Source organism: Robbsia andropogonis, from assembly GCF_000970345.1.
Lineage (GTDB): Bacteria > Pseudomonadota > Gammaproteobacteria > Burkholderiales > Burkholderiaceae > Robbsia > Robbsia andropogonis.
The window spans coordinates 1-56,194 of sequence record NZ_LAQU01000029.1; the positions used below are offsets into that span (position 1 = coordinate 1).

44 protein-coding genes, 1 tRNA gene and 4 pseudogenes are annotated in these 56,194 nt (G+C 61.8%); 16 read left to right on the forward strand and 33 right to left on the reverse strand.

Annotated elements, in window-relative coordinates; genetic code table 11:
- The 3 genes from WM40_RS20450 to WM40_RS20460 all read right to left on the reverse strand — a co-directional run.
- The coding region (locus tag WM40_RS20450; protein WP_413783817.1) for an N-acetylmuramoyl-L-alanine amidase at positions 1 to 401 on the reverse strand (401 nt) is incomplete at its 3' end.
- 35 nt (positions 402 to 436) lie between these two features.
- Positions 437 to 742, reverse strand: a complete 306-nt coding sequence (locus WM40_RS20455) for a PP0621 family protein (protein ID WP_024901849.1) — start codon at positions 740 to 742, stop codon at positions 437 to 439.
- Complete coding sequence (locus WM40_RS20460; RefSeq protein WP_024901850.1) at positions 742 to 1,770, reverse strand: cytochrome C assembly family protein; 1,029 nt, start codon at positions 1,768 to 1,770, stop codon at positions 742 to 744. Before WM40_RS20460 ends, WM40_RS20455 begins: the two co-directional genes overlap by 1 nt.
- Positions 1,771 to 1,835: 65 nt before the next feature.
- Between WM40_RS20460 and ffh the strand changes: the two genes are divergently transcribed.
- Both ffh and WM40_RS20470 read left to right on the forward strand, forming a co-directional pair.
- A complete protein-coding gene (ffh, locus tag WM40_RS20465) occupies positions 1,836 to 3,203 on the forward strand; it encodes a signal recognition particle protein (RefSeq protein ID WP_046153825.1) in 1,368 nt (455 codons plus the stop codon).
- A gap of 147 nt (positions 3,204 to 3,350) precedes the next feature.
- A complete protein-coding gene (locus WM40_RS20470; protein WP_024901852.1) occupies positions 3,351 to 3,902 on the forward strand; it encodes a hypoxanthine-guanine phosphoribosyltransferase in 552 nt (183 codons plus the stop codon).
- Positions 3,903 to 4,007: 105 nt separating this feature from the next.
- Here the strand turns inward: WM40_RS20470 and WM40_RS20475 are convergent, their stop codons facing one another.
- Complete coding sequence (locus tag WM40_RS20475; protein ID WP_046153833.1) at positions 4,008 to 5,780, reverse strand: proline--tRNA ligase; 1,773 nt, start codon at positions 5,778 to 5,780, stop codon at positions 4,008 to 4,010.
- Positions 5,781 to 6,032: 252 nt separating this feature from the next.
- Between WM40_RS20475 and WM40_RS31670 the strand changes: the two genes are divergently transcribed.
- On the forward strand, positions 6,033 to 6,938 hold the full coding sequence (locus tag WM40_RS31670; RefSeq protein ID WP_024901854.1) for an RNA pyrophosphohydrolase: 906 nt from the start codon (positions 6,033 to 6,035) through the stop codon (positions 6,936 to 6,938).
- Positions 6,939 to 6,957: 19 nt separating this feature from the next.
- A complete protein-coding gene (locus WM40_RS20485; protein WP_052738430.1) occupies positions 6,958 to 7,623 on the forward strand; it encodes a CNP1-like family protein in 666 nt (221 codons plus the stop codon).
- A gap of 60 nt (positions 7,624 to 7,683) precedes the next feature.
- On the opposite strand, the gene proB is transcribed toward WM40_RS20485, so the two are convergent.
- From proB to rplU, 4 genes are all read right to left on the reverse strand, one after another.
- Positions 7,684 to 8,802, reverse strand: a complete 1,119-nt coding sequence (gene proB, locus WM40_RS20490) for a glutamate 5-kinase (RefSeq protein ID WP_024901856.1) — start codon at positions 8,800 to 8,802, stop codon at positions 7,684 to 7,686.
- A gap of 257 nt (positions 8,803 to 9,059) precedes the next feature.
- Entirely contained in the window at positions 9,060 to 10,151 is a 1,092-nt protein-coding gene (gene cgtA, locus WM40_RS20495; RefSeq protein ID WP_036007300.1) for an Obg family GTPase CgtA, read from the reverse strand.
- 304 nt (positions 10,152 to 10,455) lie between these two features.
- Entirely contained in the window at positions 10,456 to 10,719 is a 264-nt protein-coding gene (gene rpmA, locus WM40_RS20500) for a 50S ribosomal protein L27 (RefSeq protein WP_024901857.1), read from the reverse strand.
- A 61-nt stretch (positions 10,720 to 10,780) separates the two neighbouring features.
- Positions 10,781 to 11,092 carry a 50S ribosomal protein L21 gene (rplU, locus tag WM40_RS20505; protein ID WP_024901858.1) on the reverse strand — a complete coding sequence of 104 codons (312 nt, stop codon included), beginning with the start codon at positions 11,090 to 11,092 and terminating at the stop codon, positions 10,781 to 10,783.
- 305 nt (positions 11,093 to 11,397) lie between these two features.
- Here rplU and WM40_RS20510 point away from each other — a divergent pair, with 305 nt between their 5' ends.
- The 10 genes from WM40_RS20510 to yacG all read left to right on the forward strand — a co-directional run bounded on the left by WM40_RS20510 (position 11,398) and on the right by yacG (position 21,232).
- Positions 11,398 to 12,333: a polyprenyl synthetase family protein gene (locus tag WM40_RS20510; protein ID WP_081764753.1), complete on the forward strand. Its 936-nt coding sequence runs from the start codon at positions 11,398 to 11,400 to the stop codon at positions 12,331 to 12,333.
- Between the two features lie 176 nt (positions 12,334 to 12,509).
- Entirely contained in the window at positions 12,510 to 13,718 is a 1,209-nt protein-coding gene (locus WM40_RS20515; protein WP_157684908.1) for a glycosyltransferase family 87 protein, read from the forward strand.
- 79 nt (positions 13,719 to 13,797) lie between these two features.
- Positions 13,798 to 13,874 (forward strand) — tRNA-Pro (locus WM40_RS20520).
- A 309-nt stretch (positions 13,875 to 14,183) separates the two neighbouring features.
- Positions 14,184 to 15,470, forward strand: a complete 1,287-nt coding sequence (locus tag WM40_RS20525; RefSeq protein ID WP_024901861.1) for an HlyC/CorC family transporter — start codon at positions 14,184 to 14,186, stop codon at positions 15,468 to 15,470.
- Positions 15,471 to 15,647: 177 nt separating this feature from the next.
- A complete protein-coding gene (locus tag WM40_RS20530) occupies positions 15,648 to 16,910 on the forward strand; it encodes a GspE/PulE family protein (protein ID WP_082103043.1) in 1,263 nt (420 codons plus the stop codon).
- Positions 16,910 to 18,094, forward strand: coding sequence for a type II secretion system F family protein (locus WM40_RS20535; RefSeq protein ID WP_046153827.1), 1,185 nt, complete (start codon positions 16,910 to 16,912; stop codon positions 18,092 to 18,094). The genes WM40_RS20530 and WM40_RS20535 overlap by 1 nt, the downstream gene beginning before the upstream one ends.
- Positions 18,095 to 18,125: 31 nt before the next feature.
- The gene (locus tag WM40_RS31675; RefSeq protein WP_162199104.1) at positions 18,126 to 19,331 is read left to right on the forward strand and encodes a prepilin peptidase; all 1,206 of its coding nucleotides are present in this window, start codon (positions 18,126 to 18,128) and stop codon (positions 19,329 to 19,331) included.
- 88 nt (positions 19,332 to 19,419) lie between these two features.
- On the forward strand, positions 19,420 to 20,058 hold the full coding sequence (gene coaE, locus WM40_RS20545) for a dephospho-CoA kinase (RefSeq protein WP_024901865.1): 639 nt from the start codon (positions 19,420 to 19,422) through the stop codon (positions 20,056 to 20,058).
- A gap of 183 nt (positions 20,059 to 20,241) precedes the next feature.
- Complete coding sequence (gene zapD, locus WM40_RS20550) at positions 20,242 to 20,994, forward strand: cell division protein ZapD (protein ID WP_024901866.1); 753 nt, start codon at positions 20,242 to 20,244, stop codon at positions 20,992 to 20,994.
- Positions 20,995 to 21,007: 13 nt separating this feature from the next.
- Positions 21,008 to 21,232 carry a DNA gyrase inhibitor YacG gene (gene yacG / locus WM40_RS20555; RefSeq protein WP_024901867.1) on the forward strand — a complete coding sequence of 75 codons (225 nt, stop codon included), beginning with the start codon at positions 21,008 to 21,010 and terminating at the stop codon, positions 21,230 to 21,232.
- Between the two features lie 74 nt (positions 21,233 to 21,306).
- Here yacG and WM40_RS20560 read toward each other — a convergent pair whose 3' ends face one another.
- From WM40_RS20560 to secA, 4 genes are read right to left on the reverse strand one after another with little or no spacing between them, the layout of a single operon-like run.
- Entirely contained in the window at positions 21,307 to 21,801 is a 495-nt protein-coding gene (locus tag WM40_RS20560; protein ID WP_081764754.1) for an NUDIX domain-containing protein, read from the reverse strand.
- Entirely contained in the window at positions 21,798 to 22,673 is an 876-nt protein-coding gene (locus WM40_RS20565) for an ATP-binding protein (protein ID WP_024901869.1), read from the reverse strand. Before WM40_RS20565 ends, WM40_RS20560 begins: the two co-directional genes overlap by 4 nt.
- Before the next feature lie 37 nt (positions 22,674 to 22,710).
- Positions 22,711 to 23,955, reverse strand: a complete 1,245-nt coding sequence (gene argJ, locus WM40_RS20570; protein WP_046153829.1) for a bifunctional glutamate N-acetyltransferase/amino-acid acetyltransferase ArgJ — start codon at positions 23,953 to 23,955, stop codon at positions 22,711 to 22,713.
- A gap of 45 nt (positions 23,956 to 24,000) precedes the next feature.
- Positions 24,001 to 26,928 carry a preprotein translocase subunit SecA gene (gene secA, locus WM40_RS20575; protein WP_024901871.1) on the reverse strand — a complete coding sequence of 976 codons (2,928 nt, stop codon included), beginning with the start codon at positions 26,926 to 26,928 and terminating at the stop codon, positions 24,001 to 24,003.
- A gap of 271 nt (positions 26,929 to 27,199) precedes the next feature.
- On the opposite strand from secA, the gene WM40_RS20580 reads away from it, so the two are divergent.
- Complete coding sequence (locus WM40_RS20580) at positions 27,200 to 27,790, forward strand: DciA family protein (RefSeq protein WP_081764755.1); 591 nt, start codon at positions 27,200 to 27,202, stop codon at positions 27,788 to 27,790.
- A gap of 149 nt (positions 27,791 to 27,939) precedes the next feature.
- On the opposite strand, the gene lpxC is transcribed toward WM40_RS20580, so the two are convergent.
- From lpxC to mraZ, 17 genes and pseudogenes are all read right to left on the reverse strand, one after another.
- A complete protein-coding gene (lpxC, locus tag WM40_RS20585; RefSeq protein ID WP_024901873.1) occupies positions 27,940 to 28,857 on the reverse strand; it encodes a UDP-3-O-acyl-N-acetylglucosamine deacetylase in 918 nt (305 codons plus the stop codon).
- 400 nt (positions 28,858 to 29,257) lie between these two features.
- On the reverse strand, positions 29,258 to 29,422 hold the full coding sequence (locus tag WM40_RS30290) for a hypothetical protein (RefSeq protein ID WP_157685876.1): 165 nt from the start codon (positions 29,420 to 29,422) through the stop codon (positions 29,258 to 29,260).
- A 347-nt stretch (positions 29,423 to 29,769) separates the two neighbouring features.
- Entirely contained in the window at positions 29,770 to 30,966 is a 1,197-nt protein-coding gene (ftsZ, locus tag WM40_RS20595) for a cell division protein FtsZ (protein ID WP_024901875.1), read from the reverse strand.
- Positions 30,967 to 31,257: 291 nt separating this feature from the next.
- Entirely contained in the window at positions 31,258 to 32,490 is a 1,233-nt protein-coding gene (gene ftsA / locus WM40_RS20600) for a cell division protein FtsA (RefSeq protein WP_024901876.1), read from the reverse strand.
- Between the two features lie 117 nt (positions 32,491 to 32,607).
- Positions 32,608 to 33,366 (reverse strand): cell division protein FtsQ/DivIB, encoded by a 759-nt coding sequence (locus WM40_RS20605; protein WP_024901877.1) that lies wholly within the window; start codon positions 33,364 to 33,366, stop codon positions 32,608 to 32,610.
- Positions 33,367 to 33,378: 12 nt separating this feature from the next.
- Positions 33,379 to 34,395, reverse strand: coding sequence for a D-alanine--D-alanine ligase (locus WM40_RS20610; RefSeq protein WP_046153836.1), 1,017 nt, complete (start codon positions 34,393 to 34,395; stop codon positions 33,379 to 33,381).
- Positions 34,396 to 34,472: 77 nt separating this feature from the next.
- Positions 34,473 to 35,882 (reverse strand): UDP-N-acetylmuramate--L-alanine ligase, encoded by a 1,410-nt coding sequence (gene murC / locus WM40_RS20615; protein WP_024901879.1) that lies wholly within the window; start codon positions 35,880 to 35,882, stop codon positions 34,473 to 34,475.
- Between the two features lie 152 nt (positions 35,883 to 36,034).
- Positions 36,035 to 37,141, reverse strand: a pseudogene (gene murG / locus WM40_RS20620) (undecaprenyldiphospho-muramoylpentapeptide beta-N-acetylglucosaminyltransferase); the annotation flags it as partial.
- Positions 37,142 to 37,263: 122 nt separating this feature from the next.
- Positions 37,264 to 38,577, reverse strand: coding sequence for a putative lipid II flippase FtsW (gene ftsW / locus WM40_RS20625; RefSeq protein WP_024901881.1), 1,314 nt, complete (start codon positions 38,575 to 38,577; stop codon positions 37,264 to 37,266).
- Complete coding sequence (locus tag WM40_RS31680; protein ID WP_046153838.1) at positions 38,574 to 40,499, reverse strand: Mur ligase family protein; 1,926 nt, start codon at positions 40,497 to 40,499, stop codon at positions 38,574 to 38,576. Before WM40_RS31680 ends, ftsW begins: the two co-directional genes overlap by 4 nt.
- A 94-nt stretch (positions 40,500 to 40,593) precedes the next feature.
- Positions 40,594 to 41,763: a phospho-N-acetylmuramoyl-pentapeptide-transferase gene (gene mraY, locus WM40_RS20635; protein ID WP_024901883.1), complete on the reverse strand. Its 1,170-nt coding sequence runs from the start codon at positions 41,761 to 41,763 to the stop codon at positions 40,594 to 40,596.
- A 157-nt stretch (positions 41,764 to 41,920) separates the two neighbouring features.
- Positions 41,921 to 43,510: a UDP-N-acetylmuramoyl-tripeptide--D-alanyl-D-alanine ligase gene (locus WM40_RS20640; protein ID WP_046153830.1), complete on the reverse strand. Its 1,590-nt coding sequence runs from the start codon at positions 43,508 to 43,510 to the stop codon at positions 41,921 to 41,923.
- A gap of 62 nt (positions 43,511 to 43,572) precedes the next feature.
- Positions 43,573 to 45,384, reverse strand: a pseudogene (locus WM40_RS20645) (UDP-N-acetylmuramoyl-L-alanyl-D-glutamate--2,6-diaminopimelate ligase); the annotation flags it as partial.
- Between the two features lie 80 nt (positions 45,385 to 45,464).
- Positions 45,465 to 47,396, reverse strand: coding sequence for a peptidoglycan D,D-transpeptidase FtsI family protein (locus WM40_RS20650; protein ID WP_082103037.1), 1,932 nt, complete (start codon positions 47,394 to 47,396; stop codon positions 45,465 to 45,467).
- A 281-nt stretch (positions 47,397 to 47,677) separates the two neighbouring features.
- Positions 47,678 to 47,980 (reverse strand): annotated as a pseudogene (gene ftsL, locus WM40_RS31685) (cell division protein FtsL); the annotation flags it as partial.
- Between the two features lie 65 nt (positions 47,981 to 48,045).
- A pseudogene (gene rsmH / locus WM40_RS20660) lies at positions 48,046 to 49,020 on the reverse strand (16S rRNA (cytosine(1402)-N(4))-methyltransferase RsmH); the annotation flags it as partial.
- A gap of 18 nt (positions 49,021 to 49,038) precedes the next feature.
- Positions 49,039 to 49,467, reverse strand: a complete 429-nt coding sequence (gene mraZ, locus WM40_RS20665) for a division/cell wall cluster transcriptional repressor MraZ (RefSeq protein ID WP_024901889.1) — start codon at positions 49,465 to 49,467, stop codon at positions 49,039 to 49,041.
- 248 nt (positions 49,468 to 49,715) lie between these two features.
- Between mraZ and WM40_RS31690 the strand changes: the two genes are divergently transcribed.
- Entirely contained in the window at positions 49,716 to 49,898 is a 183-nt protein-coding gene (locus tag WM40_RS31690; RefSeq protein WP_157685877.1) for a hypothetical protein, read from the forward strand.
- 289 nt (positions 49,899 to 50,187) lie between these two features.
- On the opposite strand, the gene coq7 is transcribed toward WM40_RS31690, so the two are convergent.
- From coq7 to WM40_RS20690, 4 genes are all read right to left on the reverse strand, one after another.
- Positions 50,188 to 50,817, reverse strand: a complete 630-nt coding sequence (coq7, locus tag WM40_RS20675) for a 2-polyprenyl-3-methyl-6-methoxy-1,4-benzoquinone monooxygenase (protein ID WP_024901891.1) — start codon at positions 50,815 to 50,817, stop codon at positions 50,188 to 50,190.
- 86 nt (positions 50,818 to 50,903) lie between these two features.
- Positions 50,904 to 52,667: an AMP-binding protein gene (locus WM40_RS20680; RefSeq protein WP_024901892.1), complete on the reverse strand. Its 1,764-nt coding sequence runs from the start codon at positions 52,665 to 52,667 to the stop codon at positions 50,904 to 50,906.
- A gap of 399 nt (positions 52,668 to 53,066) precedes the next feature.
- The gene (locus WM40_RS20685; protein ID WP_046153842.1) at positions 53,067 to 55,187 is read right to left on the reverse strand and encodes a molybdopterin-containing oxidoreductase family protein; all 2,121 of its coding nucleotides are present in this window, start codon (positions 55,185 to 55,187) and stop codon (positions 53,067 to 53,069) included.
- A gap of 259 nt (positions 55,188 to 55,446) precedes the next feature.
- A complete protein-coding gene (locus WM40_RS20690) occupies positions 55,447 to 55,983 on the reverse strand; it encodes a transglycosylase SLT domain-containing protein (protein ID WP_024901894.1) in 537 nt (178 codons plus the stop codon).
- Positions 55,984 to 56,194: the final 211 nt, after the last annotated feature.

Here is a 56,194-nt window from a genome sequence, read left to right on the forward strand (position 1 = left end):
GCCGATGCGCCCGCGTGCCACGCCCGCTCATGGGTGGAAACGAATTGCGTGATGGCGCCATCGCGTGCGATCAGGAAATGCGCCGACACGCGCACCCCCGACAGCGAGGCGTAATAAGGGTCCGACGCATGATCAAGCGTGTTGTTGAAGAGTGCGTGGATATCACCCGTGCCGAACACGTCGGGCGGCAGGCTGATGTTGTGTATCACCAGCAGCGTGGGCGCCGTATCGCGAGGCCGCGCATCGGCATTCGGCGAGCGCTGATGCGCAACGGCATCGGGTCCAACGGCACGTCCCGCCACCTGCCCCTGCAGCACCGCTTGCACGACCTCGCGGTCACGGGCGGCAGGCCAGAGCCAGCCATGTGCATCGATCGCCAGCGTCCGCCCGACATCGTTCACGTGTCGCCTCTTCGTTCCGTCGAAAAAAGAGACCGTCACGTGGACGGCCGTTCGCCCTCGGCATAACGCCGTGCATGCTCGGCGTTACAAAAACGGTGCTGATACATCTCGATGGTGTCGCCACGTGGCGAGTAGGCACCGCAACAGGCGCAACGCGCCATCGGCTCGGCCAACTCCGGGGCGCGCTGGCGCGCCATGCCGGCTCCCGCGCCGGACATCGTGCCACCGCCACCGGCACGCGCCTGCGCGTCCATCATATGCCGCAATATCGATGCCTTTGCCCGGCGCCAGAACCACCACGCCGCGCCAAACAGCACGATCCAGAAAATCATACGAGACATCAAACCACCTGACGGTGCAACAGCACCTCCAACACGAAGCGACTGCCCACGTAGGCGAGCAGCAACGCCACGAACGACGCGAGCACCCACCGCAACGCAGTGCGCCCACGCCAGCCATAGAAATGACGTCCCGCGACCAGGCCACCGAACATCAGCCACGACAATACCGCGAACACGGTCTTGTGGTCGAGACTGAACGCGCGATCGAGCAACTGCTCGGAAAACAATGCACCTGACACCAGCGTCAACGTCAGCAACGCGAAACCGGCCGAAATCATCCTGAACAACAATTTTTCCATCGTCAGCAGCGGCGGCAGCACGTCCACCCAACTGCGGAACCAGCTACCCGACGCGGACATCGGCGCCCCAAACCGCCCCGGCGCGCCAGTACTGATCGTGCCTGCCCCTTGCGCGCCATGCGCACGCGGATAGGTGGCTCCGACCGCGGCGCGGCCACGACGCGCCGCGTGCAGCCGTCGTTCAACAAACAACATCAGCACCGCGTGCAGCGCGGCGATCGCCAACAGCCCGTACGAGACGTTGGCGATCAGGAAATGCACCTTGAACAACGGATCCGCGGCGTAGTCGAGCACCCGCACGCCGTTGAACGGCAATGGCAGCAACGACGCGAGCGCCGCCAGCGGCAGTACTAGCACGCCCAGTCCTTCCAACGGGAAGAACCAACTTTCTATCATGTAGATACCGGCCCCGAGCCACAGCATCGACGACAACGACAGGGCGAAGCCGAAATACATCCCGTTGGATGGGAAGATCGTTATATGCAGCAGCAAACCGTGCGCGAGCAGCGCGACCAATAATGCCAGCCGCCCGGAAATCGGCATCATGCCGTTGCGCGCAGCAGCAGCCGATGTCTGCACAGGACTGACGCCCTGCATCAGCGGCGTGCCGAATCCACCGGGCGACTCTGGGTCGGTCCGGAGCTCGGGCTGTTGCCTGAATGCACGCCAGGCGGCAATCGACAGCCCGCCATAAAGAAGCGCGGTCACCGCGTACAGTACAATGATCATGATCGGAGTTTACACCACGGCCGCCCCGCTGCGCGGTGCGCCGACATCAGACTTTCCAGCCAGACATGCTCGACAATCTCACCCAAAGAATGGCCCGCGTCGTGAAGACGTTGCGCGGCGAAGCCCGGCTGACCGAAGCTAACACGCAGGAGATGCTGCGTGAGGTGCGTCTTGCGCTGCTCGAAGCCGACGTCGCGTTGCCCGTCGTCCGGGAATTCGTCGCCAAGGTCAAGGAAAAGGCACTCGGCGAGGAGGTCATCGCCAGCCTGTCCCCGGGCCAGGCGCTCGTGGCCGTGGTCCAGCGCGAATTGGTCGCCGTCATCGGTGGCGACTATTCCGGCAAGGCCGCCGAACTGAACTTGGCCGTGACACCGCCGGCGGTGATTCTGATGGCCGGCCTGCAGGGCGCCGGCAAGACCACCACGGTCGGTAAGCTCGCCAAGTTGCTACGCGAGAAGCACAAGAAGAAAGTGCTGACGGTCTCGGCCGACGTTTATCGCCCGGCCGCCATCGCCCAGTTGAAGACGGTCACGGAGCAGGTTGGCGCCGAGTGCTTCCCCTCGACGCCCGACCAGAAGCCAATCGAGATCGCAAAGGGCGCGCTGGATTGGGCGCGACGTCATTATCACGACGTGTTGATCGTCGATACCGCGGGTCGCCTCGGCATCGATGAAGCGATGATGCAGGAGATCCAGGCGCTCCATCAGGTCTTGAATCCCGCCGAAACGCTGTTCGTCGTCGATGCGATGCTCGGCCAGGATGCCGTCAATACCGCCAAGGCCTTCAGCGACGCGTTGCCGCTGACCGGCGTGGTATTGACGAAACTCGACGGCGACTCACGCGGCGGCGCGGCGCTGTCGGTGCGCCACATCACCGGCAAGCCTATCAAGTTCGTCGGCGTGGCGGAAAAACTCGACGGCCTCGAGGTCTTCCACCCGGACCGTATGGCCAGCCGAATCCTCGGCATGGGCGATATCCTTGCGCTCGTCGAGGACGCCCAGCGAGGTGTCGACGTCCAGGCCGCGCAGAAGCTCGCCGACAAGGTCAAGAAAGGCGGAGATTTCGATCTGAACGACTTCCGCGCGCAACTGTCGCAAATGAAGAGCATGGGCGGCCTGTCCTCGCTTCTCGACAAGTTGCCTGCACAATTCCAGCAAGCTGCCGGACAGGCAGACATGGGGCAGGCGGAGAAGCAGATGCGTCGTATGGAAGGCATCATCAACTCGATGACGCCCCAGGAACGGGCCAAGCCGGAGTTGATCAAAGCCAGCCGCAAACGCCGTATCGCGATTGGCGCGGGCGTGCAGGTCCAGGAAGTCAATCGCATGCTCGCGCAATATGATCAAATGCGCGGGATGATGAAAAAATTGAAGGGTGGCAATATGGCGAAAATGATGCGGGGCATGCGCGGCATGCTGCCCGGCATGCGCTGATGCCCCCTCTGGTCCATGCCGGTCGCGGCGGTGTCACCGGAGCGCGACGGGCATGGCAGATGCGATGTGAACGCCCCGTATGTCGATCCGCATTCATGCATGCCGGATCGTGCATGCCACCCTAGTCTAGAGAGCAGGATAGCCGCAATGAATCGCGAAGAAGCGCTGAAGATACTGCAGGAATCGGAGGAGATCGTGCCGTCCGAGGCCGTCAATGCGGCCATTGACCGGATGGCCGAGGCCGTGCGCGCCGCCGTGGGCAACGAGTTCCCGTTGCTGCTGTCGGTGATGGGCGGCGCCGCCGTTTTTACCGGCATGTTGCTCCCGAAGCTCGATTTTCCGCTCGAATTCGACTACATCCACCTAACCCGCTATCGCAATGCCACCGAAGGCGGTGAAATGCAATGGCGCGTCTCCCCGGCCGAGTCGGTCAAGGACCGGGTGGTGCTGGTATTGGACGATATTCTGGATGAAGGCGAGACGATGGCGGCGATTCGCGACCGCATTGTCGCAATGGGGGCGAAGCGCTTTTTGAGCGTGGTGCTATGCGAGAAGAAATTGAACAAGCCGAAGCCGCTAAAGCCGGACTTCTGCGGCTTTGAAGTACCGGACCGCTATGTTTTCGGTTGCGGCATGGATGCAAGAGGCTATTGGCGCAACTTGCCGGCCATTCGTGCCCTGGCGTCGACCACCGCGTAACCGCCATCACGGGGTGATGCCTTATTGCCGTCGCCACGGCATCGATAAAATCATCGCCCGCGCCGCGAACACCCTGGCGGCGCGGTAGATGATCATTCCACGATATCAGCGGGAGGACAGCGCCTGCTTGACCCTCTCGATCGTCACGATCGCAGCACCCTCGATCGGCACCAGCGTCGCCTGTGTATCACGACGGCCCTGATACTCGATCTTCCCTTCCTTCAGGCCGCGCTCGCCAATCACGAGCCGATGCGGTACGCCGATCAATTCCCAGTCCGCGAACATCACGCCCGGCCGCTCGCCGCGATCATCCAGGATCACGTCGATGCCGGCGGCGCGCAACGTCTCGTACAGACGATCCGCCTCCGATCGCACCAATTCGCTACGGTCATATCCCATCGGGCACAACACCACTTCGAACGGAGCGATCGATTCCGGCCAGATGATGCCCCGAGCATCGTAGTTCTGCTCGATAGCGGCACCGAGAATCCGCGTAATACCAATCCCGTAGCACCCCATCTGCATCGACTGGGGCTTGCCGTCCTCGCCAAGGCAGGTGGCCTGCAGCTTGTCCGAATAATTCGTCCCCAATTGAAACACGTGTCCGACTTCGATGCCGCGGCACAATGCCAGCACGCCCTTGCCATCCGGCGAAGGATCGCCCGCAAGCACGTTACGGATATCGGCGATCTGCACGTCGGTCGGCACCGGCAGGTCGCGCCCCCAGTTCACTCCGGTGAAGTGATAGTCGACCGCGTTCGCGCCGCAGACGAAATCATGCATGGCCGCCACGGTACGATCGACGAACAGCGTGAAAGGCTTCAGGGCCTGGATGGGGCCAAGATAGCCCGGCGGCGTGCCGAAGGTATCGACAATCTCGGCCTCCGTCGCCATCCGCGCATTGGCCATGCGCGGCAGCTTCGACACCTTGATCTCGTTCATTTCATGATCGCCACGCAGCAACAGCATGACAATGGTCGCGGGTTGGCCACCGCCGTTGTTCAGCTCGTCAAGAGGCGCATCCACGGCCATCACGATCGACTTCAGCGTCCGTTGCAGCGGGATGCCTAATTGCTCCGCCACCGCCTCGCACTTGGCGCGACCGGGCGTGGCCGTCTTTGCAAACGGCTCGGTCGCCGCGGCGCGCGCATGCCCTGGCGCCACGGCCTCCGCCGCCTCGATATTCGCTGCGTAATCGGATGTCGGGCAATAGACGATCGCGTCCTCGCCGGTATCGGCGATGACATGGAATTCGTGCGAACCCGTACCGCCGATCGAGCCATTGTCGGCCACTACCGCGCGGAACGTCAGGCCGAGACGGTTGAAGATACGCACGTAGGCATCGAACATCGCCTGGTACGACACCTTCATGCCAGCGACGTCCTTGTCGAACGAGTACGCGTCCTTCATGATGAATTCGCGGCCGCGCATCACGCCAAAACGCGGACGGATCTCATCCCGGAACTTGGTCTGCACCTGATAGAAATTGACCGGCAATTGGCGATAGCTACGGATTTCCTTACGCGCGATGTCCGTGATCACCTCCTCGTGCGTCGGGCCGACGACGAAGTCGCGGCCATGCCGGTCCTTCAAGCGCAGTAGTTCCGGGCCGTATTTCTCCCAGCGGCCCGACTCCTGCCATAGTTCGGCCGGCTGGATTGCCGGCAGCAACACTTCCAACGCCCCCGCCGCGTCCATTTCCTCGCGTACGATTTTCTCGACCTTGCGGATCGATCGCAAGCCGATCGGCAAATAGTCATAGATGCCGCCGGCCACGCGCCGGATCATGCCCGCGCGCAACATCAGTTGATGGCTGACGATCTCGGCGTCCGATGGCGCTTCCTTCAACGTGCCGATGAAAAATCGCGATGCTTTCATGCAGTAGGGTTCCGAATTAAATAGCGCCGGCAACAGACCGGTCAGGCGCCTAGCGTGCCACCCGCCGCGCTTGTCGACAGGCGTATGTGCCGGTTCGGGAAAGGCACCGCGTGCCCGCTCCAAACCACCGCACCTTGCTCCCGAAAACGGCCTGTGGCGGCGCCGCGAAGGCGTCCGGACCGTCCCGGGGTGTCAAGCGCACACATATCTGTTTATAATCAAAGCAATTTTAAAGGATTCGAAGGTGGTTGTATGCTTGATCGTGAAGGCTTTCGCCCGAACGTCGGCATCGTGCTGCTGAACGCGCGCAATGAGGTCTTCTGGGGCAAGCGTCTGCGTGAACATTCCTGGCAGTTTCCGCAGGGCGGGATCAAGTACGGCGAGACGCCTGTCCAGGCGATGTATCGGGAGTTGCACGAGGAAATCGGACTGCTTCCGGAACACGTGAAGGTCATCGGCCGTACGCGTGACTGGCTGCGATACGAGGTGCCGGATAAGTTCATACGTCGCGAGGTTCGTGGGCATTATCGCGGACAAAAGCAGATATGGTTCCTGCTGCGCATGGTGGGTCGCGATTGCGATATTTGCTTGCGAACCACCACGCATCCGGAGTTCGATGCCTGGCGTTGGAACACCTATTGGGTACCGCTTGACGCGGTGATCGAGTTCAAGCGCGATGTCTACCACCTCGCATTGACCGAGCTGTCGCGCTTTGTGCGTCGCACCACGGCCAAGCCCGGCAAAGACCTTCCACTCGATGGGGGTTCGGCGCCGGGCAGTACCGACGATATGCGCGCCGACAGTGACACATCATGCACCGGCAACGACGCGGTATGTCGCGGTGAAGCGGATGAGGCCGACCACCGACGTAACGGTTCGAAACACGCCATGGATGCGCAGGCGGCGGACTGTACAACGACGGGTTGTGCATTGTCGGGTACGATAGCGGACGCTTTGCCGATGCAAACCCCTGTCCAGGACGTGGTCACCGAGCGCTACAGCGGTACGCCGCCTCTCGCCACATCCGACGGTCAGGCTGGCATCGCCGGGAGGGCGACGGTAGGTGGTGCGCTGGTGGTGATCAGCGCGCTAACCGTCGGGGTGTCGAGCGGCCTGCCGCTTCCGCCGCTGCCGCGTCGTCCAGCCGCATTCAAATAACCAGGATTCCGACAGCGTGATGTTTTCGAAGGTGGCGCCGCGCATGCGGCGAGCGGTCCAGTTCACAATGGCCGCGGCGTGTTGCGCCGCGGCATGTGCTTCATTGAGTGCGGTGTCTTCGCTGCCGATGCTGTCAGGCCTGTCACCCATCGGCATTGCGCATGCCGCTGATCCGGATGGAACCGGGAATAACGGTGATGGTCTCTCGGAAGGTCGCAGCCTGATGGATATGGTGACGGGACGCGATGACAATTGGCAGGAAATGCCGGTGGCATCGTTGCCGCCGCTGCCGCAAGACAAGAACTTGCTGCCGTTCCAGGTTTCGTCGCAGGCCGAATTGACCTTCCTGATCGACAAGACGTCGATCACCATCGGCAAGGACGGCGTTGTCCGTTACACGGTCGAGGTCAAAAGCCAGGCCGGGGCGCGCAATATTCGCTACGAGGGCATCCGTTGCGCGAATTACTCGTGGCGCCTCTACTCTGGAACGAATTCAGATGGCACCGCTTGGGATAATGCATCGACCGAGTGGATGCGAATTCAGCCAAATCCGATGAACGGCTATCAGGACGCGTTGTATAACGACTATTTCTGCAGTAACAAATCGCCCGTCACAAGCGTGAAGTCCATCATCGAGTACATCCGCTACAACCGCAGCCTGCGGACAAGCCAGTACCGCAATTAAGCGCCATGGGGTCGGCACGACCCCGCTTCTCCGTTGGGCCCCAATCATCCATCCACTGATTTAAACAATCACCAGATTGTCACGATGGATCAATTCCGGCTCATACATATAGCCGAGGATCGATTCGATCTCTTGACTTGCATGGCGTAGAATGCGCTGCGCCTCGACGCTGCCGTAGTGCGTAATGCCTCGGGCGATTTCCCGGTTGTTTTCATCGACACAGGCAATGATGTCGCCGCGGCTGAACGTGCCCTGGACAGCGACCACGCCAATCGGCAGCAGACTCTTTCCTTCGTCCACCACCTTGCGGCAAGCGCCGGCATCGATCACGACGTGCCCACGCAGTTGCAGATGATCCGCCATCCATTGTTTACGCGCCGCCAGCCGGGCGGTACGGGCAACCAATTGGCTTCCTACCGCCTCACCCTGGGCGAGCCGAACCAGCACATCGGGCTCGCGGCCCGACGCGATGATTGTTGCCGCGCCGCTATGCGCCGCGCGCTTCGCCGCCAGAATCTTGGTAAGCATCCCGCCACTGCCGATCGCCGTGCCGGTACCGCCCGCCATCAACTCCAGCGCCGGATCGCCGGCGTCGGCATGGCGCACCAGCGTCGCATGCGGGTCCTTGCGCGGATCCGCGGTATAAAGCCCGGGCTGGTCCGTCAGGATCACCAACGCATCGCCTTCAATCAAGTTTGCGACCAGCGCGCCCAAGGTGTCGTTGTCGCCGAAACGAATCTCGTCCGTGACCACCGTGTCGTTCTCGTTGATGATTGGTACGACCCCGAGTCGCAGCAACGTGGTCAATGTCGAACGAGCGTTCAGGTAACGCTCGCGATCAGCCAGGTCGGCATGCGTCAATAGAATCTGCGCGGTACGGATGCCATGCGCGGCGAAACTGGTCTCGTAGACCTGCACCAGCCCCATCTGGCCGACGGCGGCCGCAGCCTGCAACTCGTCGATTTCCTTCGGTCTGCGCACCCAGCCGAGCCGTTGCATCCCTTCGGCAATGGCCCCGGAACTCACCAACACGACTTCCTTGCCCGCTTGACGCAGCGCCGCGATCTGCTCGGCCCAACGGGCGATTGCACTGCGGTCCAAGCCACGGCCATCGTTCGTGACCAGGCTGGAACCCACTTTTACCACCAGACGTCTCGCACCGGCAATGACCGAGCGCACGGCGTCCCCCTGGTCGACGGCATCACGATCAAGATCCGCGGCAAACCGCCCTGACACGACGCCGGGCGCAGCATCAACGGCGGGCATCACGGGCCGCGGGTCCGAGCCTCGCGGGTGCACCGCGCGCTCGTCGCCCGTCGCCACCTCTGCAATCGCCTGTTCGCTCCGCTGGCCCTTCACCGCGTCTTTCATTGTGCCCTTCACTACGTGGGTTGTCGTCCGTTGCCGCCTGGTCTGCACGTCGGTGGCGTCACGCGTCACGCGTCGCCGGCGTCCGGCACGTCACGGAAGCGCGGGTCGGCCGCGACCTCCTCGGCATGCGCTTCGCGTCCGGCTTCACCTGTGGCGACCAGGTGCTCATAGATCGCGAGCACCAGGCTATCGCAGCCTTCGCCGCTCAGCGCGGAAATCTCGAAGACCGGCCCCTTCCAACCGAAGCGCTTGACGAAATCCTTGACCTGCTTCGCCCGTACGTCCGCTGGTAGCATATCCACCTTGTTCAGTACCAGCCAGCGGGCCTTTTCGTGCAGCGACGCGTCATATTTGCGCAGCTCGTTGACGATTGCCTTCGCCTCCGCCACGGGGTCTGTCGCGGCATCGAACGGTGCGACATCGACGATATGCAGCAACAGGCCCGTACGTTGTAAATGGCGCAAGAACTGGTGCCCCAATCCCGCCCCTTCCGCCGCCCCTTCGATCAGACCCGGAATGTCGGCGATGACAAAGCTCTTGCCCGGTGCAACGCGGACGACGCCCAGGTTTGGCGCCAACGTCGTGAACGGATAGTCGGCGATTTTCGGCTTGGCGTTCGAGACCGAGGCGATAAACGTCGACTTGCCGGCGTTCGGCATGCCGAGCAACCCCACGTCGGCCAACACCTTCAACTCCAGCTTCACCATCCGCTTCTCACCCACGGCGCCATCCGTCTTTTGCCGTGGCGCCCGGTTCGTACTGGACTTGAAGTGAATGTTGCCCAGTCCGCCCGCACCGCCCTCGGCGATGATGACTTCCTGGTTGTGCTCGGTCAGGTCGGCAATCAGCTCACCGGTGTCGAGATCGGTGATGATCGTACCCACTGGCATGCGCAAATGAATATCTTCGCCGCCTTTGCCGTAGCAATCGGCACCTCGACCGTTTTCACCGCGGCGCGCCTGATGCTTGCGTGCATAGCGATAGTCGATCAGGGTGTTGATGTTGCGATCCGCCACCGCGTACACGCTGCCGCCACGGCCGCCATCCCCGCCATCGGGGCCGCCGAACGGCACGAATTTTTCGCGGCGCATCGACGCACTGCCGTTGCCGCCGTCGCCTGCCAGCACTTCTATCCGTGCTTCATCAATGAATTTCATCGTACCGTTCTCGTCGGTGTGGGCACGCGGGGCGCGCCATGAATGCGGTCACGCTCTTACGTCACGTAAACCCGCCAAATGGCGGCCGTCTAGCGGGTGTTGCCGCCGGACCAGGCCACGCAGTCGGGTGGTCACGCTGGTCACGTCACGTAAAAGCGCGTCATCTAAAATGCGTCATAAAAACGCAGAAGGCCCCGCTCAGCGCGGGGCCTTCGACGCGATGCCAGCGGGTGCGATGTGCGATCACACCCAGGGCATCACGGGGCCGAAGCCCCGCTACGAACTGCTTGCGGAATCAGCGAAATTACGCTGCTGCCGGCAGCACGGTCACGAATTGCTTCTTGCCCGCGCCCTTCACTTGAAACTGCACGTGACCGTCGGTCAACGCGAACAGCGTGTGATCCTTGCCGATACCAACGTTTGCGCCAGCGTTCACGCGCGTGCCGCGTTGACGGACGATGATGCCGCCTGCATTGATTGCCTGGCCGCCGTAGACCTTCACGCCGAGGCGCTTGGATTCCGAATCGCGACCGTTGCGGGATGATCCGCCTGCTTTTTTGTGTGCCATGTTTGAACTCCGAGGCGCTGCGCGCCAGTGACGTCAGAAGTGCCGAACGAGACCGGAAGGATTATCCTTCGATGGCGTCGATACGGATCTGCGTGTAATTCTGACGGTGGCCACCATGCTTCTGGTAGTGCTTCCGACGGCGCATTTTGAAAATCGTCACTTTGTCGTGACGGCCGTGTGCCAAGACAGTTACCTTGACGGAAGCCCCACCGACCAGCGGCGTACCGAACTTAATCGATTCGCCTTCGCCCACTGCGAGCACCTGGTCGAGCGTGATTTCTGCGCCAATGTCTGCCGGTATCTGTTCTACTTTCAATTTTTCGCCGACGACGACTTTATGCTGCTTGCCGCCGGTTTTTATGACCGCGTACATTGATAAACCTCACTCGAGTACTGATGTTTTCCGCGCACAATGCGCGAGAACCGGGAAGTATAAGCAAAAAGACCAGATTGGTCAAATAGTTGCGCAGCATAAGCTGTCGTCGTTGACAGGATCGTGCGTGCGACGCAACACAATATCGTTCGCCGGCACCTGAGGCGTCGAGAGCGGCCGTAACCGACTTCGAGCCTACTTCGTTCTATAATCCGCGCTATCTCGTACTTACGGTGCCGTCCTTGACTGCCGCTTCCCACACCACGACATCGTCCGCCTCCCTGCTCGCGCCCATCGAAGTCGATATGCGTGCCGTAGATCGCGTGGTCCGTGCCAGCCTCGCTTCCGAGGTCGTGCTGATCAACCAGATCTCCGAGTACATCATCGGCGCTGGCGGCAAGCGGCTACGTCCCGCGCTGCTACTGCTGATTGCGGGCGCACTGGGCTACGACGACCCGAAGGGCCATCACCATACGCTAGCCGCGGTGATCGAATTCATTCACACGGCAACGTTGCTGCACGATGACGTCGTCGACGAATCGGATTTGCGACGCGGCAAGAAAACCGCGAATGCGGTATTTGGCAATGCCGCCAGCGTGCTCGTTGGCGACTTCCTGCACTCGCGCTCGTTCCAGATGATGGCCAATGTCGGACTGATGCGGGTTATGGAGATCGTCTCGGAGGCAACGAATATCGTCGCCGAGGGGGAAGTTCTGCAATTGCTGAACATGCATGACCCGGACGTCAACGAAGCACGCTATACCCAGGTCATCCGTTATAAAACCGCACGACTGTTCGAAGCATCGGCGCAACTAGGGGCGGTATTGGCGGGCGCCACCCCGGCATTCGAGGAAGCGGCCACCGAATATGGTCGCCGCATGGGAACGGCGTTCCAGTTGATGGACGATTGGCTCGACTACGCCGGATCGTCCGACGAAATGGGCAAGAATGCCGGCGACGACCTGCGTGAAGGCAAGCCGACGTTGCCATTGATCCATCTAATGGAAAATGGCACCACCGAGGAACGGCAGTTGGCCCGCGACGCGATCGAGCAGGGAGGCACGGACCGCTTCGACACGATTTTCGCCGCCATCCAGCGTAGCGGTGCGCTGGACTACACGCTGCGCTGCGCGCAACGCGAAGCCCAGGCGGCTGCCGACGCCGTCGCCGGCTTCCCGGACACGCCCCACAAGACCGCCCTGATGGCGCTGTGCACCTACTCGACCGGCCGGAACTCTTGAGGCGTCGGGCCGCCGCCGTGCCTGCCGCGACGATTGCCGTGGAAGACGGACGGCGCGGCGACTGAGCGATCCGTTCGCGCACGGGAGTGTGACGCGATTGTCCCGCACCACCATCGCCCCCTCCGGTTTTTCCCCTTGCAGCGCCCTATCACGCAACACTGCATCTGGAGATGCCCGTGTCCCACGCCCCCTCTCAGCAGAAACGACACTGGCTCACCCCGGAGCGGGTGCGGCTGTATGCCTGGGCGTCGCTGGCGGTGACGGGGATCACGATCGGCCGGTTGTATTACTATGCAGCCATCGGTATCGCGGTGCCCGGTGGTTATGATTTCGCCGATTTCTGGAGCGCATCCTGGCTCGCGCTGCATGGACAAGCCATCCAGGCGTACGACTACAAGACACTGCTCAAGGTGGCGGTGACGATCTCGCCGGAACTGTCGGTCATCGGCCCCTGGCTGTATCCGCCCACCTATTTGCTGATGATCTGGCCGCTGGCGTTGCTGCCCTTCCCCGTGTCGTATCTCGCGTTCGAAATCGTTGCGGCGGCGGTGCTCGGCCTGATGCTTCGCCGCCTGCTGCCCATGAATGCAGCACGCTGGCCGATCGCGGCGATCTGCTGTTTCCTGCCGAATCTGCTGCACGGACAAAACGGCACGATGACGGCGTGCCTGGGCCTGGCCGCGCTGCTGCTGCTTGGCGCGAATCGGCAGGTCTGGGCCGGTGTCTGTATCGGACTGTTGTCGGTCAAGCCGCAACTGGCCATTCTGTTTCCCATCGCACTACTGTGTGGACGGATGTGGACCGCATTCGTGTCGGCGGCAGTGACCGCCGCGGTATTTGCCGGCATCGCCATGTGGGTAGTAGGACCGGGCGCATTCGCCGCATTTATCCATGCAAATGGCTTTGCCCGACAGTCGCTCGTCGACGGCACCTTTCCATGGTGGCAGATGACCACGCTCTATGCGACGCTGCGCCTGCTGCACGTGCCCGTGACCGCAGCGCTGGTCGCGCATGCGGCAGTCGCTGTCGCCGCAACGGCCGCCATGGTCTGGATCTGGTTCCGCCAACCGTCGTACGCGATTCGCGCGGCCGCCTTGGTCACGGCAACGCTATTGATCAGCCCCTACCTTTACCTGTATGACGCGGTCTGGCTGGCCATTCCGATTGCCTTCGTCGTGCAGCATGCGCTTCAGCATGGATGGTTGCGTGGCGAACGAGAAATGCTGCTACTGGCGTGGATGCTGCCCGTGGGTGCGGACTCGATTGCACGGCATTACAACGTGGGGTTGGGGCCACTGGTCTGCATTGGCGTGCTGGTGTTTCTGGTCATCCGAACGGCGCGGACCGATGCAAAAATTTTCGGCAAAAAGCTTGCTCATTCTTAAAAAAATTTGCTATAGTTCCACCTCTCGACGCGGCGCGAACCTTTGTGTGGTAATAAAACAAGGCGCGAAATGTCGGAAACGGGGTGTAGCTTAGCCTGGTAGAGCGCTACGTTCGGGACGTAGAGGCCGGAGGTTCGAATCCTCTCACCCCGACCAGAATTTAGTCCTGATCAGTCAGGGCGAAAAAACCGCCAAGTCCGCTCGGCGGTTTTTTTTCGTCTTGGGATATCGAAAAATACCTCAGGTCCGCTTATCGCGTGGCGGTCGAAAAAACAGCGCAAGGCGCGTCACGCAATATCGATACGTGGCCGATGACGACCAACAACGGTCCTCTTTGCGCCGCACCTGCCAGCGTTCATCGTCACCCTCTCGCCGATCCCTTGGTAACTATTGGCATAGAAGCACCTTCTGCTATAGTCGAAGGCAACTGACCCTTTTCCTTTTTCTCGCAGGCTCACGGCACGCGTGGACACGCTTCCTTTATGGGCGAAGATCGGCATCATCGTTCTTCTGCTGATTCTCTCTGCTTTCTTCTCAATCTCCGAAACCGCGATGATGGCGCTGAACCGCCATCGGTTAAAGTACCTCGCGAGCAAGAATGCCTTCGGTGCCAAACGCACGCAGCGGCTGCTGGCGCAGACCGAGCAACTGCTGAGCCTGATCCTGATCGGCAATAACCTGATCAACGTGATCATCCCAGTGGTGACCACGTCGATCACGCTGGTAATGTTCGGGCATGACAATCTCGTGCTCTCCATCACAACCGGCGTGGTCGCCTTCCTGATCATCGTTTTCTGTGAAATCACGCCGAAGATTGTCGGCGCCAGCTTCCCAGAAAAAATCGCGCTACCGGCCAGTACCGTGCTGGCGCCATTGATGCGCGTCGCACGACCGGTGATATGGCTCGTCAACCTGTTCGCGCTGACGACACTGCGGATGCTACGCATCAACACGCGTGCCGTGCGCGACACGCGGCTCACCACCGAGGAGATTCGCAATATCCTGATTGAATCGGGCGGCTTCATGCCGCTGCAGCACCGCAGCATCCTGATGAATCTGTTCGACCTGGACAATATCGAGATTGGCGACGTCATGGTGCCGCGGCGCCGCATCGCGGGGCTCGACCTCAATCAGGACATGGATCTCATCGTCCGCCAGTTGGTGAACTGCCAGCATAACAAGCTGGTGGTGTTCGATACCGACATCGATCGTATCGTCGGCGTGCTGCATGTGCGCAAGACATTGGCATCGCTGCATACGCGGGAGCTGACGAAGAACACGATTCGCGGCATGCTGGATGAGCCCTACTTCATCCCCGAAGGCACACAGGTCTTCCAACAGTTGCGCTACTTCCAGGAAAACCGAAAACGCATCGGCATCGTCGTCAACGAGTACGGCGAAGTACAGGGCCTGGTCACGCCCGAGGACATCATCGAAGAGCTGACCGGCGAATTCACCACATCGACGCCACGCAGCTCGGCGTCTCGCGGTGGGTGGAGCGCCGCCGGCGACTGCGTGGTGTCGGGCGGGACGCCGTTACGCGAGTTGAATCGAACGTTGGGATTGTCCTTGCCGATCGATGGCCCGAAAACCTTGAATGGCTTGATATTGGAAGTGCTGACGGAAATTCCGGAAGGCAACGTCGCCCTGCGAATTGGCGACTGCTTGGTGGAAGTCGTCCAGATCGACAACCAGGCCATTCGCGCGGTCAAGCTGTTCCGTCCCGCGTCCGTCGCGCCCACAATGTATTAAACAGCCATCGGCCAGACGGAACAACCGGCGGGAAGAAGACCTGTACGGCATGGCAATGCACCGCAAGGCGCGGCGCGTCAGGACACCACACGGTTGCCCCACACCATCCGGTCGACTGTTCAATACGCCGCGGACCGGGCGATCATCGATGCTCCCAAGCCGGAATGCGATGCCGCGATGCTCTACGTACCAACTCACCCAGACGACCGTACCGCGGCCAGCGATGCGCCCGTCGTGCAGTGGCTCGACCGAATATTGGCGGATGCCAGACTGCGCCGTGCGTCGGACCTGCACTTCGAACGTAGCGCCCGTGGGTGGCGACTGAGGCTGCGGATAGACGGCGTTTTACACGACGTCCCCAGCCCGCCGCTGCACTTGCGCGACGCCCTGCTTGCCCGCGTGAAGACATTGGCTGGCCTCGATATCGCTGAACATCGCCGGCCCCAGGACGGTCGCCTCGTCCTCCCGCTCGGCCCTGCGCGCGAGGAGGCGTTTCGCGTCAGTACGCTGCCGACAATACACGGTGAAAAGCTGGTGTTACGCAGGCTCGATGTGTTGCCACCCACCTCCGACATCGGACTGCTGGGCCTCACCGCCGATCAAGTAGCGACGGTCACCGCCGCGTTGTCCGCATCGCACGGCATGATCGTCCTGACCGGACCCACCGGAAGCGGCAAGAGCCTGACGCTGTTCTCGATGCTGCAGACCCTGCTGCACGACGGCATCAATATCTGCACGGTGGAAGACCCGGTGGAGATTCGCCTGCCTGGCGCAAATCAGGTGTCGATCCGGGACAAAGCCGGTCTCGATTTTCCGACGGTGCTGCGCGCCTTGCTGCGTCAGGACCCGGACGTCATCATGATCGGCGAGATCCGCGATACACGGACCGCGGATATCGCGGTCCAGGCAGCGCAAACCGGTCACCTTGTCCTGTCGACCCTTCACACCAATGACGCGCCCTCGACCATTGCGCGGTTGGAAGACCTCGGCGTGGCCCCTTACCGGATCGTCGACACCGTACGACTCGTCGCCGCGCAACGGTTGCTGAGACGCCTGTGCGGCATATGCCGGCGCCCCGACCCACGGCATGAGCAGGAATGGGTCGCCGGCAACAATCGGGAGTGCAAGGACTGCAACGGCATTGGCTATCGCGGCCGCATCGGGGCATTCCAGTTGATGCCGCTGAGTGACAGCCTGCGCGCCCATATCGCAGCGGCGCATCGGCATCCGCATCGATATGTCGACGTCCCCGCGCCGCACGCCGGCCACGGCGGACAGGATATTCGCGACGTGCTCCATGCGCTTCCAACGCTGCACGATGCCGCGCTCGCGCACGTGGCCGCGGGACATACGACTCGCGATGAGATGCGTCGTGTGCTTGGCCCCTGTGCGGCCCACCTCCCGCCCTCCCGGGTCGTGCCCATCCCGGAGATCGGCTGATGCACCGGGGCAGACGTGCTTCCACGCGACGCGCGGGGCCGCAGACCCTGGGCGATGCAGGCATCCTCCGGCGCATGACGGGCGTCAAGGCCGTCCGCGTGACGCAAGCACACACGCTGATGCGGCAGCTCGGCGAGCTGTTGACGGCAGGCATCGACATTGTCGAAGCGCTGGATGTCCTATCCGCGAGTACTGCGAACGTTGGCGTTGCAGCATTGGCACTCCGTCTGAAGCGGCAGTTGCTACATGGCAAATCGTTGTCCGATGCGCTGGGGGACCATCCCCGGCTGTTCGATCGCACGAGCGTAATGTTGGTCCGCCAAAGCGAACGCGCCGGCACGCTGGGTGAGGCGCTATGCGACGCCGCGAATCTGTGCGAGCGCCAGGCTGCATACCGTATCGCGATCCGCCGCGCCCTAGCCTACCCGATCTTCGTTTGCTGCGTGTCCATCGGCTTGATGACGGGCCTGATGATCTGGAGCGTGCCCGCTTTCGCACAATTGTTTGCCAGCTTCGATGCACCGCTACCGGTGCTGACACAATGGATCATCGCACTGTCCGCGGGCCTGCGTGACGGGCTCGCATCACTACTGCGCGGCGTGGGCCTTGGCGCGGCGATCGGCGTGACGCTGGCGTTGTTGCGCGCAACGCCGGCACTGCGGACGCCGATAGATGCCACCTGCGCACGGTGGCGCGGCAGGGGGCGCCGGGTCCTCTCGACTTGCGCGGATGCCGTGCCGGGCGTGGCCTCCTGGCGCCGCAACGCGCGTTTTGCCGGGTGGGGCATGGCGCTCGCCACGTTGCTCGACGCGGGTATCCCATTGCACGACGCATTGCGGGCGATGGCGGACGGCGATCCAGGTGGCGCACAGGGCACGCAGGCGATGCTGCAACGGTTCCTGGCCGGCAAGATCGCACACGGCGCGACGCTCGCGCAAGCGATGCGAGCGAGCCATGCATTTAACGAAGACGCGCTACGCTTGACCGCGGTCGCCGAACGCACCGGCGCGCTGGCGTCGATGCTAGGTGCCCTCGCGCGACGGCAACGTGCCGCCGTGCATGACCGCATCGAGCAATGTATCCGCTGGATCGAGCCGGCAGCGCTGCTGGTGTGTGGCGCGGTGGTCGGCGTTGTTATTCTCGCCTTGTACCTGCCGATTATCAAACTCGGCGAGGTGATATAGGATGGGGCCCGTTCGGATCGAGGATATAGGCATGGATGGCAAGACCTGGAACGCGATGGCAGCCGTCGAGGCGTGGCAAACGTTTGCCTCCTGGCCGTTGCCGCTGCAATGGTTGTTCGTCGGGCTGTTCGGCGTGGTGATCGGCAGTTTTCTGACCGTCGTCATCCATCGCGTTCCGATCATGATGGCGCGCGCGTGGGAAGCAGAGCGCGCATTCGATCTGGTCGGCCCCGCCGCTAGAGTCGACGATGACCTCGTGCGCGGGCGCGCCCTCGCGGGCCAAGCCGTCAGTGCACAGGGGGCTTCGGACGTGAACGACGACCAGGCCGGACGCCGGAGCGTGACAACGGATCAACGCTTCGATCTGATACAGCCGCGTTCGCATTGCCCGCATTGCGGCCACACGCTGACCTGGTATGAAAACCTGCCGCTGCTGGGCTATCTGCTTGCGCGCGGCCGATGCCGGGCGTGCGGCACCGGTATCGGTCTCTTCTATCCAACCATCGAAGCCGCGACATTGCTCCTGGCACTGGCGGCGTTCTGGCGTTTCGGCGCGGAGTGGCAGGCACTGGCGGGCTTTGGACTGCTCAGTACGTTGCTCGTCCTGGCGTGCATCGACGCGCGCACGCAGTTCCTGCCCGATGTGATCACCCTGCCGTTGCTCTGGGTGGGCCTGTTGCTGAACCTGCCGATATGGTCGCATGGCTGGCATGCGATGGCGGCGCATGGACCAGCAACCGGACCGGGCGCCTCCGATAACGGATCCGGATTTCTGCTGCCCGATGCGATCGATGCGAATGGCGCGGCGGGCGCGAGCGGTGGAGCCGATTCAGGGATCGGGTCCCTGCTCGCCGATGCCGCTTTTCCCCCACGCATGCATGAAGGGTTATTCTGTCCCCTGTCCGAAGCGGTGATCGGTGCCGCGGTCGGCTATCTGTTCCTTTGGGCCGTGTACTGGGTCTTTCGCCTGGTACGCGGCAAGGAAGGCATCGGATATGGCGACTTCAAGCTGCTGGCCGCGCTGGGCGCCTGGTTTGGCTGGACGGCATTGCCGCAAATCATTCTGGTGGCGGCGTTGAGTGGCAGCGTCATCGGGATGGCCGCACTGGCGCGGGGCCGTGTTGCCCGCGACGAGCCGTTACCGTTCGGACCGTATCTGGCCATCGCCGGTGCCATCACCTTGCTGTTTGGCGATCTGATGACGTCACTGGTCACGCCCTGGGCGATCGGTCTCTGACGACCCGTGCAATGCGTACCCGCGAGCCACGAACATAAGGAACCTCATGCCTTTGTCTCCCGAGACCATCGCCGCCGCGCCGGCACGCCTGTTGCGAATTGGCTTGACCGGCGGCATCGGCAGCGGCAAGACGCTTGTCAGCGACGCACTGGCCACTCTTGGCGCCTACGTGATCGACAGCGACCTGGTGGCACACGCGGTTACGGCGCCCGGTGGTAGCGCCATCGCGCCGATCAGGGATGCGTTCGGGCCCATTTTCATCAACGGGGACGGCGCACTGGACCGGCCACGGATGCGTGACAAGATCTTCACGGACCCGCACGCCCGGCGACAACTGGAAGCGATCACGCATCCTTTGATCCGCGCCGCCATCGACGCTGAGAGCGCCAGCGCCGCGCGGCGCACGCCGGCGCCTGCCTATCTGGTTTTTGCCGTGCCATTGCTGGTGGAGTCGGGACAAACCGAGCGCTACGACCGTATTCTGGTGGTGGATTGCGACGTCGAGACGCAAGTGACGCGGGTCGTTACGCGGCGGGGACTGCCGGAGGTGCAAGTGCGTGCGATCATCGCCTCGCAGGCCAGCCGGGAAGCACGGCTGGCCGTTGCCGACGATGTGCTGTTGAATCAGGATGTCGCTTTGGATGCATTGCACACCGAAATTGCGTCACTCCATCGCCGTTACGTGGAGATCGCGCGTTGCGGTACGGATGACCCCGCATTAGAATGACACGTTGGCACGGCCCGCGCGCCGCGTTGCGCCGTTTTCACTTGACGCCGCGACATGCGCGTTACCGACCTCACTTGCCGTGGCGCGTAACGCGACGCGGCAAGAATGACGAATTTCATGCGAGCGGCGGGCGAACCTCGCACCCGCTGCGCCACCCTGTCCTAAAGGCGATTCCGCTTGAATATTCTTTACGAATATCCGTTCAACGAACGCATCCGGACCTTGCTGCGGCTGGAAGATCTGTTCGAGCGATTTGTGTTCTTCCTCGAACAGGAAGATCCACGCATGCATCATGCCGCGTTGACGACGCTGTTTGAAATCGCCGATGTCACCGGACGCACCGACCTGAAGTCCGACCTGTTCAAGGAACTCGAACGCAAGAAGCAAGCGTTGACACCTTTGCGCGACAACCCGGATATCGAGCAAAACCGTCTGGAGTCCCTGTTGAGCGGATTTGATGATGCTCTGAACGGTCTGACCCAGTTGCATGGCAAGCCAGGGCAGCATCTGATCGAAAACGAATGGCTGAGCGGCATCCGCAGCCGCATGGTTGTGCCCGGAGGGACCTGCAAGTTTGACCTGCCGTCGTTCTACGCATGGCAGCAACATCCGGCGGACGTACGTCGCAGGGACATCACCAACTGGATTCGTCCGGTGCTGCCGCTTTACGAAGCCGCCAAACTGGTGCTGCGCCTGGCACGCGAATCAGGTCATGGCAAAAAGGTCATGGCCGCGCAAGGCAGCTATCAGGAAATGCTGTCTGGCCGCAGCTATCAGTTGATGCAGATATGGGTGGAACCCGACATGGGAGCGATCCCGGAAGCCAGCGCCAATAAGTACATGTTGTGGGTACGCTTCACCGTCCAGGATGGTGATATGAAACCCCGCGCGCTCGATCATGACGTCCCGTTCGAGCTACGTCTCTGCAGTTTGTAATACCGTCGTTACGATGACTACCGTCAAATGCCCGACATGCGGCGCTTCGGTCGAATGGAAGCCGGAAAATCGATTCCGCCCGTTTTGCTCCGAGCGTTGCAAGCAAATCGACCTTGGCGCCTGGGCAGCCGAGAAATACACCATCAGCAGCGATGCGCAGGACCCGACACAGGACGGCGAGAGCGGCATCGATCAAGGACCGCCGTTGGAAGGCAGCGACCGTCGACGTATCAACTGACGCGACTGAGCGGCCCACATACAGCCGCGCGGCGTGCACCGCACCGTGTCACATGCGAATGCCGCGGAGGTACATCAGGCCCCGCCCCGCTCCGATGCCAGCCAGGCAATGATCGGTTCGGCGGCCGGGAGCAGCGGCGTGATCGTCACGGGCGTTTCTGCCCAGAAAAAAGCTTGCCCTTCACGTCCGGTCGGTACGCCGTCCCACCGGGTGATCTTGTGAAAAAAAAGCCGCACATAGGCATGCGGATAATCATGTTCCAGCACGCGCCAAGGCACGCTGCCGTGAATGCGCACGCCCAGTTCCTCTTCAAGCTCCCGCGCGAGCGCGGTCTCGACTGTCTCGTCCTCTTCCAGCTTGCCACCAGGAAATTCCCAATATCCGGCATACGGCTTGCCGTCGGGGCGTTGCGCCAGCAGAAAGCGTCCTTGCGCATCGAGCATCACTCCCACCGCAACCCGCGTAACAGGTCTCCCGTCGAGCGTGCGGGTGGGCGCGTCGCGGTCATTCGACGCGCCCACCGCTTCGGTAACGTCACGACTGACCTGGGATTGCGGGATGTCACTCATGGTGCCGACGCCATACGCTTGCCGCACCAATCCCGTGCGAACTGGAACGCCACCCGGCCGGAACGCGAGCCCCGCTCGAGCGCCCAGACCAACGCATCGCCACGCGCCGTTTCCACGGTGGCGTTGTCGCACCCGAAGTGACGCAGCCAGTGCGAAACGATCGATAGGTAGTCGTCCTGCTTGAATGGATAAAAACTGACCCACAAGCCGAAGCGCTCTGACAACGAGATCTTTTCCTCGATGACCTCGCCCGGATGAATCTCGCCATCGCTGGTGTGCTTGTAGGTCTCATTGTCCCGTTGATATTCGGGCAGCAGGTGACGACGATTCGACGTCGCGTAGATAAGCACATTGTCCGACTGCGCCGCGATCGATCCATCCAGCGCCACCTTCAGCGCCTTGTAGCCCGACTCGCCGTCCTCGAACGACAAGTCGTCACAGAAGATCACAAAGCGCTCCGGTCGCGCCGACACGAGGTCGACGATATCGCCAAGGTCGTGCAAATCGTCCTTGTCCACCTCGATCAGGCGCAGGCCGCGGGCGGCATATGCGTTCAGGCAGGCCTTGATCAACGATGATTTGCCTGTGCCGCGCGCCCCGGTCAGCAACACGTTATTGGCCGGACGGCCTTCGACAAACTGCCGGGTATTGCCGTCGATCGACGCTTTCTGGCGGTCGATGTTCTGCAAGTCCGCTAACGTGATCGAGGAAACAGACGGTACCGCCTGAAGATAGCCGCGTCCCTGACGCGTGCGCCAACGGAAAGCAATGGCCTGCTCCCAGGCCACCTCGGGCATCGTCGGCGGCAGCAGCGCCTCCAGCCGGCCGAGCAGTGCCTCGGCCCGCGTCAGAAATTGGTCAAGCTTTTCCATGGGCGCGGCCTCCTCCGCAAAGCGTCGTGTCGACAGGTCAGGACCGATAGTCGGCGTTGATGCTGACGTATTCATGCGACAAGTCGCACGTCCAGATCGTCGCACTGGCGTCGCCGCGCCCCAAGACCACACGTACGGTAATTTCGCTCTGCTTCATCACCCGCTGTCCGTCTTCCTCACGGTAATCCGGATTGCGGCCACCCGACTTCGCCACCCAGACATCGTCCAGATACAAATCGATCCCACCAACATCCAGATCGTCGACACCGGCGTAACCGATCGCGGCGAGGATACGCCCGAGGTTCGGGTCCGAGGCGAAGAACGCGGTCTTCACCAGCGGCGAATGGCCGATCGCATAACCGATCTTTCGGCACTCGGCCGGATTCGCGCCGCCTTCAACGCGGATCGTGATGAACTTGGTCGCGCCTTCGCCGTCCCGCACGATCAATTGCGAGATCTCCTGCGCCACCGCGAGCAAGGCATCGCGCAATGCCGCATAGGCGGGCGCATCGGCTGACATAATCGGCGGCAGTGACGAATGCCCAGTAGCCGCAATGATGAACGAGTCGTTCGTCGAGGTATCGCCATCGATCGTCACGCAGTTGAAAGAGCGGTCCGCGATGTCCTTGACCAATGCATCCAGCAAAGCGGGCGCGATGCCGGCATCGGTCGCCATGAAGCCCAACATCGTCGCCATGTTCGGCTTGATCATGCCGGCACCCTTGCTGATGCCGGTAATCGCCACGCGATGCCCGTCGATCGTCACTTCACGCGACGCCGCTTTCGGCAGCGTGTCCGTCGTCATGATCGCCTGAGCGGCCTCATGCCAATGCGCGGGCGACTGTTGCGCCAACGCCTGCGGCAGACCCGCGACCAGACGATCGACCGGCAGTGGTTCGAGAATCACGCCCGTGGAAAACGGCAGAATCTGCTTTGCATCCAACCGCAGTAACGCCGCGAGTTCGGCGCAAGTCTGACGCGCATGCGCCATGCCGGGCGCACCGGTCCCGGCGTTCGCATTGCCTGTATTGACCACCAGCGCCCGGATGCCCGGCGCGCCCGCCTCGCGCTGCGCCGACAGGTGTTCACGACACACGGTCACTGGCGCGGCGCAAAACCGGTTCAACGTAAAGACACCAGACACGCTCGTGCCCTCGTCGAACCGCATCACCAGCACATCCTTGCGGTTCGGCTTGCGAATATGCGCCTCGGCCCACCCCAGTGTCACGCCGGCGACGGGATGCAGTTGTTCGGCACGAATGTCAGGAAAATTAACGGCCATCGCGCGGCCCTCTCGAAAAAGATCTTCAGAAAAACACCGCCAGCATCAGCTCAGCTTGCCGTGACATTGCTTGTATTTCTTGCCGCTGCCGCAAGGACAAGGGTCGTTGCGCCCCACCCGCGGCACCGCCGCACCATCTTCCGCCACAGGCGTATGGGCCGGCGGCGCGGCAATCGGCGATTCATCGGTCTGCCCGTAGCGCCCGGCCGACGCCGCGGCCGGATGCACGCCGGCGGCCAGCATCGCGGCCGAACCGCTGGACACGGCGCCCGCCGCCACTGCAATCGGTGCCCGCGTGCCCGGCACACCTACACCGGATACGGCTACATCGCCATGCTGAACGATCTCCGCGCCAGTCTCGTCGCTGGAATGGAAGGCGACGCCGGCCAGCTCTTCCGCCGCCAGCTCCTCCACGCGTTCCGTCGCGTCTTCGAGCTGCTCTGGTGACTGGATCTGTACGGTCATCACGAAGCGGATCACCTCGGACTTGATCGCATCCAGCGTCTGCGCGAACAACTCGAACGCCTCGCGCTTGTATTCCTGCTTCGGGTTCTTCTGCGCATACCCACGCAGATGGATACCCTGACGCAAGTGATCCAGCGCGGCGAGGTGCTCGCGCCAGCGGGAGTCCAGTGTCTGCAACATCACCGAGCGCTCGAAACCATTGAAGCTCTCTCGGCTGACCATGCCGACCTTCATTTCGTAGGTGGCGTCAGCATCCTCGAGCACCTTCTCCAGAACGTCCTCATCGGTCACGTTCTGCGCCGCCTTGACCAGTTCCGTCAATGGCACGAACATCTGCCAGTCGTCGCGTAGTACCTGTTCCAGCCCCTCGAGCTGCCACTGTTCCTCGATACTGCCGGCGGGCACGTAGGTGCGGACCAGATCGTTGAACACCGACGCACGCATCGCCGCGATCGTCTCCGAGATGTCACTGGCTTCCAGCAGCTCGTTGCGCTGCTGATAAATGACCTTGCGCTGATCGTTCGACACATCGTCGTATTCGAGCAATTGCTTGCGGATATCGAAGTTGCGTGCTTCCACCTTGCGCTGCGCGGACTCGATCGACCGCGAAACGATGCCCGCCTCGATGGCTTCGCCTTCCGGCATCTTCAAGCGGTCCATGATCGCGCGAACGCGGTCCCCGGCAAAAATACGCAATAACGGATCTTCCAGCGACAGGAAGAAGCGCGACGAACCCGGATCACCCTGACGGCCCGCGCGACCGCGCAACTGGTTGTCGATGCGACGCGACTCATGCCGTTCAGTACCGATGATATGCAGGCCACCGGCACTCTTCACCTGCTCATGCAGCGTCTGCCACTCGTCGTGCAGTTTCTTGATCATCGCCGGTTTGGCATCGGCCGCAATGCTGTCGTCTGCCTCGACGAAACCGGCCTGCTTCTCGACGTTGCCGCCCAACACGATGTCGGTACCGCGACCGGCCATATTCGTGGCGATGGTGATGACGCCCGGACGTCCCGCCTGCGCGATGATCTCCGCCTCGCGCTCGTGCTGCTTCGCGTTCAGCACCTGATGCGGCAACTTCACCTGGTTCAGCAGATGCGACAGCAACTCCGAGCTTTCGATCGACGTCGTGCCCACCAGCACCGGCTGCCCGCGCTCATTGCACTCCTTGATCTCGCGAATGACCGCATCGTAGCGTTCCTTCGCGGTCTTATATATCTGGTCCTGGCGATCGGTCCGCTTCGGCGGCCGATTGGTCGGGATCACGACCGTTTCCAGGCCGTAGATTTCCTTGAATTCGTAAGCCTCCGTTTCCGCGGTACCGGTCATGCCGGACAGCTTCGCGTACATCCGGAAGTAATTCTGGAACGTGATGGACGCAAGCGTCTGGTTCTCGTTCTGGATCTTGACGCCTTCCTTCGCCTCCACCGCCTGATGCAGGCCCTCGGACCAACGTCGGCCGGACATCAGACGTCCGGTGAATTCATCGACAATGACCACTTCGCCGTTCTGGACCACGTAGTGCTGGTCGATCAGGAACAACGTGTGTGCGCGTAGCGCGGCGTACACGTGGTGCATCAACGTGATGTTCTGTGGTGCGTACAGGCTCTCGCCCTCACCGATCAAGCCCCATTCCGACAACAACTTCTCGGCTTTCTCATGACCACTTTCGGTCAGGAACACTTGGCGCTGTTTTTCATCGACGGTATAGTCACCCGGCACTTCCACGCCGGTACCGTCGGATTTTTCTTCCCCGATCTGACGCGTCAATTCTGCCGGCAGTGCATTCATCCGCACGTACAGGTCGGTATGATCCTCGGCCTGGCCGGAAATGATCAATGGCGTACGCGCTTCATCGATCAAGATCGAATCCACTTCGTCGACGATCGCGAAGTTCAACTGGCGTTGCACGCGGCCTTCTACCTCATAGACCATGTTGTCGCGCAGATAGTCGAAGCCGAATTCGTTGTTCGTGCCGTACGTGATATCCGACGCATACGCCTGCTGCTTCGACGCGTGATCCATCTGCGACAGGTTGACGCCGACGCTCAGCCCAAGCCAGTTGTACAGGCGTCCCATCGACTCCGCGTCACGCTGCGCAAGGTAGTCGTTGACGGTGATCACATGCACGCCATGACCGGACAATGCATTCAGGTAGGCGGCAAGCGTGGCGCAAAGCGTCTTGCCCTCGCCGGTGCGCATTTCGCTGATCCGACCGTCATGCAAGGCCATCCCGCCGATCAACTGCACGTCGAAATGCCGCATGCCCAGCACGCGCCGGCTGGCTTCACGGCATACCGCGAACGCCTCCGGCAGCAACTTGTCCAGCGTATCGCCTTGCGCGATCCGTTGGCGGAACTCGACCGTCTTGCCTTGCAGCTCGGCATCGCTGAGCTTTTCGATCTGCGGCTCTAGCGCATTGATCACGGCGACGGTTTTACGGTACTGCTTGATCAGCCGTTGATTGTGGCTGCCAAATACCTTCTGGAGAATTCCGGAGATCATCAGGTCGTTTCTATGCGTCGCGCCGCGCTATGACGGCAGGTTGATCGGCAGCGGGGATCCCAGACGGATCGACGCATGGATCGCCCTGGCCGGGCCACGGCCCGACGCCGGCGCGGCGATAAAGGCAGCGGGCAGCGTCGGTTTGCTTGTAAAGTGAATTGGGCATTTTATCACGCGACACCCCGCAGCCGCGTGCAACGGTGGTATCTTAGACCATCTGGCGGAATCCACCCGAATCTCGTTCAGGTTATCTGTCCGTTCCTCGCTGCTTATGCCGCCTTTCTCGTCCGTCCCCTGGTCCGACTCTCCTGCTCAAGCGCCCGAGCGCGTCACCGACAAGCCGTCCGGCCAGGCGCCAGCACGCGGGCGTGGCGCCGATCGGCGAACCATTCGGCCGAACGGTCGACCGGATCGCGGCGACCGCGCCAGGCGTCCGGTAGCGATCAGCGATGCACTGGCATCGAACGATGCCTTTGCGGCACTCCGAGAGGGCGTTGCGCGACTTCAGGCGCTGGAGACCGATATCGGCGCCTGCTTGCCCGCCTACCTGTGTGGCAACGTCTCGCCAGCAGGCACGCAAGATGGCACGTTGACACTGCTGACGCCGCATAACGCTTTGGCCGCGCGCCTGCGGCACCTCGCACCAACGTTGGTATCGGCACTGCAGGCGCGCGGTTGGCAGATCGAGGCGATCAAGGTACGCATTCGTCCGGTTGCCGCAACGCCTCCACCCCAGCCGAAAACCGCACGGATCAGTCCGGTAGGGCTTGCCTGCCTCGATGCACTCCGCGCATCACTGGAACCGTCGCCGCTAAAGGATGCACTCGAAACGATGGTGTCGCGGCATGGCAGACATCGTTGAGCAATATGCGCGTGTAGCAAAAACCGCGAGCAAACAAAGTGGCACGCTAAAAAAAACCTGCTGTGGTTCGTTAGAACGCACGCAGGTTTTTGCTTCCGGCCGACACGCCCAGCAACGCGCCTCAGCCAGTTGTCAATAGGCGCCGGCTTTCAGGCATAGACTGATTGCAGGTCCAACGCGACACCCTTGGGTGCCTTTTGAATATCGTCGAACGTAACGATCTCATAAGCGTCTTCATGCGCAAACATTTCGCGCAGCAGCAAATTATTCAATCCATGCCCCGACTTGTACGCAGTATAGGCGCCCAGCAGCGGATGACCGGCAACGTACAGATCACCAATCGCATCCAGGGTCTTATGCTTGACGAATTCATCGTCGTAGCGCAGTCCGTCATTGTTCAAAATGCGGTATTCATCGAGCACGATCGCGTTTTCCATGCTGCCGCCACGCGCCAGGCCCATCTCGCGCATCGCCTCGAACTCGTAAGCGAAACCAAACGTTCTCGCTCGCGCGATATCCCGGATATATGACGTCTCGGCGAAATCCACTTCCACCTCCTGCCCCGTCTTATCCACCGCCGGATGCTGGAAATCGATCGTGAACTTCAGCTTGAATCCGAAGTACGGATCGAGCCGGGCATATTTGTCACCCTCACGCACTTCCACCGGCTTCTTGATGCGAATGAAGCGCTTCAGCGCATTCTGCTCCTCGATTCCCGCCGATTGCAGCAAGAAGACAAACGATGCGGCGCTGCCATCCATGATCGGGATTTCTTCGGCAGTGATATCGACATATAGATTGTCGATTCCCAAGCCCGCGCAGGCAGACATCAAGTGCTCGATCGTCGACACGCGTGCACCATCCTTCTCCAGCACGGAGGCCATGCGCGTGCCGCCGATCGCGTGCGCCCGCGCCGGGATCTCGACGACCGGGTCGAGGTCGACCCGCGTATATACGATGCCGGTGTCCTTGGGCGCCGGACGCAACGTCAGTTCCACCTTGCGGCCCGAATGCAGGCCGATACCGGTGGTCTTGACGATCGTCTTGATGGTTCGTTGTTTCAACATAAGCGTCACTCTTCGTGGTCCTGCGCGCGTTTTCCGCGATTGCCGATGCGCCACAGCGCAATCAACCCACGGAAATTACGTCGAGCGTGCCCCTGGATGGGGTGCCTGTCCAATCAATCGCATCGTTTAGCACACAAACGATTGATTTGATTAATCGGACGCTCTTATTCCATAGTCCGTATTCTACCAAAGCACGCTAAGGCACGATGCTTCATCGTGCTTCATTGTGTTTCGGTTTGTTATCCCTGCAACAACGTTTGCTACGCAAAGCCCTTTCGCTTGATATAGCAAAAACCGTGACAGCCAAATGACACAACGGCTCGACAGGTTGGGGGGAGGCATTCCCCATCCCGTCGAGCCGTTGTCTGAAAGTGCAACTTACGTTGCGTTTAAGCGACGCTCAGGCTCCGATTCCGCCGGCATCCTGCCCGAGATGCGTAATGACGATGTGTCGCCCCAACCTGAAACAGCCCGATGTCAGGCCTGAATCGCACCCTTCATCGGTTGGGAACGTGCCACCAATCGTCATATCGGCGGCGGTATCGGTGTCTGAATGAACATCCACTCTCACGTCCGGATACTGCCGTGCCGCTGCATCACGGTCGACTTTCGAGACAACTACGGATAAAGCGGGCGATCTTGCCGGATGTCCATCGGCAACCGTGCCGACAGCGCCGCCGAATGCAGATCATTCGTCGGTTCCTTTCATCCGATGTCCATTTCGCCGGGGGGCGCGGTGCCCTGCGGGTCCTGAACCCACAATGATGCACGCCTCGCCGTCCTCATAGCTTGTCTAACGGACGATCACTCCGCAATCTTGAGTCAAAAGACTCACGCTTTTAGCGCATCCGCACTCCTGCTCTCTCGAAATCAACCCGTACCGCACCGTCACGACATGGCCGGCACGCGACGTCAGTCCGCCTGCTTGCGCAAGAAAGCCGGAATGTCGTGTGTTTCCACGCCCTTTTCACGCAACGCCGCCACGTGCGCCGACGCCGTCTCACGTGTGTTGCGCCACACCGCCGGTGTATCCAACGAACCGTAGTCGGCAACCCCACTGCCGACGTGGTGCGTGGCATTACCGTGTTGCATGTGGATCATCGCGTTGTCGGTACCGGTACGCAACAGCGTCATCGGTGCAGACTGTGCCTTTTTACCGGCACGACCAAGGCCCGTCGCCACAACCGTCACGCGCAGCGCATCACCCATTGCATCGTCGTACACGGTACCAAAGATCACCGTCGCGTCTTCCGCGGCGTAGCCCTTGATCGTGTTCATCACTTCACGCGTTTCCGACAAGCGCAGCGAGCGGCTTGCCGTGATGTTGACCAGCACGCCACGCGCCCCGGACAAGTCGACACCTTCCAGCAACGGGCTTGCCACGGCTTGCTCCGCGGCCAGGCGTGCGCGATCGACACCGGCAACCGTCGCCGTGCCCATCATCGCCTTGCCCTGCTCGCCCATGACCGTCTTCACGTCTTCGAAGTCGACGTTCACCAGACCGTCGACATTGATGATTTCCGCGATACCGGCCACGGCGTTATGCAGCACATCGTCGGCGCATTGGAAGCACTTGTCCATCTCGGCATCGTCGCCCATGACTTCGAACAACTTGTCATTCAACACGACGATCAGCGAGTCAACGTTCTCTTCAAGTGATTGCGCGCCGGCTTCCGCCACGCGCTTGCGCTTGCCGCCTTCGAACTCGAACGGCTTGGACACCACGCCTACCGTCAGAATCCCCATTTCCTTCGCGCATTGCGCAACCACCGGCGCCGCACCAGTACCGGTGCCACCCCCCATGCCGGCAGTGATGAACACCATATGCGCGCCACGCAGTGCGTCGCAGATGCGCTCACGCGCTTCTTCCGCCGCCGCGCTGCCCATTTCCGGCTTTGCGCCTGCACCAAGGCCGGTCTTGCCCAACTGGATCACCGTGGTTGCCTTCATGCGTGCAAGCGCTTGGGCATCCGTATTCATGCAGACGAATTCCACGCCTTGCACGCCGCGATTGATCATATGCTCGACAGCATTGCCGCCAGCGCCGCCTACTCCCACCACCTTGATTACGGTGCCGTTGGTTTCGGTTTCCAGCATTTCGAATTCCATGTTTGCCTCCATCTTGAATTAAGAACGTTACCTCGACTCGGCGCTCACGCAGCACGGCAATCGTGCTTTGTATCGCGTCGTGGTACTCGGGCAAGTACCACGACGTGCGCCGCCGCCGCGCGACGCAAAAACCATCATGACTGTTCACTACCCTTCTACAGCAACCTGCTCTCTACTGCTGCAACCTTTTGCAACTGCCCCGCATTGGCATATCGATGACCTAACGCATGACCCTTGCCTGTCGATGACACCACCAATGCAATTGTGATTCGATACCGCCACACCATCGGTTTAGAAATTGCCGACAAACCACTCTTTCATGCGCGAGAAGAACCCGTTCATCGATCCCGTCTTCGGCGACACCTTGCGTCCCCGCGCGCGTTGCGCATGCGCTTCATGCAACAACCCCATCGCCGTCGAGTAGCGCGGATTACGCACCACGTCGGCCAGCCCTCCGGAATACTCCGGCACACCTACGCGCACGGGCTTCAGGAAGATGTCTTCGCCGAGCTCGACCATGCCCGGCATCATTGCGGCACCGCCGGTCAGCACGATACCCGACGATAACAATTCCTCGTATCCCGACTCACGGACCACCTGCTGGACCAGCGACAGCAATTCCTCGACGCGCGGCTCGATCACGGCCGCCAGAGCCTGGCGCGACAACGTACGCGGACCGCGCTCGCCAAGTCCGGGCACTTCGATCATCTCGTCCGGATCCGCCAGCGCCTGCTTCGCGATGCCGTGCGCGACCTTGATGTCTTCCGCGTCCGGCGTTGGCGTGCGCAGCGCCATCGCCACGTCGCTGGTGATCTGGTCACCAGCAATTGGGATCACTGCCGTGTGCCGGATCGCGCCTTCGCTGAAGATCGCGATATCGGTCGTGCCGCCACCAATGTCGACCAGCACGACCCCCAGTTCACGCTCGTCGTCGGTCAATACAGACAAACTCGACGCCAGGGGATGCAACACGAGATCGTTGACTTCGAGACCGCAGCGACGCACGCACTTGACGATGTTCTGCGCCGCGGACACCGGGCCAGTCACGATGTGCACCTTCACTTCCAGGCGAATACCGCTCATGCCGATGGGCTCGCGCACGTCCTCCTGCCCATCGATGATGAATTCCTGCGTCAAGATGTGCAGCACCTGCTGATCCGTGGGAATGTTGATCGCTTTCGCGGTCTCGATCACCCGGGCCACGTCGGCCTGCGTCACTTCCTTGTCCTTGATCGCCACCATGCCGCTCGAATTGAAGCTGCGAATGTGACTGCCAGCAATACCGGTGAACACATTCGTGATCTTGCAATCGGCCATCAACTCGGCCTCTTCCAGCGCACGCTGAATCGACTGAACAGTGGCCTCGATATTGACGACGACGCCTTTCTTCAGGCCGCGCGATTCGCTCTGGCCAAGGCCGATGACCTCGTAGCGCCCATCGCCACGCAGTTCACCGACGATCGCCACCACCTTCGAGGTGCCGATGTCGAGCGAGACCAACAGTTCCTTGAAATCTTTACTCATGGCGTGTGTGTAAAACGTTGGCGTTATCGTGTGTCGCTGAAACTGCTGCCATCAGTGCGCTGGCTTCTACCAACGCCGCAGTACTTTTTGTTGCATTTGCCGCCCTTGCCGCAACCTTCATCGGTTCGCTCCGGTCGCTCGCGGATCTTTCGCGAACCGCATCGAGGCCGCCCGGATCGAAAAACCATTTGGATAACGTAAGTCGGCGTGATCGATGTCGGGCCCCCACTGCTTGGTTATCTCTGGCCAAGCCTTCACCAGGCGCGTTGTGCGCTCATCGAGCGTCTGCGGATTACGTTCGCGGCCCAGATCGACCTCCAGCCCATTGTTCAGTTTCACAGTCCAGGCGTACCGGGCGGACAGCGTGACCGACTCCGGCACCGCGCCCAGTGGCTTAAACCATTGCGTGAAGTCGTGATACCGCTGCACGACCATCTTTTCACTACCCGGCGGCCCACTGAACGCCGGCAAGTCACCATCCACCTCGTCCTGGTTCACCGTAAACAAATCCCCATCCACACTCACCATCTGGTCGTCGCCCCATGTCGCCAGCGGCCGGTATTCCTCTAACGAGACCGCCAGCCCGTTCGGCCAGACGCGTCGAACACTTGCGTGATGCACCCACGGCATCTGCTCGAATGCAGCCTGCGTACGCTCCAGGTCCACCGTAAAGAAGTTGCCATGCAGCGTGCTCAATACGTCCGCCCGGATGGTCGGAGCGTTCACGTGCGCGACATCTCCCTCCACCGCAATCGTGCGCAGCGAGAACATCGGTCGCTGCGCGCACCAATAACCGGCCGCGCCCAATAATGCCAACAGCGCCAGTGCCGTCAGCAGGCTTGCCGCCGCATTCAACTGACGCACGTTGTGCCACATGCCGCTCATCCGTCAGGCATCCAACGTCAACGACAACACATGCAGGACCAGATCCTCATACGACACGCCAATCGCACGTGCCGCCTTGGGTGGCAACGAATGATCGGTCATGCCTGGCGCGGTATTGACTTCGAGGAAATACGGATCGCCCTTCGCATCCACCATGAAATCGACGCGGCCCCAGGTGCTGCCACCCAGTAACGCGAACGCCTGTTTCGCCAACACGGAAAACGCTGCTTCGCGCGCCTCGTCGAGACCCGACGGAATGAGGTACTGCGTTGCATCCGACAGGTACTTCGCGTCGTAATCGTAGAACTCGTTTTGCGGCACGATCTTGATAATCGGCAGCGGTATGTCCCCAGCGATCGCGATCGTGTATTCCCCTCCGATACTGGTCAGTGGATCGCCGCCCGCCTCGATGCTCTGCTCCACCAATACGATCTTGTCCGCGAGCGCGGCCGCCGCAACCGCCGGTGCCAGCGCATCGGCCGTCTTGACCTTGTACACCGCCACGCTAGACCCTTCGCTAGCGGCCTTGACGAACAACGGCAGGCCGAGCTTCGCGATGATCTCCGTCGCACGCGGCTGATAGGCTGGCGCGTCAGCCGGCGCGCCGGACGCGCCGAGCAACCGGAACACCGTCTCGAACGGCGGCGTGGGAATACCCGCCTGCTGCCACACGAGTTTGCTGCGGAACTTGTCCATTCCCAACGCCGATCCCAATACGCCCGGACCTGTGTACCGAACGCCAAGGAAGTCCAGTGCCCCCTGCAGGCGGCCGTCTTCGCCATAGCCGCCATGCAATGCGTTGAAAACGCGCGTAAAGCCCTGGTCCTTCAATGTCAGCAGAGACTGCTCCGACGGATCGAAGGCGTGCGCATCCACGCCGTGGTGCCGCAGCGCCGCCAGCACCAGCCCACCGGATTTCAGTGACACCTCGCGCTCCGCGCTTTCGCCACCGAGCAGCACAGCGACCTTGCCAAAGCGTGCCGGGTCGCGTTGGGCATGCGCTTTCCACGACGTCTGCATCGTGCTGGCCAACGGATTACTGGCCAGCCTGCCCGGATCGCTCATCGCGCCGACGATCGGATTTTCCGAGGATGCGTTCATGCGCCCTCCCTTGCCAGAATGCCGGGTACGCCGCCAATCGTGCCCGCACCCATCGTGATCACGACGTCGCCCGCCTTGACGATATGACGAATGCCCTCAGGCAACTTCGCGACATCGTCAACGAACACCGGCTCGATCTTGCCCGCCACCCGAACGGCGCGAACCAGCGCCCGTCCATCGGCGGCAACGATTGGCGCTTCACCGGCGGCATACACCTCCGTCATGACCAGGGCATCGACCGTCGACAGCACCTGGACGAAATCCTCGAAACAATCACGCGTGCGCGTGTAGCGATGCGGCTGGAACGCCAGCACGAGCCGACGCCCCGGAAACGCACCGCGTGCCGCGGCGATCGTCGCCGCCATCTCGACCGGGTGATGACCGTAGTCATCGATCAACGTATATGTCTGGTCGACAGTGTCGGCGCCGGCCTCTTTCGGCACGAGCACTTCGCCGTAACGCTGGAAACGCCGACCCACGCCGGTAAAGCCTGCCAACGCGGCGCAGATCGCGGAATCCGGCACTTCGAGTTCAGTCGCAATGGCAATCGCCGCCAATGCATTGCGAACGTTATGCTCACCGGGCAGATTCAGTACGACATCCAGCGGCGCCATCTCTTCGCGCACGACCGTAAAGTGCATCTGCTGGCCCACTGGACGAACGTCGATCGCGCGTACCTGCGCCTCCGGACTCATCCCGTAACGGACAATAGGCTTGGATACGAACGGCAGGATCTCGCGCACGTTCGCATCATCGACGCAAAGCACCGCGATGCCGTAGAAAGGCAAGCGCTTCGTGAAATCGACAAACGCCTGCTTCAAGCGCGACACGTCGTGCCCGTACGTGTCCATGTGATCCAGATCGATATTCGTGATGACCTCGATCACCGGGAACAGATTCAGGAACGACGCATCGGATTCGTCCGCCTCGGCAACGATGAAATCACCGGTACCGAGTCGCGCGCTCGCTCCCGCGCTGTTCAAACGACCACCGATGACGAACGTCGGATCGAGACCGCCCTCCCCGAGCACGCTCGCAACCAGGCTCGTGGTCGTCGTCTTGCCATGGGTGCCGGCAATGGCGATGCCCTGCTTCAACCGCATCAATTCCGCGAGCATGCTGGCGCGCGGCACGATCGGGATGCGCTTCGCGCGTGCGGCCAGCACCTCCGGATTGCCGGAATGCACCGCTGTGGATGTCACCACGCAATCCGCCTGCGCGATATTGGCTGCTTCGTGCGTATAGGCAAGCGTCGCGCCGAGAGCGGCAAGCCGCTCCGTCGTCGCGCTGCGTTGCAAGTCCGAACCGCTGACCTGGTATCCCTGGTTCAACAGCACCTCGGCGATGCCACTCATGCCTGAGCCGCCGATGCCGACAAAATGAATGCGTTTGACGATGTGTTTCATGATCTGCTTCCTGCATCGCCGCCCCGCGCCCCGGAAGGGCCGTGGTGGACGTCGACGCCGTGTTCTTGCTTACTATCCCGCGTCCCGCTCCGATTGGAGGCCGAACCGTCGCCCCGGAGGGTACTTCTACCCTGGCCCGAACGTCGCGGCCGCGCCGTCTCGGCGCAGGCTATCGCGACCTGCGCGGTGGCATCGGGCCGCGCCAGCGCACGCGCCTTGCACGCCATGTCCAACAACGTCGCGCGCGTGAGGCCGGCGAGCCAGTCGGCCAATGTGTCGACCCGCAAATCACGTTGCTGGATCAACACCGCCGCGCCCCGCTCGGACAGAAATTGCCCGTTGGTCGTCTGGTGGTCATCCACCGCGAAGGGGAACGGCACAAACAGCGCCGCCACGCCAATCGCCGCGATTTCCGATACCGTCATCGCACCGGATCGGCAAATCACCACATCCGCCTGGGCATACGCCTGCGCCATGTCGTCGATAAAGGGCACCAGTTCCACGCCGGAGCCCGGTTCAACCGACAGACCCGCATCGGCATAGTGCTTATGCAGCGCATCCAGATGCTTTGCGCCGGCTTGATGCACGACATGCGGCCGCGATGCCACCGGCAGACGCGCCAGCGCACGAGGTACCGTTTCATTCAATGCCGCCGCCCCCAGACTCCCGCCAACGACCAGCAGCTGCAACGCACCGCCACGGCCCTCGAAACGCGTTTCAGGCGTCGGCACGCCGACCACATCGGCGCGCACCGGGTTACCGGTCCACTCGGCGTCGGGCAGCGCATGGGGAAACGCCACCAGCGTTCTGCGCGCGAGCTTTGCCAGCAGGCGATTCGCCATGCCTGCAATCGAATTCTGCTCGTGCAGCACCAGCGGCACGCGCTTGATCGCCGCAACCAATCCTGCTGGAAACGTGATGTAGCCGCCCATCCCCAGGATCACGTCCGGTTGCACCCGTCCCAGCACACCAGCCGCATCGAAGCATGCGCGCACCAGCTTGAACGGCGCGGCCAGTTTCGTTGCCAGCCCCTTGCCGCGCACACCGCCAAATCGCACGAACGCGATCGGCACGCCATGCTTGGGTACCAGCGTGGCCTCCATCCCGTTCGGACTACCCAGCCACACGACGTTCCAGCCCGCCTGCGCCATCCGATGCGCGACCGCCAATCCTGGGAAAACATGCCCGCCGGTGCCCCCGGCCATCACCAGCAGCGTACCAGGCGGCTGCAAGGCCTGATCCACCTGCTGCGAAGACATCGGTCGCGGCGTTGTCGCGACCGATGCATCGGCAGATGCCCACGGCCTCTGCGCAGGCGACGCCAGGCCACGACGCGGCGATGTCGCGTCGTCGTGGCTGCCAGCAGTGACCGGCCAGGCCGTCATGCCTTGCCTCCTCGCATCAACAGCCGGTTCTCATAATCCACACGCAACAACACCGCGCAGGCGATGCAGTTGATCAGGATGCCGGAGCCGCCATAGCTGACAAGTGGCAAGGTCAATCCCTTCGTCGGCAACAGGCCGAGGTTTACGCCGATGTTGATGAACGCCTGCGCCCCCATCCAGATGCCGATGCCCTTGGCAACCAGCCCCGAGAACGTGCGATCCAGCGCCAGCGCCTGGCGGCCGATATCGAACGCCCGGCGCACGAAACCGTAGAACAGCAGGATCACCAGCATCACACCGACAAAGCCCAGTTCCTCACCAATCACGGCGAGAATGAAGTCCGTATGCGCTTCGGGCAGGTAGTTCAGCTTTTCAACGCTGTTGCCCAGGCCCACGCCGAACCACTCGCCGCGCCCGAACGCGATCAACGAGTGCGTCAACTGGTACGCCTTGCCCTGCGCGTATTCGACATTCCATGGATCGAGATACGCGAAGATCCGCGCACGGCGCCACGGCGACAACCAGATCAAGGCGCTGAAAGTCCCCACGGCCGTCAACACAAGACCGGCGAACAGTCGTCCATTGACGCCGCCGAGGAACAGCGCGCCCATCGCAATCGTCGCGATCACGAGGAAGGCGCCCATGTCCGGTTCGAGCAGCAGCAGGGCGCCGACGAAACCCACCGCCATCGCCATCGGCAGGAAGCCGCGGCCAAAGCTCTGCATGAACTCCTGCTTGCGCACCACGTAGTTCGCCGCGTAAATCGTCACGGCGAACTTCATCAACTCCGAAGGCTGCATGTTCAAGATGCCGAGCGGAATCCAGCGACGCGACCCGTTCACCCCCTTGCCCAGATGCGGTACCAACACAATGATCAGCAGCACCAGCGAAAACAGGAAAATCTTCGGTGCGATCCGATACCACGTCTGCATCGGGATGCGGATCGCGATGAACGCCGCCGTGCCCGCAACGCTTAACGAGAAGAGATGACGGATCAGAAAATGCGCGGGGCTCCATTGCGAATAGCGCGGCGAATCCGGCATTGCGATCGACGCCGAATACACCATGATCAACCCCAGCGACAACAGCGCGATGATGATCCACAACAGCACCTGATCGTACTCGAGCATTTTCGAGCGTTTCGGCCGCGCGCCGTTCACGGCGTTCGACAGACCGGCTAATTCCCTGCCGCCCACCGGCATACCCGGCATCGCGCCTGGTGCCATGGTCGAGGCGCTCGAACCGGGACCACTGGGCATCGCGTTCTTGCGACCCGGCAATAGCGAAACGATCTTGGCGATAAAACTCATAACATCACTCCCTGCGCGGCGGCGCGCTCCGCGACGCATTCGTGAAACACCGCTGCGCGATGCGCATAACCACGGAACATATCGAAGCTCGCGCATGCCGGCGACAACAAAACGACGTCGCCTGGTGCGGCATACGCCGCCGCGGCATCCACCGCCGCTTGCAACGTGGAATGATCCTCCAGCACGACGCCAGCGCTTTCAATCGCCGCACGTACCTGCGGACCATCCCGGCCGATCAACATCACGGCCTTGCACCACCGTGCCACCGCGGGCAGCAATGGCGAGAAATCCTGTCCCTTGCCATCGCCGCCGGCAATCAGAATCGTCGGCGCGGCCAGGCCGTCCAAGGCCGCCACGGTCGCACCCACGTTGGTTGCCTTGCTGTCGTCGACGTAATCCACGCCCTCCAGCGTCGCGATCACCTCGACCCGATGCGGCTCGCCACGGTATTCACGCAAACCATGCAGCAACGGCGCCAGCGGCAAGCCAATGCCTCGGCACAGCGCCAACGCCGCCAACGCGTTACAAGCGTTATGCAGGCCGCGCACGCGCAACGCGTCCACCGGCATCAACAATTTCGTCATGCCTTCCGGTTCGACAAACGCTTTACGGCGCCGCCGACGCGGCGTCTTGCCATCCTCGCTATCGACCGGCTCCGCCAAGACCGTCTCGGCCACATCAGCAGCATCGGTCTCGTTGGCCAAGGCCATCGAGGCCTCCGGATCGGTCGGTGTCGATGACAGCGCCACGTCATCCGTCAGGTCGGCATGCCCGTCGACATCGGCTGTGTCGCCATCAGCTACGCCATCCTCGGCGACATCCGACGTCACGACCGCATCAGCATCGGCTTCCGTTTCCGGCGGCATCGGCGCAACAACAACGCCCCGCACCGGATCAAGCCCCGCCATCGGCGGCACGTCGTCCACGCCATCCGCGCGCACGACATGTGCAAGCCACGTCAAGCCGCCTTCTTCGACAAGCCCGAAGTCACCCGCCAACGTTGGTGCACCCATGCCGAAGGTCGCGGCGCGGCGCGGCGCGGTGCCCGCTTCGCGTGCCACCTCGGCCTGCATCCCGCGCCATTGCGCGAGCCATGCCGCACCACGCGCATCGTCGCGATTGATCACCGGCCGCGTGTGTGCACCGAAAATACGGAATTTCGCCGCGGCGTAGGCATCCATGCCGCCGTGCCAGTCCAGATGATCCTGAGTCACGTTCAGCACCGCGGCAGCGTCGGCTTCGAATGTGCGGGCCGTTTCCAACTGGAAGCTGGACAGTTCGAGCACCCAGACCTGCGGCAATGACTGCTGCTCGATGGCATCAAGCAAGCGCGTCAACATGGCCGGGCTGATATTGCCCGCGACAGCAACAGTGCAACCGGTACGCGCGACCAACTGACCCGTCATTGCCGTGGTGGTGGTCTTGCCGTTCGTGCCGGTGATCGCGATCACGTGCGATGGCTGTCCCGCGGCGCGCAACGCACGCAGCGCGCGAGCAAAGAACTCCAATTCGCCCCAGACCGGAATGTCCCGTTCGTGCGCAGCCGCCAACAACATCGCCACCGACGGATCCAACGGCGAAAGGCCTGGGCTGATGGCCACCAGATCGATGCCGCCATCGAGGAGACTCGGCGCAAAGGCATGGACCTGCCCGGCGCTCGTATCGGCGCTATCCACGACATCAGCCTGTGCCGATGCGAACGTATGCGGCCCTTGTACTCCCGACGGCAATGCCAAGGCGGCATCACGATTCGGCGGCGACGTGCGTGAGTCCGTCAGCCGCAACGTGCAGCCATGCGTCGCGCACCAGCGCGCCATCGCGAAACCCGATTCGCCAAGGCCAAGTACCAGTACATGCGGTGCGCGCAGCCGGTCTGCATCGGTCTCGGAATCCCATGCGGCGTCACCACGCTCGTCCACCATCGCGCCGGTCGCCGATTCCGCGCGCGCGCGCGCCCGCCGCGTATCCTCTGGATACGCGGCTTCGCCGAACAGGATGGAGAGATCAAGCGTCATATCAGCGCAATTTCAACGTGGACAAGCCCACCAGCACCAGCATCAAGGTGATGACCCAGAAGCGGACCACCACCTGCGTTTCCTTCCAGCCACTCAATTCGAAGTGATGGTGCAACGGCGCCATCTTGAACAGCCGTCGCCCTTCACCGCGAAAGCGTTTCGTGTACTTGAACCAGCCCACCTGCAAAATCACGGACACGGTCTCGGCCACGAACACGCCCCCCATAATGAACAGCACGATTTCCTGCCGCACGATCACGGCAACGGTACCCAGCGCGCCACCCAGCGCCAAGGCACCGACATCGCCCATGAATACCTGGGCGGGGTGCGTGTTGTACCAGAGAAAAGCGAGCCCCGCACCCGACATCGCCGAGCAGAAAATCAACAATTCCCCCGCCCCAGGAATATGTGGAAACAGCAGATAACGCGAATACACGGCACTACCCATCACATAGGCGAAGACACCAAGCGCGCTACCCACCAACACGACAGGCATGATCACGAGGCCATCGAGGCCATCGGTCAGGTTCACTGCATTGCTCGACCCGACGATCACCAGGTACGTCAGCGTCATGAACCCCGCCAGCCCCAACGGATAGCTCATCGATTTCAGAAACGGCAAAATCAGATTCGCGCGATCCGGCAGGTCCGTTGGCAAGCCATTACGAAACCAATTGATCAGCACTTGAAACACATGCGCATTGCTGGACTGCGACACGCTGACAGCAAGATAGACCGCGGCGATCAGGCCGATCAGCGATTGCCAGAAATACTTTTCGCGGGAGGACATCCCGCGCGGATCTTTGTGCACGACCTTTCGATAATCATCGACCCAGCCGATCAGGCCGAAACCAAACGTCACCAACATGACGATCCAGACAAACCGATTCGTCAGATCAGCCCACAACAACGTGGACACGGCGATGCCGATCAAGATCAGCACGCCGCCCATCGTCGGCGTACCGCTTTTGACCAGATGGGTCTGCGGGCCGTCGTTGCGCACTGCCTGCCCCATCTTCAGGGCGGTCAGCTTGCGAATGACAGCCGGCCCGCAGACCAGGCCGATGACGAGCGCGGTGATGGTGGCCATCACCGCACGAAACGTCAGGTAATTGATGACACGCAAATAGCTTGCATCACTTTGCAGCCATTGCGCCAACAGCAGCAACATTGACAATCCTTCCCTTAAATCCGGTCCGCAGCGGTGTTCCTCACCGCGCGTTCCAGGTTACCCCTGCACTTACGCGCCCGTTCCGCCTTACTGCCCCTGTCGCGCGTCCGTCACGTCGTTACCGCACCGCGCGGCACCTCCCGCTACGGCACCGCCCTCAATGTGGCGCGGTCGACGTCTCGCCGACCAGCGCCGCCACCACCTTCTCCATCGCCATGAAACGAGACCCCTTCACCAATACCGTCACACCGGAAGCAGACTGCGCGGACGACAACGACGATCCGCCCTGCAGCGCGGCGATCAGCGCATCGGCGTTATCGAAATGCCAAGCACTGCGTCCACCGACACGATCGTGGTTCGACGCATCGTCCTGCGCCCGCGCGGCATTGAACGCATCGCAGACACCGCGCGATGCCCGGCCCAGCGCATAAAGCGCATCCACGCCTTGCGCATAGGCATACAGACCCACTTCACGATGCGCGACGGCTTCCTGATCTCCCACCTCGCCCATGTCACCCACCACCAGCACGCGCGGCGAAGCGGCCTGCGCCAGCACATCGATCGCGGCGCGCATCGAATCCGGATTAGCGTTGTAGGTATCGTCGATCACGCTCGCACCGGCCAACGCTCCCACTGTTGCCCGTTTCTGCTGCAAACGCCCGTTGACCGGCGCAAACGCCTGCAAGCCGGAGCGGATCGCATCGACGCCGACACCCGTGGCTACGGCCGCGGCGGTGGCCGCCAACGCATTACGCAGGTTATGACGACCTTGCGTACGCAGCGCCACCGAGAATGTACCAATGGGCGTTTCAACCTCAAGCTGGCCATTCGATTGCCCATCGGCGCTCGCCCCCGCCGCACGCCACCGGCCCGTCACCGCGGCACGGATCACGCCACGGCCGGCCTGACCATCGCTCCCGTCGTCGAGCAGTGCGAAATCGATGATGCGTCGTGTATGCGCGGCCACTCGCCAGATCGCGGCGTACGCGTCGTCCGCCGGGTAGACCGCCGTGCCATCAACCGGTAATGCGTGAATCACGCTCGCATGTTCCAATGCCACCGCTTCCACGGTGTGCATGAATTCCTGATGCTCACGCTGCGCGTTGTTCACCAGTCCGACCGTCGGCTCACAGATACCGGCGAGATAACGCGTCTCGTCCGGATGGTTCATGCCCATTTCGATGACCGCCAGGCGATGCGTTGCACGCAGTCGCAGCAGCGTCAGCGGCAAGCCGATGTCATTATTGAAATTCCCGCGCGTGGCGAGACAATGATCGGCACCCACCGCAGCGGCGAATATCGACGCGATCATCTCCTTAACGGTGGTCTTGCCGTTGCTCCCGGTCACCGCGACTATCGGCATGCCCGAACCGCCCACGGCCGACTCGACTGAGCCCACCGCCGCCACCGATACCGTGCCCCCGACGCGCGCGGCGAAAGTCCGGCGCCAACCGCGTGCGAGTTCACCCAACGCCCGACGGGTATCCGGCACCAACAGATAGGGCCGCGAAAATGACGCTGGCGCCCGCGCGACGATGACTGCCGCGACGCCCTGCGTTGCAACGGCATCGAGAAAATCGTGTGCATCGAAACGATCGCCGCGCAACGCGACAAACAGATCGCCTGCGCCGGCCTGGCGACTATCCGTGACAATGCGGTCGATCACGACCGCCGCGGCGTCGGCCGCGCCGACAACCCGCGCGCCTTCGATCCATTGCGCCGCTTGCGCCAAGGTCATCATCGTCATGACCGCTCTCCCTGTCCGCCGTGCCCGTGGTCGCCACCGTGCTCCCCACCGCGAGACTCGGATCGGGCTTCCGAGCGCATCTGCGTCGCCCGTGTGGCCAAGGCGAGCAGCGCGTGATCCTGATCCTGGAACGGACGTTTCTTGCCCATGACTTCCTGCGTCGCTTCATGCCCTTTGCCGGCCAACAACACCACATCGCGTTGCGCCGCGGCGCGCACCGTCTGCAAGATCGCGCTCGCCCGATCGTCGATGCGACGCACCCGGTGCTGCAACGCGTCCGACGACATGCCGGCGGCGATCTGATCGATGATGGATGCAGGAACTTCGGTACGCGGATTGTCGCTCGTCAACACGACATGATCCGCGAGCCGCTCGGCGATTCCCCCCATGATTGGCCGCTTGGCATTGTCGCGATCGCCACCGCAACCGAACATGACCGTCAGTGCGCCGCCGCGTGCCGCCGCTACTGGCCGTAATGCACGCAACGTCTTGTCCAGCGCATCCGGCGTATGGGCATAGTCGATGACGATCAACGGTTCGTCGCGCTGGGGATTGCCGCCCAGGCGCTGCATCCGCCCCAGCACCGGCTGCAAGGTCACAAGCGATTGCACAGCCGCATCGAACGAAACGGCATCGATACCGGCGGCGACATCACAGGTGGCGAACAACACCGCGCCCAGCACAGCCATCAGGTTCGAGACGTTGAAGGCGCCCATTGTCGCCACTTCGATCACCGCCGTATGCACGAGCGCGGCCCGATCGGCGAGTAGCCCGTGTGCAACCGCGCGGTCATCAGCACGCGCGACATTGGTCGGCATAGAATCGGACGGGGCACCCACGGCGGGGGACGACGGGCGTTGTTCATAGCGGATCGTCAGTGCCGTGCCACCCGATGCGGTGGCGCGCAACGCAGCCGCACTCAGGACACCCACGGCGCCCGCACAAGCGTGTTCGATAGCCGCGCGTGCAGCGCTCGCAGCTTCGTCGTCCTCGATCGCATCGTCGACTAAATACGCGATGACCAATGGTGCATGCACCTGGTGCGCGGCACCGGCAGGTAATGGCCATTGCATCAATAAGCGTCGCCCTGCAGCGTCGTCCGCATTGATTACCGCCGCGCGTAAACCGGGCCAGTTGAAGAGCCTGGCTTTGGCGGCTTCATATCCTTCCAGCGTACCGTGATAGTCGAGATGGTCCTGCGTCAAGTTCGTGAAGACGGCGATATCGAACGCCGTGCCGTTGACACGCCCCTGGTGCAGTGCATGCGAAGATACCTCCACCGCCACGGCCACCGCACGTTCGTCTCGCATCTGCGCCAACTGCTGCTGGAACTGCGCGGCATTCGGCGTTGTAAACCCGGTCCACTGCAATTTGTCGGGCATGCCCGAACCGAGCGTTCCGATAACGGCGGTGCGAATGCTCATATCCGCCAACGCTGCCGCGATCCACTGGGTCGTCGATGTCTTGCCATTCGTGCCAGTGACGCCCATCACGCGCAAGGCGACGCTCGGCGTGCCGTACCAGCCACTCGCGATATATCCAGCAAGTACATCAAGGTCCCGCACGGCCAGCGCCGGCGTTCCGCCGCCCGCGTCTTGCACCGCTCCTACGCCATCCTGGTCCAGCGCGTTTGCCACCACCGCCGCATCGGACACGTCGACGGACGATCGCCCCTCTCCCGCCGGCTGCAGCACGATGGCCTTCGCGCCACGCGCAAGCGCATCAACGATATGCGGCCGGTTGTCGGCCCCCTCCACCGCGTAGGCGAGATAGCCATCGCCCGGCTGGACGGCACGGCTATCGGTGCGCAGGTTCGCGCTTGCCGATAGCACGGAACGCAACCATGCCACTGCGCGCTGTGCCGCGGCCGGCATCGGCAACGCGCCGGCGCGAGGCACATTGGCATTGACGAGGGCGGCGGCGGACATCGCGGCGGAGCGATCGGTGCGGGCGATCATCGCATGACCTTTCGCGCATACGATTCATGCGCGGACGCGGCATAGCCATGGGGCGCATGCACCGTGCCGCCATCGTGCAATGCCGCGCGGACGACATGCGCCCCGCCCGTCGTCGCCTGCGCCACTGCGCGCGGCGCCGGGCCGGACACACCGGGTTGGACGGTAGGCGACACGGCGGCAACCGTCTGCTTGAACGGCGCGTCCGGCGCGACATTCAGCGCACGCAGAATCTCGCCCGCAATCGTCGAGAAGACCGGCGCGGACACCTGTCCACCGAAGTGCTTGCCACCACGCGGGTCATCCACCGAAACGGCGACGATGATCCGCGGATTCGACATCGGCGCGATACCGACGAACGACGCGCGATAGCGCGACTTGTCATAACCATGCGCAAAGTGCTTGTATGCCGTACCGGTCTTGCCACCCACCGTATAGCCTGGAACACGGGCCAACGGTGCCGTACCACCAGGGCCGACAACCGATGCGAGCATGGTGCGCAACTCGGCCATCGTCTTCGGCTCGAATACCTGCGGCCCCGATTGCGGCGCCCCATCCAGCTTATACAGCGACAACGGCAGTTCGCGGCCATTGTTCGTGAACACCGTATACGCATGCGCCAGTTGGAACAGCGACACCGAAAGGCCATAGCCATAAGACATGGTTGCCTGCTCGATCCGGCGCCAGCTCTTCCAGGGACGCAGACGACCGGCCACCGCGCCGGGGAACCCGATATTCGGCGCGACGCCGAATCCCAGGCTCGTGTACATATTCCACTGCTCCTCCGGACGCAACTGCATCGCGATCTTGCTGGTACCCACGTTACTCGACTTCTGCAGCACGCCACCCACCGTAAGGGTGCCAAAATCGGCATCGTCGGTGATCCTTGCGCCATCGAGCGAATACGACCCCGGGGCAGTATTGACGATCGTATTCGGCGTCACCCGATGCAGATCGAGGGCAAGGGATAACGTGAACGGCTTCATGATCGAACCGGGCTCGAACGAATCCGTGAACACGCGATTGCGCAACTGCTCGCCCGTCAGGTGCGAGCGGTCGTTCGGGTTGTATGTCGGATAGTTCGCTAGAGCCAGCACTTCACCTGTGCGTGCGTCGACGACGACCGCGGCGCCGGCCGCGGCCTTATTGTCGACAACGGCATTCTTCAGTTCATTGAAAGTGATGTATTGGATCTTGCTGTCAATCGACAGACGCATGTCCTTGCCGTCGCGCGGCACGGTGAGTTCATCGACGTCTTGAACGATATGACCAAGACGATCCTTGATCACACGACGACTGCCCGGCGCGCCCACCAGTTGATTCTGCATCGCGAGTTCGACACCGTCCTGACCTTCGTCGTTGATGTCGGTGAAGCCAACCAATTGCGCGGTGATCTCGCCTTCCGGGTAATACCGCTTGTATTCCACGTTCTGATGAATACCGGGAATATCGAGTGCCATCACCTTGTCGGCGGTCTCTATCGGCACCTGCCGCTTGATATAAGCGAACATTGAATTGCGCGAGAGTTTCACGCGTAATTCCTTCGAATCGACGTCGAGCAATTTCGCCAAGGCGTCCCGCTTGCTTGCGGGCAAGTCTTCAGGCACGTCATCGGGAACGGCCCAGATCGCCCGCACCGGCAACGTGGTCGCGAGCATCAATCCATTGCGGTCCATGATCTTGCCGCGGCTTGCCGGCAGCTCGATCGTCCGTTCGAACCGGCTCGCACCTTGCCGCTGATAGAACGCATTTCCCGGGCCCTGAATCCAGAACGCCCGACCGGCAAGCGCCACGAACGCGAGGAAAATCAGGAACACGACGAGCTTCGAGCGCCACATTGGCAGACTGACCGACAACATCGGGCTCGATGAAAATTGCACGCCGCGATCGCTGCGCCGCGCTCGGAGCGGGGTATCCGGCTGCTTCTTCATTGCCGCCCCCCAACGTTCGCGCCAGCCTTGCCGGACATGATGGCCGCTGCCGCAGCCGCGGCGGCACGATCGTCCCGCGCGGCACGTGCGGCACGCGCCTCCTGGGCGGCGCGCTCATCATGCGTTGCGCGCGCCGGACGCGACGAAGCCGCGGACTTGAGCGCGGCAGTGGGGACTTGCTTTTTGACAGCGGATTGTACCGGTGGTTTCGCTACCGTGGCTTGCTGCACCGGACGACTGGGGGGAGGCGCCGTCGATGAACGGGGCGGTGGCGCGACGGCGGACACGGACGCCGGCAACGGCGCGATGCTCACCGCGCTGCCATCCTCATTCAGATATTCGGTACGCCCAGCCGTCACCGCGCTCATGCCCAACTGATTACTGCTGATATCTTCGATACGCGACGTCTTCGACAAGGCACTTTGCTCGTACTGCAGTCGCGTCCAGTCCTGGCCAAGACTTTGCTGTTGCCCCTGCGCCCGCTCCAACTCGACGAACACGCGTCGCTGCTGGTACGTCGAATTGACGACCGACAGCGCGCACGCGATCAGCGCGAGCAAGAGGAAGGCATCAAGGCGGCTCATCCGCGCGCTCCGCGGGTCGGACGGTGCCCGGCGCGCGTGGGCGCACCCGCATCGTGCGCGTGATACGGCCCGACCTTCTCCGCCACGCGCATCACGGCCGACCGCGCGCGTGGATTCGCCGCCACTTCCGCCGCACCCGGAAGCAGACGCGCCACGCGGCGCAATGGCGGCGTAGGCAGCGCGTCCGCGCGAATGGGCAGACGACGGTCGAGCGCGGGCGTGGTCGAGTGCGTTTGCATGAACTGTTTGACGATACGGTCTTCAAGCGAATGAAAGCTGATCACCACCAGCCTGCCACCCACCTCCAATGCGGACAAAGCCGCGTCCAACGTTACCTGCAGCTCCGCAAGCTCTTGATTGACGTGAATCCGTAGAGCCTGAAAGGTGCGGGTGGCCGGGTCCTTGCCTTTCTCGCGAGTTTTGACGGCGCCCGCCACGAGTGCGGCAAGCTCACCTGTTCGGGCGAGAGGGCCGAGCGTATCGGACGCTGCCCTGCGAGCAGCAATCGCCTTTGCAATCGAAAAAGCAAACCGTTCTTCCCCATAATCTCGTATCACCCTCGTCATGTCTTCGACCGACGCATGCGTCAGCCATTGCGCGGCGGATTCACCGCGCGTGGTGTCCATCCGCATATCCAATGGACCATCGGCTCGAAAGCTGAAACCCCGCGACGCGTCGTCCAATTGCGGCGACGACACCCCCAGATCCAGCAACACGCCCGATACGGCAGCCATACCACGCATGGCCAGCGTGTCTGCCAGCGTGGCAAAACTATGGTGGACGATGTCGAATTCCGCGGCATCGGCCTGTGCTGCCTGCTCCGCCTTGACCACCGCCGCTGCGGCAATGGCCGACGGGTCCTTGTCGAACGCAAGCAATCGCGCACCCGGCGTCAATTTGCGCAACACCGCCCGACTATGACCGCCTCGCCCGAACGTGCCGTCGATGTAGGTGCCATCCCGACGCCACACGAGGGCATCGACCGCATCATCAAGCAGCACCGTTCGGTGCAGGAATTCGTTATTAGCCGCGTCTGGCATCACGTCACGCCTTGCGGCTCAGAAACTGAAATTCTTCAGAGCGTCAGGCATGCCCTGCGACATCGCTGCCTGCTCTTTCGCTGCATACGTCTGCGCGTCCCAGACTTCGAAATGACTGCCCATGCCCAGCAACATCACTTCTTTTTCCAGATTCGCCGCCATCCGCAACTCCGGTGACACGAGCACCCGCCCGGTCCCGTCCATCTCGACATCCGATGCATTTCCGAGGAAAATCCGGCGCCACCAATGCGCATCCATTGGCAACGCGGCAATCTTCGTGCGAAATACTTCCCATTCGGGACGTGGAAACAACAACAGGCAACCGTCGGGATGCTTGGTCATCGTCACGCGGCCTTCAGCCTGCCCAAGCAGCGCGTCACGATGCCGGGTCGGAATCGACATCCGCCCCTTTGCATCGAGAGTCAGCGCTGACGCCCCTTGGAACACGCCCTTGCCTCCTGGACGCGCCGTCTGATCGGTTCGCCCTTCCTAAAAACACCACCTGCGGTCCGTCGCGCTCACTGTCGCTTCCGGGTAAATTTCACACAAAAATGCACTTTCCCACACCTTTTCCCACTTTAGAGTAAGCAACCTGCCCGGTCAAGGTCGCCGCAACGATTTCGAATAATTTTTATCCGCCAGAACAATGACTTACAGGTGATGCCAGACAAGACTCACGCAAAATTATCAATAAAATGAAGGTGATAGGAATTCTTCTGAAAGTGATGCGTGAGAACGCTGGGGCATTTCGACGCAACAACCAGCAACAGTGCGTGAAAATTGGCGACAAAAGGCGACACGATGCCGGTGAATTTCAGCAAAAAGCTGTAGAAGTTACGAGTATCGCGCAGGATTCGGAAAAATTTTCGCAAACGTGACGGCAAGAAGACGAACGGCGCGGCCGCTGGCTTCTACGCTTGCCTGACTGTTGCAGCGGTTGACGCCGACAAGGCTGCTAAGTCGGTCATGTGAATAAAATTTGATTTAGATACAGAACTGTATCAAACGGATGTATCGCCGCCGCCATTGCCGCGTTAACAGGCGATCTCCTGGTTGCTACCCGCATGCGGCCTGGGGCGAGCAGCGCATGAGCGATGCGGAGTGGGCCAGGGTTTCGGACAACACGCGCCGCATGCGTGACGCAATACGGCGGGATAATCGAAATGGCTAAAGATAGTAGGCGGTCTTGGTCATGACTTTCGCCGCCGCACGCATTGCGGCGGTAATAGGGAATGGCAGATCGATCCCCCCTGCCTCGCTAGCACTGCGCGCATGCGCCATTTCATCGGTACGCATCTGTGCCACCACGGCGCGCGACGCCGCGTCGTTTTCGGGAAGCGTATCGAGATGCCCCTCCAGATGCTTTTCCACCTGGCGCTCGGTCTCGGCCATGAAGCCGAGGCTTACGCGGTCACCAAGCCGCCCCGCGGCGAAACCGATGGCCAACGCGCCGGCATACCACACGGGATTAAGCACACTCGGGCGAGAATTCAGCGCCTTCAGGCGCCCGGATGTCCAGGCGAGATGGTCCTCTTCCTCACGCGCCGCATGGGCGAACGCATTACGCAGCTTCTCAGAGCGTGTTGCGACCTTCTGCGCTTGGTACAACGCCTGGGCGCAGACCTCGCCTACGTGATTGACACGCATCAAGCCTGCAGCGTGCTTTTTTTCTTCCGGCGTCAGCGTGGCGTCGCTGTCCACATGTGCGGCGGCGGGGTCTGGACGTGCCGATCGTGTCACACCCGTCAGTGAACGCAGCCCGCGATCAAACTCGACGATCCAGTTGTCGAACATCATGCACCCTGCGAGAAAGACAATAGCGCATGGTAACAAAGGTTCGCCAGGACAGCGTGACACCGAGCGGGTGCGTGTAGCGCCGATGACTAAGGCAGTTCGCGCAATTCGCGCCGCAGAATCTTGCCAACCGGCGTTTTCGGTAACGTCTCCCGGAACACGATCTTTCGCGGCATCTTGTACCCGGTCAGGCGTTCACGGCAATATGCCAGCACAGCAGCCTCATCAAGTCGCGGATCACGACGAACGATGAAAAGCTTGACCGACTCACCGGTACGGGCGTCCGGCACACCGATGGCGGCCACTTCCGCCACGCCGTCAAGCGATGACACGACATCCTCGATCTCATTTGGATACACGTTGAAACCGGAGACCAGGATCATGTCCTTCTTGCGGTCGACTAATTTCAAGTTACCTTCGGCATCGAAGCGCGCGATATCGCCAGTACGGAAATAGCCATCCGACGTCATCGCGGCGCGCGTTTCATCGGGACGTTGCCAATAGCCTGCCATTACCTGCGGCCCCTTGACGCACAGCTCGCCGGATTCGCCGTAGGCCACTTCAGCGTCATCGGCACCCCGAATCGAGACGTCGGTGGAGGGCATCGGCATGCCAATCGACCCGCTGAAGGCAGATGCGATGGTGGACGTGCAACTGACAATCGGCGAGGTTTCCGACAGCCCGTATCCCTCTACCAGCACCCGTCCCGTCAATGCCTCCCATCGCTTGGCAACAGCCTCCTGTACCGCCATTCCCCCACCGATGGCCACGATGAGATTCGAGAAATTCGCCTTACCGATATCGGGATGATTCAGCAGCGCGTTGTATAGCGTGTTGACGGCAGGGAAAATATTGACGGGATGGCGACGCAGGACTTTGATAACCGCAGGCAGGTCGCGCGGATTGGGTATCAGCAGGATCTTGCCGCCAATGCGAAGCGGAAAGATGCCGCACACCGTCAATGCGAAGATGTGATAAAGCGGCAACGCCGCTGCTATCACCATCGGCATAGCCTGTCCCCGATCCGTCAGTTGCGCAACCGCGGGGCCAAACCAGGCCTCGGCCTGCAACACGTTGGCGAGCAGGTTGCGGTGCAACAGCACGGCACCCTTCGCCACGCCGGTGGTACCCCCCGTATATTGAAGGACGGCAATATCGTCCGGTGACAAGGGCACCGCCACCGCACCACGCTGCCGGCCAATCGACAACGCGGCATGCCAGCCATTGTGCTGGGGAAGGTCCCACTCTGGCACGGCCTTCTTGATGTGCCGCAGAACGAAATCGATCACCCTGCCTTTTGGCCCGAGCATCGCACCAACCGACGTCACCAGCACATGGCGAATCACGGTTTCCGAAAGCGCCTTCTGCAACGTGGCGGCGAAGTTCTCGAGGATGACGATCGCCTCGGCCCCACTGTCGCGGAGCTGCTGTGCGAGTTCACGCGGTGTATAGAGCGGATTGACATTGACGATGACGCATCCGGCCCGCATCGCGCCGTACAGCGCCACCGGATACTGCAAAACGTTTGGCAGCATGATCGCCAGTCGCGCCCCTTTTTTCAACCCAAGCGACTGGACCCAGCCTGCAAACGCTTCCGCATCGTCGGCAAGCCGTTGATAGCTGATCGCCTGTCCCAAACAGACGAATGCCTCACGCTGGGCATACTTCCGGCAACTGTCCTCGATCAGGCTGACGAGCGTCTCGCCTGGCGTCAGCGAGATCTCCGCCGGCACCCCCTTTGGATAGCGCGCGACCCACGGCCGCGCTGGTCGCGTCGCGGCACCGGAAGCAGGAGGCGCCCCCTCGACGGACCGCGCCTCACCAGCCACATTTGCGTACTGCGTAGTCTCCATCTCTGTCTCCACCCGACCCATGTCACATTGTTGTCGCGCTGTGGCGGCGTCGACGCATTTTTATCGGTCCCATGTCGCATCAACCACGCGCGGTGCGGCGTTTCGCGTACAACGTCGCGCGCCGGCGTCAAGCCGCGTCCCGGAACAACGATCCTGGAAAGACGGTCTTTTTAGCATGACCGTTCGTTTTCAGCATCGTAACGGGCCGTTCGGCCCAGGGCAAGTGATTAGATCCGGGCCTCGGTCTGGATCTACGCCGCCCCTATCGCACTTGGAGAATTGCGTGGCACGCACAGGCGTTATTCGCGCCACACACTTGCACGCTCCTTATCGCGTTGGTCTTTTAAGGAGCAATGTGAAAGCCCGCGCGCGGAACGTCACATGTGCGCCCGGCACGCACTAGGCACTTACCTCAGCCGATTTGGCCATGGGAGCAACCTCGACAAGACAATCGTAGAAGGATGCCGAATTGCCCAAGTCAGTAAGCGCCTGACTGGTTAATTCATTGACATTACGTCCATCCGAGGCCAGCTTGCGCCACCAGATGCCCATGCCGACAACCACCCCGTTCCGGGCACGGTCGCTGACATCCGCGCGCGCGGTCAATGCGCCACGATCGTTGAAAATTCGCACCTGCTCCCCGTCGACGATGCCTCGCACGGCCGCATCGTCAGGATGAATCTCGATACGCGGGACTTTTTCCGTCTTGCGCAGACTTTCGATATTGACGAAGGTCGAGTTCAGGAAATGACGTGCAGGCGGCGAAATCATCGCCAATGGAAACCGCCGGGCGAGTGCCGGATCTCGCTCTCGGGACTCCCGCGGAGGCAGGTAATCAGGAAGGGGGTCCTGTCCGAGTGCGGCCAGGGTTGATGAGACGAACTCGCACTTACCGGACGGCGTACGGAAGCCGCCTTGGGCGAATGGCGCATCGGGCAGCGTCAGCCGCGCCCAACCGTCACGCTGCAATTGGGCCGCGTCAACACCGCCCATTAACGGATCGTCCCAGCGAAACGCCTGTTCGAGCAATGCTTGGTCGCTGTCAAACAATGCCGGCTCCGTCAACCCCATTGCGCCGGCAATACCCCGAAAGATCTCCGTATTCGGCTTCGCGTCGGCCAGCGGCGCGATGGATGGTTGGTTCACCATGACATAGGTGTGCCCATAGGATTTATGGACATCCAGATGTTCGAGCTGGGTAGTTGCCGGTAACAGCAGATCCGCGTAGTCGGCGGTATCCGTCTGAAAATGTTCGAGAACGATGGTGAAGAGATCCTCACGCGCAAAACCCGCGACGACCTTGCGCGAATCCGGCGCAACTGCCACGGGGTTCGAATTGTAGACGATGATCGCCTCCACCTTGGCGCCAAAGTCCCGCCCATCGTTCATGCCTGCGACAATGCCACCTGGATGGGTCAACGCGTCGCCGATGGCGCTCATATTGATGCTGCGCGGAATCTTGCCGGCAGGCAGCAGGTCCGGACGTTGGAGACGCACGTCATCCACCGGTGCATAGCCCGATGTAGACAGCAGCAGGCCACCCGCACGGTGCCGCCAGGCACCCGTCAGCGACGGCAGGCAGGCAATCGCGCGGACGGCGTTTCCACCACCGTAGACACGTTGCATCCCGTAATTCAGTCGGATCATGGACCGTTTTGACGCACCATACGCGTTGGCAAGCCCCAGCAATTGGGAAACAGGGATGTCACACGTTTCCGCGACCCGCGCGGGTGGCCAGGCTGCGGCACGCTCCCGCAGCGCGTCGAATCCGATGGCGTAACGTGCGACGTAGTCTTCGTCCACGGCACCATTCTCGATCAAGAGATGGATCACACCGAGTGCCAGCGCGCCATCCGTACCCGGGCGCAACGCGATGTGCTCATGACATTTCTCCGCGCTCAGCGAGCGATAGGGGTCGATCGCGATAAGCGTAGCACCACGTCGCTTCGCTTCCTGCGCACGTGTCCAGAAATGCAGACTCGACGTAACGGGGTTGCTCCCCCAGATTACGATCAGATCGCTTTCCTCGGTGAACTCGACCCGTGCACCGATGCTACCGCCATAGGTATGTTTCAGTCCCGCCGCACCTGCCGACGCGCAAATCGTCCGTTCGAGCCGGGATGCACCGAGCACATTCCACAGTCGCGCCGCGATGGACTCTCCTTGGAGCAACCCCATCGTCCCGGCATAGCTGTAGGGCAAAATCCCCTCTGGGTCACGCGCGGCGATTTCACGGAGCTTATCGGCCGCGAGTTGGTAGGCGACATCCCAACTGATCGGCTCGAATTGGCCACTGCCCTTGGGCCCGACCCGGCGCATCGGCTGCGTCAGGCGGTCACGGTGGTAGGTCCGCTCCGTGTAGCGTGACACCTTCGTGCACAACACACCTTGTGTTGGTGGATGATCTGGGTCGCCCTTCACCGCGATCGCCTTTCCATCCTGTACCGTGATGCGCATGGCACACGTATCCGGGCAATCGTGCGGGCAGACGCCGCGCACCGAGTGTGCTGTCGATTCCACGACCGGGTGTGCGATCCCTGAGGAACTGTCGATGCGTTCGGATGAGGACATAGATCAGACTCTCACTAACCTCAAAGGCGGATGTAATAAACGACACGGCGATTTTCCCGCGCCATCGTGACCTATTTCGCGCCATGGGGAAGCTGACCGATTGGCCTTGATGAATAGGCCAAACGCTCGCACGCTTTCGCATGCCTTGGCCACGCGTGTATTGTAGTATTTTTTCAGATTTACCCTGCTCCACGCGTGCCCTGCCGCATCAATAAGCTCGGAAAGCAACAGGCCGAACGCCGGACTTCGTCGCGAGGAGATGGGCGTAGCATGCCCATACCTTATCGATATAACGACGACGAGCGGAGGCCCTCGCAGTTGCGCTGCCAGCGTTATAGGCACCTACGGCGTACCAACCGTAACCGTGTCGCGCAATCAGCGCTGCGAGGATCTCGGCGGCCACCATCACGGAAAGGCAGGGCTGGGCCATGAGCCGCCGCTCATCGATTCCGCGTGCCTTTAAATGAGGAAGATGCATGCTATTTATCTGCATCAATCCGATGTCGCGCGTGCCATTGGCATTGTGATGCATCGCATTGGGTTGGAGATTCGACTCCACCGTCGCAATGGCTTCCAGCAAAAGCGGATCGATACGATGCACCTGCCCCGCGGTTTCAAAGCAGAACGCTGCGGCGAGGCGAAAAATGGACAATGGCAACGCGACGATCAATTGCCGAACCAACCTGACCTTGAAGGGAATTTGACGCCTGCAGCCGATTCCGATCCGGTTGGTGCAAGGGTGCATGACACATATCGACATCGTTCAATCTCTCGAAGCCCAGTTACCTCGATGATCGACAAAAGAAGCGAGGTCGACTATGGGAGATCGCCTAGAGAACGGATTTTTGACTGAAGGGCCGAAGGAATATTGCCGAAGCGCGCTGGGGCGATGGGTAAGTTGATAGATTGGGGGAGAGTGGTAGCGATGCAAGGCGGGTTTCGCTGCGAACCTTGAT

What these genes read in the sequence shown, in the direction of transcription:
- WM40_RS20560 (WP_081764754.1), bottom strand. Translation starts at nt 21,801, where the DNA reads ATGAGTGACATCCCGCAATCCCAGGTCAGTCGTGACGTTACCGAAGCG.
- ftsZ (WP_024901875.1), bottom strand. Translation starts at nt 30,966, where the DNA reads ATGGAATTCGAAATGCTGGAAACCGAAACCAACGGCACCGTAATCAAG.
- ffh (WP_046153825.1), top strand. Translation starts at nt 1,836, where the DNA reads ATGCTCGACAATCTCACCCAAAGAATGGCCCGCGTCGTGAAGACGTTG.
- WM40_RS20680 (WP_024901892.1), bottom strand. Translation starts at nt 52,667, where the DNA reads ATGGAGACTACGCAGTACGCAAATGTGGCTGGTGAGGCGCGGTCCGTC.
- lpxC (WP_024901873.1), bottom strand. Translation starts at nt 28,857, where the DNA reads ATGTTGAAACAACGAACCATCAAGACGATCGTCAAGACCACCGGTATC.
- ftsW (WP_024901881.1), bottom strand. Translation starts at nt 38,577, where the DNA reads ATGAGTTTTATCGCCAAGATCGTTTCGCTATTGCCGGGTCGCAAGAAC.
- WM40_RS20605 (WP_024901877.1), bottom strand. Translation starts at nt 33,366, where the DNA reads ATGTGGCACAACGTGCGTCAGTTGAATGCGGCGGCAAGCCTGCTGACG.
- rpmA (WP_024901857.1), bottom strand. Translation starts at nt 10,719, where the DNA reads ATGGCACACAAAAAAGCAGGCGGATCATCCCGCAACGGTCGCGATTCG.
- WM40_RS20460 (WP_024901850.1), bottom strand. Translation starts at nt 1,770, where the DNA reads ATGATCATTGTACTGTACGCGGTGACCGCGCTTCTTTATGGCGGGCTG.
- argJ (WP_046153829.1), bottom strand. Translation starts at nt 23,955, where the DNA reads ATGGCCGTTAATTTTCCTGACATTCGTGCCGAACAACTGCATCCCGTC.
- yacG (WP_024901867.1), top strand. Translation starts at nt 21,008, where the DNA reads ATGACTACCGTCAAATGCCCGACATGCGGCGCTTCGGTCGAATGGAAG.
- WM40_RS20640 (WP_046153830.1), bottom strand. Translation starts at nt 43,510, where the DNA reads ATGACGATGATGACCTTGGCGCAAGCGGCGCAATGGATCGAAGGCGCG.
- WM40_RS20610 (WP_046153836.1), bottom strand. Translation starts at nt 34,395, where the DNA reads ATGCAGACGTCGTGGAAAGCGCATGCCCAACGCGACCCGGCACGCTTT.
- WM40_RS20535 (WP_046153827.1), top strand. Translation starts at nt 16,910, where the DNA reads ATGCACCGGGGCAGACGTGCTTCCACGCGACGCGCGGGGCCGCAGACC.
- WM40_RS20690 (WP_024901894.1), bottom strand. Translation starts at nt 55,983, where the DNA reads ATGCACCCTTGCACCAACCGGATCGGAATCGGCTGCAGGCGTCAAATT.
- WM40_RS31670 (WP_024901854.1), top strand. Translation starts at nt 6,033, where the DNA reads ATGCTTGATCGTGAAGGCTTTCGCCCGAACGTCGGCATCGTGCTGCTG.
- WM40_RS31675 (WP_162199104.1), top strand. Translation starts at nt 18,126, where the DNA reads ATGGATGGCAAGACCTGGAACGCGATGGCAGCCGTCGAGGCGTGGCAA.
- murC (WP_024901879.1), bottom strand. Translation starts at nt 35,882, where the DNA reads ATGAAACACATCGTCAAACGCATTCATTTTGTCGGCATCGGCGGCTCA.
- WM40_RS20565 (WP_024901869.1), bottom strand. Translation starts at nt 22,673, where the DNA reads ATGGAAAAGCTTGACCAATTTCTGACGCGGGCCGAGGCACTGCTCGGC.
- WM40_RS20510 (WP_081764753.1), top strand. Translation starts at nt 11,398, where the DNA reads ATGCGTGCCGTAGATCGCGTGGTCCGTGCCAGCCTCGCTTCCGAGGTC.
- coq7 (WP_024901891.1), bottom strand. Translation starts at nt 50,817, where the DNA reads ATGATGTTCGACAACTGGATCGTCGAGTTTGATCGCGGGCTGCGTTCA.
- WM40_RS20485 (WP_052738430.1), top strand. Translation starts at nt 6,958, where the DNA reads ATGTTTTCGAAGGTGGCGCCGCGCATGCGGCGAGCGGTCCAGTTCACA.
- WM40_RS31680 (WP_046153838.1), bottom strand. Translation starts at nt 40,499, where the DNA reads ATGGTGGACGAGCGTGGTGACGCCGCATGGGATTCCGAGACCGATGCA.
- ftsA (WP_024901876.1), bottom strand. Translation starts at nt 32,490, where the DNA reads ATGAGTAAAGATTTCAAGGAACTGTTGGTCTCGCTCGACATCGGCACC.
- WM40_RS20650 (WP_082103037.1), bottom strand. Translation starts at nt 47,396, where the DNA reads ATGAAGAAGCAGCCGGATACCCCGCTCCGAGCGCGGCGCAGCGATCGC.
- WM40_RS20470 (WP_024901852.1), top strand. Translation starts at nt 3,351, where the DNA reads ATGAATCGCGAAGAAGCGCTGAAGATACTGCAGGAATCGGAGGAGATC.
- mraY (WP_024901883.1), bottom strand. Translation starts at nt 41,763, where the DNA reads ATGTTGCTGCTGTTGGCGCAATGGCTGCAAAGTGATGCAAGCTATTTG.
- cgtA (WP_036007300.1), bottom strand. Translation starts at nt 10,151, where the DNA reads ATGAAATTCATTGATGAAGCACGGATAGAAGTGCTGGCAGGCGACGGC.
- WM40_RS20455 (WP_024901849.1), bottom strand. Translation starts at nt 742, where the DNA reads ATGTCTCGTATGATTTTCTGGATCGTGCTGTTTGGCGCGGCGTGGTGG.
- WM40_RS20530 (WP_082103043.1), top strand. Translation starts at nt 15,648, where the DNA reads ATGCTCTACGTACCAACTCACCCAGACGACCGTACCGCGGCCAGCGAT.
- WM40_RS20475 (WP_046153833.1), bottom strand. Translation starts at nt 5,780, where the DNA reads ATGAAAGCATCGCGATTTTTCATCGGCACGTTGAAGGAAGCGCCATCG.
- WM40_RS20580 (WP_081764755.1), top strand. Translation starts at nt 27,200, where the DNA reads ATGCCGCCTTTCTCGTCCGTCCCCTGGTCCGACTCTCCTGCTCAAGCG.
- rplU (WP_024901858.1), bottom strand. Translation starts at nt 11,092, where the DNA reads ATGTACGCGGTCATAAAAACCGGCGGCAAGCAGCATAAAGTCGTCGTC.
- secA (WP_024901871.1), bottom strand. Translation starts at nt 26,928, where the DNA reads ATGATCTCCGGAATTCTCCAGAAGGTATTTGGCAGCCACAATCAACGG.
- WM40_RS31690 (WP_157685877.1), top strand. Translation starts at nt 49,716, where the DNA reads ATGAAGGTGATAGGAATTCTTCTGAAAGTGATGCGTGAGAACGCTGGG.